The 56,724-nt window shown below is 38.0% G+C and carries 62 protein-coding genes (2 of these 62 running past the window's edge); 25 read left to right on the top strand and 37 right to left on the bottom strand.

The features are described from left to right. On the bottom strand, positions 1–1,273 hold the 5' portion of the coding sequence (locus Q1K34_RS01180) for a M20/M25/M40 family metallo-hydrolase (RefSeq protein ID WP_300433834.1). Its footprint begins 278 nt before the window's first position; the window shows 1,273 of its 1,551 coding nt (coding positions 1–1,273); it begins with the start codon at positions 1,271–1,273; its stop codon lies off the left edge, out of view. Between the two features lie 146 nt (positions 1,274–1,419). On the opposite strand from Q1K34_RS01180, the gene Q1K34_RS01175 reads away from it, so the two are divergent. Then, positions 1,420–3,789: a S9 family peptidase gene (locus Q1K34_RS01175; protein WP_300433833.1), complete on the top strand. Its 2,370-nt coding sequence runs from the start codon at positions 1,420–1,422 to the stop codon at positions 3,787–3,789. Beyond that, complete coding sequence (locus Q1K34_RS01170; RefSeq protein ID WP_300433832.1) at positions 3,786–5,012, top strand: cysteine desulfurase-like protein; 1,227 nt, start codon at positions 3,786–3,788, stop codon at positions 5,010–5,012. The genes Q1K34_RS01175 and Q1K34_RS01170 overlap by 4 nt, the downstream gene beginning before the upstream one ends. A 252-nt stretch (positions 5,013–5,264) precedes the next feature. Here the strand turns inward: Q1K34_RS01170 and Q1K34_RS01165 are convergent, their stop codons facing one another. From Q1K34_RS01165 to Q1K34_RS01155, 3 genes are all read right to left on the bottom strand, one after another. Continuing rightward, positions 5,265–6,089: a hypothetical protein gene (locus tag Q1K34_RS01165; protein ID WP_300433831.1), complete on the bottom strand. Its 825-nt coding sequence runs from the start codon at positions 6,087–6,089 to the stop codon at positions 5,265–5,267. 374 nt (positions 6,090–6,463) lie between these two features. Then, a complete protein-coding gene (locus Q1K34_RS01160) occupies positions 6,464–8,602 on the bottom strand; it encodes a glycoside hydrolase family 97 protein (RefSeq protein ID WP_300433830.1) in 2,139 nt (712 codons plus the stop codon). Positions 8,603–8,700: 98 nt separating this feature from the next. Then, positions 8,701–9,843 (bottom strand): cystathionine gamma-synthase, encoded by a 1,143-nt coding sequence (locus Q1K34_RS01155; RefSeq protein ID WP_300433829.1) that lies wholly within the window; start codon positions 9,841–9,843, stop codon positions 8,701–8,703. A 167-nt stretch (positions 9,844–10,010) separates the two neighbouring features. On the opposite strand from Q1K34_RS01155, the gene Q1K34_RS01150 reads away from it, so the two are divergent. The 3 genes from Q1K34_RS01150 to Q1K34_RS01140 are packed head-to-tail and all read left to right on the top strand — an operon-like array spanning position 10,011 to position 12,103. Next, positions 10,011–10,796, top strand: a complete 786-nt coding sequence (locus Q1K34_RS01150; protein ID WP_300433828.1) for a DUF3298 and DUF4163 domain-containing protein — start codon at positions 10,011–10,013, stop codon at positions 10,794–10,796. 58 nt (positions 10,797–10,854) lie between these two features. Beyond that, positions 10,855–11,211, top strand: coding sequence for an arsenate reductase family protein (locus Q1K34_RS01145; protein WP_300433827.1), 357 nt, complete (start codon positions 10,855–10,857; stop codon positions 11,209–11,211). Beyond that, a complete protein-coding gene (locus Q1K34_RS01140) occupies positions 11,201–12,103 on the top strand; it encodes a DMT family transporter (protein WP_300433826.1) in 903 nt (300 codons plus the stop codon). The genes Q1K34_RS01145 and Q1K34_RS01140 overlap by 11 nt, the downstream gene beginning before the upstream one ends. On the opposite strand, the gene Q1K34_RS01135 is transcribed toward Q1K34_RS01140, so the two are convergent. The 3 genes from Q1K34_RS01135 to Q1K34_RS01125 are packed head-to-tail and all read right to left on the bottom strand — an operon-like array spanning position 12,100 to position 13,728. Further along, complete coding sequence (locus tag Q1K34_RS01135; RefSeq protein WP_300433825.1) at positions 12,100–12,546, bottom strand: hypothetical protein; 447 nt, start codon at positions 12,544–12,546, stop codon at positions 12,100–12,102. The two genes, Q1K34_RS01140 and Q1K34_RS01135, sit on opposite strands and share 4 nt — an antisense overlap. 37 nt (positions 12,547–12,583) lie before the next feature. After that, positions 12,584–13,231, bottom strand: coding sequence for a hypothetical protein (locus Q1K34_RS01130; protein WP_300433824.1), 648 nt, complete (start codon positions 13,229–13,231; stop codon positions 12,584–12,586). Then, the gene (locus tag Q1K34_RS01125; RefSeq protein ID WP_300433823.1) at positions 13,231–13,728 is read right to left on the bottom strand and encodes a thioesterase family protein; all 498 of its coding nucleotides are present in this window, start codon (positions 13,726–13,728) and stop codon (positions 13,231–13,233) included. The genes Q1K34_RS01130 and Q1K34_RS01125 overlap by 1 nt, the downstream gene beginning before the upstream one ends. Before the next feature lie 83 nt (positions 13,729–13,811). Between Q1K34_RS01125 and Q1K34_RS01120 the strand changes: the two genes are divergently transcribed. The 4 genes from Q1K34_RS01120 to nadD all read left to right on the top strand — a co-directional run bounded on the left by Q1K34_RS01120 (position 13,812) and on the right by nadD (position 16,893). Further along, positions 13,812–14,777: an alpha/beta fold hydrolase gene (locus tag Q1K34_RS01120; RefSeq protein ID WP_300433822.1), complete on the top strand. Its 966-nt coding sequence runs from the start codon at positions 13,812–13,814 to the stop codon at positions 14,775–14,777. An 89-nt stretch (positions 14,778–14,866) separates the two neighbouring features. Beyond that, positions 14,867–15,724, top strand: a complete 858-nt coding sequence (locus Q1K34_RS01115; protein WP_300433821.1) for a YicC/YloC family endoribonuclease — start codon at positions 14,867–14,869, stop codon at positions 15,722–15,724. After that, the gene (gene gmk / locus Q1K34_RS01110; RefSeq protein WP_300433820.1) at positions 15,725–16,312 is read left to right on the top strand and encodes a guanylate kinase; all 588 of its coding nucleotides are present in this window, start codon (positions 15,725–15,727) and stop codon (positions 16,310–16,312) included. Then, positions 16,309–16,893, top strand: coding sequence for a nicotinate (nicotinamide) nucleotide adenylyltransferase (nadD, locus tag Q1K34_RS01105; RefSeq protein ID WP_300433819.1), 585 nt, complete (start codon positions 16,309–16,311; stop codon positions 16,891–16,893). Before gmk ends, nadD begins: the two co-directional genes overlap by 4 nt. Before the next feature lie 144 nt (positions 16,894–17,037). Here the strand turns inward: nadD and lysM are convergent, their stop codons facing one another. After that, the gene (lysM, locus tag Q1K34_RS01100) at positions 17,038–17,526 is read right to left on the bottom strand and encodes a peptidoglycan-binding protein LysM (RefSeq protein ID WP_300433818.1); all 489 of its coding nucleotides are present in this window, start codon (positions 17,524–17,526) and stop codon (positions 17,038–17,040) included. 357 nt (positions 17,527–17,883) lie between these two features. On the opposite strand from lysM, the gene Q1K34_RS01095 reads away from it, so the two are divergent. Together Q1K34_RS01095 and Q1K34_RS01090 are read left to right on the top strand one after the other, a co-directional pair. Continuing rightward, the gene (locus Q1K34_RS01095; RefSeq protein WP_300433817.1) at positions 17,884–18,879 is read left to right on the top strand and encodes an NAD(P)H-dependent glycerol-3-phosphate dehydrogenase; all 996 of its coding nucleotides are present in this window, start codon (positions 17,884–17,886) and stop codon (positions 18,877–18,879) included. Positions 18,880–19,007: 128 nt separating this feature from the next. Next, a complete protein-coding gene (locus Q1K34_RS01090; RefSeq protein WP_300433816.1) occupies positions 19,008–19,688 on the top strand; it encodes a hypothetical protein in 681 nt (226 codons plus the stop codon). Between the two features lie 167 nt (positions 19,689–19,855). Here the strand turns inward: Q1K34_RS01090 and Q1K34_RS01085 are convergent, their stop codons facing one another. From Q1K34_RS01085 to Q1K34_RS01065, 5 genes are all read right to left on the bottom strand, one after another. After that, positions 19,856–20,251, bottom strand: a complete 396-nt coding sequence (locus Q1K34_RS01085) for a hypothetical protein (protein WP_300433815.1) — start codon at positions 20,249–20,251, stop codon at positions 19,856–19,858. Then, positions 20,248–20,424, bottom strand: a complete 177-nt coding sequence (locus Q1K34_RS01080; RefSeq protein ID WP_300433814.1) for a hypothetical protein — start codon at positions 20,422–20,424, stop codon at positions 20,248–20,250. Before Q1K34_RS01080 ends, Q1K34_RS01085 begins: the two co-directional genes overlap by 4 nt. Beyond that, complete coding sequence (gene pheS / locus Q1K34_RS01075) at positions 20,424–21,443, bottom strand: phenylalanine--tRNA ligase subunit alpha (RefSeq protein WP_300433813.1); 1,020 nt, start codon at positions 21,441–21,443, stop codon at positions 20,424–20,426. The genes Q1K34_RS01080 and pheS overlap by 1 nt, the downstream gene beginning before the upstream one ends. Before the next feature lie 68 nt (positions 21,444–21,511). Next, a complete protein-coding gene (locus tag Q1K34_RS01070; protein WP_300433812.1) occupies positions 21,512–22,216 on the bottom strand; it encodes a hypothetical protein in 705 nt (234 codons plus the stop codon). Continuing rightward, positions 22,217–22,573, bottom strand: coding sequence for a hypothetical protein (locus Q1K34_RS01065; protein ID WP_300433811.1), 357 nt, complete (start codon positions 22,571–22,573; stop codon positions 22,217–22,219). A 45-nt stretch (positions 22,574–22,618) separates the two neighbouring features. Here Q1K34_RS01065 and Q1K34_RS01060 point away from each other — a divergent pair, with 45 nt between their 5' ends. Beyond that, positions 22,619–23,149, top strand: coding sequence for a CvpA family protein (locus Q1K34_RS01060; protein ID WP_300433810.1), 531 nt, complete (start codon positions 22,619–22,621; stop codon positions 23,147–23,149). A gap of 72 nt (positions 23,150–23,221) precedes the next feature. On the opposite strand, the gene Q1K34_RS01055 is transcribed toward Q1K34_RS01060, so the two are convergent. The 12 genes from Q1K34_RS01055 to Q1K34_RS01000 form a co-directional block, all read right to left on the bottom strand. Beyond that, positions 23,222–23,845 carry a carbonic anhydrase family protein gene (locus tag Q1K34_RS01055; RefSeq protein ID WP_300433809.1) on the bottom strand — a complete coding sequence of 208 codons (624 nt, stop codon included), beginning with the start codon at positions 23,843–23,845 and terminating at the stop codon, positions 23,222–23,224. 41 nt (positions 23,846–23,886) lie between these two features. Continuing rightward, positions 23,887–25,467 carry a SulP family inorganic anion transporter gene (locus tag Q1K34_RS01050; RefSeq protein ID WP_300433808.1) on the bottom strand — a complete coding sequence of 527 codons (1,581 nt, stop codon included), beginning with the start codon at positions 25,465–25,467 and terminating at the stop codon, positions 23,887–23,889. Positions 25,468–25,591: 124 nt separating this feature from the next. After that, a complete protein-coding gene (locus tag Q1K34_RS01045; protein ID WP_300433807.1) occupies positions 25,592–25,882 on the bottom strand; it encodes a hypothetical protein in 291 nt (96 codons plus the stop codon). Positions 25,883–25,959: 77 nt separating this feature from the next. Continuing rightward, the gene (locus Q1K34_RS01040) at positions 25,960–26,709 is read right to left on the bottom strand and encodes a tetratricopeptide repeat protein (RefSeq protein ID WP_300433806.1); all 750 of its coding nucleotides are present in this window, start codon (positions 26,707–26,709) and stop codon (positions 25,960–25,962) included. Between the two features lie 2 nt (positions 26,710–26,711). Further along, positions 26,712–28,469 (bottom strand): BatD family protein, encoded by a 1,758-nt coding sequence (locus Q1K34_RS01035; protein WP_300433805.1) that lies wholly within the window; start codon positions 28,467–28,469, stop codon positions 26,712–26,714. Positions 28,470–28,519: 50 nt separating this feature from the next. Then, complete coding sequence (locus Q1K34_RS01030; protein WP_300433804.1) at positions 28,520–29,419, bottom strand: tetratricopeptide repeat protein; 900 nt, start codon at positions 29,417–29,419, stop codon at positions 28,520–28,522. Then, positions 29,376–30,443 carry a VWA domain-containing protein gene (locus Q1K34_RS01025; protein ID WP_300433803.1) on the bottom strand — a complete coding sequence of 356 codons (1,068 nt, stop codon included), beginning with the start codon at positions 30,441–30,443 and terminating at the stop codon, positions 29,376–29,378. The genes Q1K34_RS01030 and Q1K34_RS01025 overlap by 44 nt, the downstream gene beginning before the upstream one ends. Then, positions 30,444–31,448 carry a VWA domain-containing protein gene (locus tag Q1K34_RS01020; RefSeq protein WP_300433802.1) on the bottom strand — a complete coding sequence of 335 codons (1,005 nt, stop codon included), beginning with the start codon at positions 31,446–31,448 and terminating at the stop codon, positions 30,444–30,446. Then, entirely contained in the window at positions 31,448–33,097 is a 1,650-nt protein-coding gene (locus tag Q1K34_RS01015; RefSeq protein WP_300433801.1) for a DUF4381 domain-containing protein, read from the bottom strand. The genes Q1K34_RS01020 and Q1K34_RS01015 overlap by 1 nt, the downstream gene beginning before the upstream one ends. Before the next feature lie 7 nt (positions 33,098–33,104). After that, the gene (locus Q1K34_RS01010; protein WP_300433800.1) at positions 33,105–33,971 is read right to left on the bottom strand and encodes a DUF58 domain-containing protein; all 867 of its coding nucleotides are present in this window, start codon (positions 33,969–33,971) and stop codon (positions 33,105–33,107) included. A 76-nt stretch (positions 33,972–34,047) separates the two neighbouring features. Continuing rightward, positions 34,048–35,052 (bottom strand): MoxR family ATPase, encoded by a 1,005-nt coding sequence (locus Q1K34_RS01005; RefSeq protein WP_300433799.1) that lies wholly within the window; start codon positions 35,050–35,052, stop codon positions 34,048–34,050. A gap of 150 nt (positions 35,053–35,202) precedes the next feature. Next, a complete protein-coding gene (locus Q1K34_RS01000) occupies positions 35,203–36,045 on the bottom strand; it encodes a DUF4382 domain-containing protein (protein WP_300433798.1) in 843 nt (280 codons plus the stop codon). A 161-nt stretch (positions 36,046–36,206) separates the two neighbouring features. Here Q1K34_RS01000 and Q1K34_RS00995 point away from each other — a divergent pair, with 161 nt between their 5' ends. From Q1K34_RS00995 to Q1K34_RS00970, 6 genes are all read left to right on the top strand, one after another. Continuing rightward, positions 36,207–36,956, top strand: coding sequence for an SDR family NAD(P)-dependent oxidoreductase (locus tag Q1K34_RS00995; RefSeq protein ID WP_300433797.1), 750 nt, complete (start codon positions 36,207–36,209; stop codon positions 36,954–36,956). Between the two features lie 28 nt (positions 36,957–36,984). Beyond that, on the top strand, positions 36,985–37,299 hold the full coding sequence (locus tag Q1K34_RS00990; RefSeq protein WP_300433796.1) for a four helix bundle protein: 315 nt from the start codon (positions 36,985–36,987) through the stop codon (positions 37,297–37,299). Between the two features lie 97 nt (positions 37,300–37,396). After that, a complete protein-coding gene (locus Q1K34_RS00985) occupies positions 37,397–38,533 on the top strand; it encodes an ATP-binding protein (RefSeq protein WP_300433795.1) in 1,137 nt (378 codons plus the stop codon). A gap of 1 nt (position 38,534) precedes the next feature. Beyond that, a complete protein-coding gene (locus tag Q1K34_RS00980; RefSeq protein WP_300433794.1) occupies positions 38,535–39,263 on the top strand; it encodes a metallophosphoesterase family protein in 729 nt (242 codons plus the stop codon). Positions 39,264–39,437: 174 nt separating this feature from the next. Next, positions 39,438–40,442, top strand: a complete 1,005-nt coding sequence (locus tag Q1K34_RS00975) for an acyl-ACP desaturase (protein WP_300433793.1) — start codon at positions 39,438–39,440, stop codon at positions 40,440–40,442. An 85-nt stretch (positions 40,443–40,527) separates the two neighbouring features. Continuing rightward, entirely contained in the window at positions 40,528–41,085 is a 558-nt protein-coding gene (locus tag Q1K34_RS00970; protein ID WP_300433792.1) for a DUF3575 domain-containing protein, read from the top strand. A 169-nt stretch (positions 41,086–41,254) separates the two neighbouring features. Here Q1K34_RS00970 and Q1K34_RS00965 read toward each other — a convergent pair whose 3' ends face one another. The 3 genes from Q1K34_RS00965 to Q1K34_RS00955 all read right to left on the bottom strand — a co-directional run bounded on the left by Q1K34_RS00965 (position 41,255) and on the right by Q1K34_RS00955 (position 43,997). Beyond that, a complete protein-coding gene (locus Q1K34_RS00965) occupies positions 41,255–41,656 on the bottom strand; it encodes a YkvA family protein (RefSeq protein ID WP_300433791.1) in 402 nt (133 codons plus the stop codon). Between the two features lie 184 nt (positions 41,657–41,840). Beyond that, entirely contained in the window at positions 41,841–43,394 is a 1,554-nt protein-coding gene (locus Q1K34_RS00960) for an aldehyde dehydrogenase family protein (protein ID WP_300433790.1), read from the bottom strand. Between the two features lie 60 nt (positions 43,395–43,454). Continuing rightward, the gene (locus tag Q1K34_RS00955) at positions 43,455–43,997 is read right to left on the bottom strand and encodes a 3-hydroxyanthranilate 3,4-dioxygenase (protein ID WP_300433789.1); all 543 of its coding nucleotides are present in this window, start codon (positions 43,995–43,997) and stop codon (positions 43,455–43,457) included. A gap of 101 nt (positions 43,998–44,098) precedes the next feature. On the opposite strand from Q1K34_RS00955, the gene Q1K34_RS00950 reads away from it, so the two are divergent. The 3 genes from Q1K34_RS00950 to trxA all read left to right on the top strand — a co-directional run bounded on the left by Q1K34_RS00950 (position 44,099) and on the right by trxA (position 46,569). Continuing rightward, complete coding sequence (locus tag Q1K34_RS00950; protein ID WP_300433788.1) at positions 44,099–45,163, top strand: isoaspartyl peptidase/L-asparaginase; 1,065 nt, start codon at positions 44,099–44,101, stop codon at positions 45,161–45,163. Between the two features lie 207 nt (positions 45,164–45,370). After that, positions 45,371–46,213, top strand: coding sequence for a phosphatase PAP2 family protein (locus tag Q1K34_RS00945; protein WP_300433787.1), 843 nt, complete (start codon positions 45,371–45,373; stop codon positions 46,211–46,213). Positions 46,214–46,272: 59 nt separating this feature from the next. After that, a complete protein-coding gene (gene trxA / locus Q1K34_RS00940) occupies positions 46,273–46,569 on the top strand; it encodes a thioredoxin (RefSeq protein WP_300433786.1) in 297 nt (98 codons plus the stop codon). Here the strand turns inward: trxA and Q1K34_RS00935 are convergent, their stop codons facing one another. Genes Q1K34_RS00935 through Q1K34_RS00920 form a run of 4 tightly spaced genes read right to left on the bottom strand, consistent with a single transcriptional unit; the run spans position 46,570 to position 49,144 of the window. After that, positions 46,570–47,499, bottom strand: coding sequence for a DUF5996 family protein (locus tag Q1K34_RS00935; protein WP_300433785.1), 930 nt, complete (start codon positions 47,497–47,499; stop codon positions 46,570–46,572). Positions 47,500–47,503: 4 nt separating this feature from the next. After that, positions 47,504–48,004: a YciI family protein gene (locus Q1K34_RS00930; protein WP_300433784.1), complete on the bottom strand. Its 501-nt coding sequence runs from the start codon at positions 48,002–48,004 to the stop codon at positions 47,504–47,506. After that, on the bottom strand, positions 48,001–48,474 hold the full coding sequence (locus Q1K34_RS00925; RefSeq protein ID WP_300433846.1) for a CYTH domain-containing protein: 474 nt from the start codon (positions 48,472–48,474) through the stop codon (positions 48,001–48,003). Before Q1K34_RS00925 ends, Q1K34_RS00930 begins: the two co-directional genes overlap by 4 nt. Before the next feature lie 4 nt (positions 48,475–48,478). Further along, positions 48,479–49,144 (bottom strand): NAD(P)H-binding protein, encoded by a 666-nt coding sequence (locus Q1K34_RS00920; protein ID WP_300433783.1) that lies wholly within the window; start codon positions 49,142–49,144, stop codon positions 48,479–48,481. A gap of 127 nt (positions 49,145–49,271) precedes the next feature. Here Q1K34_RS00920 and dinB point away from each other — a divergent pair, with 127 nt between their 5' ends. Beyond that, the gene (gene dinB / locus Q1K34_RS00915; protein ID WP_300433782.1) at positions 49,272–50,363 is read left to right on the top strand and encodes a DNA polymerase IV; all 1,092 of its coding nucleotides are present in this window, start codon (positions 49,272–49,274) and stop codon (positions 50,361–50,363) included. Between the two features lie 81 nt (positions 50,364–50,444). On the opposite strand, the gene pyk is transcribed toward dinB, so the two are convergent. From pyk to Q1K34_RS00890, 5 genes are all read right to left on the bottom strand, one after another. Then, positions 50,445–51,875 carry a pyruvate kinase gene (gene pyk / locus Q1K34_RS00910; protein ID WP_300433781.1) on the bottom strand — a complete coding sequence of 477 codons (1,431 nt, stop codon included), beginning with the start codon at positions 51,873–51,875 and terminating at the stop codon, positions 50,445–50,447. After that, positions 51,875–52,360 carry an IPExxxVDY family protein gene (locus tag Q1K34_RS00905; RefSeq protein ID WP_300433780.1) on the bottom strand — a complete coding sequence of 162 codons (486 nt, stop codon included), beginning with the start codon at positions 52,358–52,360 and terminating at the stop codon, positions 51,875–51,877. Before Q1K34_RS00905 ends, pyk begins: the two co-directional genes overlap by 1 nt. 115 nt (positions 52,361–52,475) lie before the next feature. Next, positions 52,476–53,207: a ribonuclease III gene (gene rnc, locus Q1K34_RS00900; protein ID WP_300433779.1), complete on the bottom strand. Its 732-nt coding sequence runs from the start codon at positions 53,205–53,207 to the stop codon at positions 52,476–52,478. A gap of 3 nt (positions 53,208–53,210) precedes the next feature. Next, a complete protein-coding gene (gene fabF, locus Q1K34_RS00895; protein ID WP_300433778.1) occupies positions 53,211–54,464 on the bottom strand; it encodes a beta-ketoacyl-ACP synthase II in 1,254 nt (417 codons plus the stop codon). A 13-nt stretch (positions 54,465–54,477) separates the two neighbouring features. After that, the gene (locus Q1K34_RS00890; RefSeq protein WP_013069791.1) at positions 54,478–54,714 is read right to left on the bottom strand and encodes an acyl carrier protein; all 237 of its coding nucleotides are present in this window, start codon (positions 54,712–54,714) and stop codon (positions 54,478–54,480) included. A gap of 147 nt (positions 54,715–54,861) precedes the next feature. Here Q1K34_RS00890 and purN point away from each other — a divergent pair, with 147 nt between their 5' ends. From purN to Q1K34_RS00875, 3 genes are all read left to right on the top strand, one after another. Beyond that, positions 54,862–55,458 (top strand): phosphoribosylglycinamide formyltransferase, encoded by a 597-nt coding sequence (gene purN, locus Q1K34_RS00885; RefSeq protein WP_300433777.1) that lies wholly within the window; start codon positions 54,862–54,864, stop codon positions 55,456–55,458. Further along, positions 55,458–55,922: a ribonuclease HI gene (gene rnhA, locus Q1K34_RS00880; RefSeq protein WP_300433776.1), complete on the top strand. Its 465-nt coding sequence runs from the start codon at positions 55,458–55,460 to the stop codon at positions 55,920–55,922. The genes purN and rnhA overlap by 1 nt, the downstream gene beginning before the upstream one ends. Positions 55,923–55,996: 74 nt before the next feature. Then, on the top strand, positions 55,997–56,724 hold the 5' portion of the coding sequence (locus tag Q1K34_RS00875; protein WP_300433775.1) for a PfkB family carbohydrate kinase. It continues 196 nt past the right edge of the window; the window shows 728 of its 924 coding nt (coding positions 1–728); it begins with the start codon at positions 55,997–55,999; its stop codon lies beyond the right edge, outside the window.

The following is a 56,724-nucleotide window of genomic DNA, read 5'->3' as shown; positions in this document are numbered from 1 at the left end:
AGGCATAATCTGAACCTCCTCTTCCCGGAGTTCCCGGAAAATTAGTCTCAATATGCTCACTTACATTTTCAGGGACTTCATATAACCATCTTCCAATATAATCGTAAGCATTTAAAAATCCGTTACCAGAGATATTTACAACTCTCCCTGTACCATTATCCTGGTTGAACAACACCTGCATATTTTCCACAATTTCGGGATGGTCTTTTACAAAAGCCCTGGAACCATTTAATCCCTGCTCTTCGCTTCCCCAGTGTCCTACCAAAATTGTTCTTTTAGGATTTGGATATAGTTTTTTCAGGATTCTCATCGCTTCCATCATTACCAGCGTTCCGGTACCATTATCGGTTGCTCCGGTGGCTCCATCCCAACTGTCAAAGTGCGCAGAAAGAATCACGTATTCTTCAGGTTTGTCAGATCCCTTGATTTCTGCAATGGTATTAAATGTGGGTACTTCGCCGAGTTCTTTTGATTCCGCTACTACTCTGATTTCAGGCTTATCACCATATTCAGCCAGGCGATACAAGAGTCCGTAATCTTCCAGGGAGATATCAATGGTAGGAATATCTTCCGTATATGCTGAAAACACTTTGTTCACCCCAAAACCTCTAGACCAGTACGAACTAATAATACCCGCTGCACCTGCATCTTCCAGTGCTTTAGGCAATTCCCTTCTTGAATGTCCTGTTTTTCTCATTCGCTCCTGCCACAGATCACTAAGGGAGTCGCGATTTTTTTTCATTTTTTCAAAGGACTCCTTCGTAGCCCATTCTTCCCAGTTATCGTCAGGTCTTCCGGTTGGTTGTGGCATGGAAATCATCACGAATTTACCTTTTACAGATTTGATCTTTTCAAGGAAATCTAAAGAATCATTAGCTTCAGGAATAATAACTACCTCAGCAGTTACCGGCTTTTTTCCGGTAGACGGACTCCAGGCAAGCTGTCTTCCCTCCAGGCTTTGAATTCTTGGAGAAATAAGATCTATATGTGTAATTCCTCTTTCCCAGCCTTTCCATTTTCCCCATTCTTCATTGCGGGCAGGAATATCCCAATTAGAATATTTTTTCACTGCCCAGTCGTGAGCATTTTTCATTTGAGGGGTTCCCACTAACCTGGGGCCAACTACATCAAGAAGTTCATGTGCAAGGTCTTCCAACTGAGAATTATTTTCGGCTTCCTTAACAATTTTTTCCACCATTTCCTGCTGAGACTGTGCAGAAACCAGTGATACAGAAAGAAAAAGTAGGCCAATAAGCGTAATTTTTTTAACCATAGGGTAAGATTTAAAATTTTAATTTGATTTACAATATCGTTCTTTTTTCTAAAAGCTTCCTCTTTAAGATCTCCCCTAAAACTTAAGGTTTAAACAGGAGACAAATTTTGGTTATATTGGCATTCTTTAAATTTAATTGAATCCATATGTCAAAAAGTTTGCCTGCCCTTATTTTTGTTCTGCTGGGCACCTTATTATCATTTTCTCAAACCTCAGATCTTAGCGTTGAAAAAATTATGCAGGATCCCAACTGGATGGGAACTTTTCCCAGCTCTGTAGATTGGGGAATTCATGGAGAAAATATCTATTTCAACTATAATCCTGAAAAGAATCCCGCCGATTCTCTCTATAAAGTCAACATCAAAAATCCCAAAAAGATTTTGAAAGTTTCAGCAAAGGAAAAACAGGAACTTATTCCTTCCAGGGGAGATTTTAATGCGGCCAGATCCATAAAAATTTTTACTGAAGATGGAGATCTGGTTTTATATGATATGAAATCCAGGAAAAGAAGAGAGCTTTTAGACCTGCCTTCAGCAATCAATGACCCTAAATTTCTTTCGAACGAAGAGAAAATAGCTTTTAAGATTGAAGACAATGCTTTTCTATATAACCTTGGAAATGGAAGCCTGCAACAACTTACACATATAAAATCTGGCTCTAAACCTGATGAATCCGAAAAAGAATCTTCAGAAAAAGATGCGTGGCTGGAAAAAGAAAACCTTGAATTATTGCAGGTAGTAAATCAGCGTAAAACTAATGAAAAACGTTCAAAATCCTATAGAAAATCGGTTGAAAAAGAAGAAGATTTTGTTTTTTACCTTGAAGATCGGGATCTAAATAATCTTGAAATCTCTCCTAACGCCAAATATGCCGGGTTTAGTTTGATAAAAAGGGAACGTGGCGATGACACCAATGTTCCTAATTATGTAGATGAAAGCGGATACACCGAGAATATTTCTGCCAGGAGTAAAGTGGGCGATATGGATTATACCGCCGAACTTGCCTTATATAATTTTGAAAAAGACACTGTTTATATCATTGACGTTTCCGGCCTTCCGGGAATTAGTAAACTACCTGATTATACTTCAGATTATCCGGATAAAGAATGGAAAGAAGAACCCAGGGAAGTCATCCCTTCTACTGTTCATTTTTCAGAAAACGGAGAGAAAGCAGTGGTAAATCTAAGGTCTAAAGATAATAAAGACCGATGGATCGCCCTTATAGATCTACAGAAGGGGACGTTACAATCTATAGAACATCAGCGCGACGAAGCCTGGCTTGCCGGTCCCGGTATTGGGTACACCTATTACGGTTATGAAGACCTGGGGTGGCTGCCAGATAATAAGCATATTTATTTTCAAAGTGAGGAAACCGGATATTCCCATTTGTACATCTTAAATGTGGAAACGGGAAAGAAAAAAGCGCTCACTTCCGGCGAATATGAGGTTTTTGATCCTGAGATCTCAAATGACAAAAAATACTGGTATTTCACTTCTTCTGAAGTCCATCCCGGCGAAAGACACTTTTATAAAATGCCTTTAATGGGAGGTAAGATGCAGCAATTAACCAGCATGCCCGGTAAAAATGAGGTTGTCCTCTCACCCGATGAGAAATATATGGCGATCACTCATTCTTATATTAACAAGCCCGAAGAACTTTATTTAAAAGAGACAGGAAAGAACGACGAACCGCTGCAAATTACCAGCGGCCAGTCGAAAGCTTTTTCTTCATACAACTGGAGGGAACCGGAATTGATACGATTTAAGGCCAGCGATGGTGCTATGGTTCCTGCCAGGTTATATGTTCCTGAAGAAGCTGCAAAAAATGATGCTGCCGTAGTCTTTGTTCATGGCGCAGGATATCTTCAGAATGCACATAAATGGTGGTCCAGCTATTTTAGGGAATATATGTTTCATAATCTGCTTACCGATCTTGGTTATACGGTCATAGATATTGATTACCGCGGAAGCGCAGGTTACGGCAGGGATTGGAGAACCGGGATTTATCGCCATATGGGCGGAAAAGATCTTAGTGACCAGGTAGACGGAGTACAATATTTAATTGAAAACCATGATATTGATCCTGAAAAAGTGGGAATTTATGGAGGAAGTTATGGAGGTTTTATCACGCTTATGGCCATGTTCACTGAAGCTGAAACCTTTAAAGCCGGAGCTGCTTTAAGATCTGTTACAGATTGGGCCCATTATAACCATGGCTACACCTCTAATATTTTGAATGAACCGGCTGATGATCCTATTGCTTACAGGCAGTCTTCACCGATTTATTTTGCTGAAGGCCTGCAGGGAGACCTTTTGATAGCTCACGGAATGGTTGATACCAACGTGCATTTCCAGGATGTGGTAAGATTGTCCCAGCGCCTTATTGAATTAGGTAAGGAGGATTGGGAACTGGCCGTTTATCCCGTTGAAGGTCACGGTTTTGTAGAACCCAGCAGTTGGGAAGATGAATATGAAAGAATACTGGAATTGTTCAACGAAAGTTTATTAGGTAAATGATAGATATAGATTTTGTAAGAAAGCAGTTCCCTGCTTTGGAAAGGGATTTTATTTTTATGGATAATGCTGGCGGCTCACAGGTTTTGAGCAAGGTAGCTGAAAGGATAAGCGGTTACCTGCTGCATCATAATGTACAATTAGGAGCTTCTTATAAGGTTTCTGAAGAAGCCGGGAAAAAACTGAAATATGCGACTTCCAGAATTGCCGAATTAGTAAATGCTTCCAGAGACGAAGAAGTAGTGATAGGTTCTTCTACCACCATGCTGATGCGACTTTTAAGCTTAAGCATTGGTAAACAGTGGAAAAAAGGAGACGAAGTGATCGTGACCAATACAGATCATGAAGCCAATGTTTCCCCCTGGACAGATCTGAAAGAAAAAGGTATTGGAGTCAAAATATGGAAAGTTAACCCGGAAACACTGCAACTGGAGATTTCAGACCTGCGAAAATTGATGAATTCCCGTACTAAACTGGTAGCAGTTACCCATGCTTCCAATGTGCTGGGAACTATTAATCCTATTAAAAAAATCGCTAAAGAGGTTCATAAAGCCGGTGCTCTAATTTGTGTAGATGGCGTTGCCTACGCTCCGCATAGAAAGGTAGATGTGCAGGAGCTGGATGTTGATTTCTATACCTTCAGCTGGTACAAAACCTACGGACCTCATCTTGCTGTGATGTATGGAAAATATAATAAACTGGTAAAATTAGATAGCCTCAACCACTATTTTATTGGAAAGAAAGACGTTCCTTATAAATTACAACCCGGAAATTTCAATTTTGAACTTACTTATAGCACTCTTGGAATCATTGAATATTATGAAGAACTCTATAATCATCATTCCAATTCAAATCCTGTAAGTTTTTCTGAAAAGCTCAATAAGACTTTTGAAATTATCGCTACACATGAAGAAAAACTGGCTTCTGCCCTCTTAGATTATTTAAATGAAATTCCTGAAATAAGAATTATTGGTCATTCAGAAGCAGATTCTTCCAAACGGGTGCCTACAATCTCTTTTGTACATTCAAAAATGAAAAGTGATGCGATCGTGGAAAAAGTCGATGACCATAGAATAGGCATTAGATTTGGTGATTTTTATGCTAAAAAATTAATTAGCGACCTACAGCTAGAAGAAAAAAACGGAGTAGTTCGTGTTAGTCTTGTGCATTATAACACTGAAGAAGAAGTAAAAAAACTTATTAAGGTATTCCAGCAGATATTTTAAGGGAATTATCATCCCAACTCTAACTGTTGCAGACAGGCGGAGGGAGAAATCTCTTGCATAACTGCATCACGCAAAAACTGAGTTCATATTAGTAATAAGGTTTAAAAATGAATCCGGATTTCTTCAGAAAAAATATTAGCCATTAACCTGAGCAACGGAGAAAAGCTTCAGAAAGCTGGGAACAGACTCGTATAGAATTAAATTCGAATGGTAAAATGAAGGCGGTTAGAAATAACCCGACCGCCTTCTATATTAATCTTCTACTCCCGGAAACCACTGCATGTTGTCCAGCGAAACGCGGTATAGCTTTTTTACCGGGTCAAAGCTGATACTATAAGATGTAGGATAATAACCCGACTGTTCGTATGCCGACGGCTGCGGAATAGGAATGGATTCCGAAGAGTTACCGGCCAGGAAATATTCTTTAGTGATCATTGGCTCATGAAAAATAAAATCCCCGTCGAAGGATCCAAAAATAAATGTCCTGTTGAACCCGTTTGGACCAAATTCGTTCGAGTTTGGATCAATCCAGTGTTTGCCCATAAATGGAACATACCCTGGCGTAGGCACATAATCTTCGGGCCAGAACTGAGAAGCAGGGAAAATTTCCCCTGCGGGCATACCCGGCAGTATCTGAAATTTTTCTTCCATACTTATCCAGTAAAAGTGAAAATCGAAGTGGGGAACCTCGTAGAAGAAGGGTTCATGCCCCTCGGGGTTCCAGCCAAAGTCGATATGGTCAATGATAATGCCATCGGCTTTTTTATGAAGCTCCAGGCTAAGCTCTTCATGATGATGCGGAGTGTGGAGAAGGGCCTTTTCTGAAAAAAGCACGGCTACCGAAACAGGTTCGCCATCACTGTTTAAAGTTACTGCACTTCGAACAATACCTTTTCCAAAAGGCTGAGTAGGACCATAAAATTCATTTGTTTTTTCAGAAGAAGCAGAATGGTTCAGGTCGCTTATCTGAAGTTTAGGATCTATATCCGCCGAAGCTTCCTTTTCGCATGAGAAAAGAATAATTGCAATGGCAAGAAGAAGTAGGGGCAATAGAGAAAAAGATCTACGTGTTTTCATTTTTTTGATTTTTGTAAAATTACAAAATCACCCTTAATTACTGTAAATCAATAACTTAAAATTGTTATAACGAATTTAAAACCGTTAAACTACCTGATTATTTTTATTTAGATCGAAAATTCGTACTATAATTCTTAACCAATATTTTAGAAGAAAATAACAGATAACCATTGTAAAGAAGTAATATCCCACCCTTGAAGGGGATTTTAATTGTAGGGATAATTACCTGTAGTTACCAGGCAACATCATAGTTTTTAAAGAGGTATTTTACTTTTAGAATTTCTTCAGGTTCCTAATTCTCCCCACTTACCTGATGTAGACAGGAGGAGTGATGCCCGTTCTTTACTGAAGCGTGAACTAATCAGAAAAGCTTTCTATATTTTATCAAGGCCTCGGGTTTCAGTTTTATCTGCCTCCATAATACTTATGGCATAACCACCCCCTGGAACAGATTTCTGTGCTAGTTTAGATTTACTGTTTACACGGTACTTTTTAATCTCGTATGCCTGTGGATTCGTTTTATAATGCGCATCCGGGGCATCAGCATATACCGTGGCTATATAATTCTTTCCTTTCTCAAGGAAATCGAATTCAATTTTAGAAGTTCTGGCGTCATTCCCATTTACATTCCCAATAAACCAGTTACTGCTTCCTTTTTCTTTCCTCGCAACCGTAATATAATCCCCGGGTTCTGCTTCCAGGTAAATACTTTTGTCCCAATCCAGTGCGACATCTTTTATAAACTGAAATGCATCCGGGAACCTCTTATAATTTTCAGGAAGATCTGCTGCCATTTGCAACGGACTGTACATCGTGACGTACAATGCCAACTGATTGGCAATAGTGCTATTTACATGAGAATCGTTATCTGGATTAAGTTTACTAATATCCATTTCAAAAATCCCAGGTGTGTAATCCATAGGTCCGCCAATCAAGCGGGTAAAGGGAAGAATGGTTACATGATTTGGTTTTGAACCACCAAAGGCCTGAAACTCCGTTCCTCTGGCAGACTCGTTCCCAATAAGATTGGGATAAGTTCTTCTTAATCCGGTAGGGCGCACCGCTTCATGCGCATTCACCATAATTTTATAATCTGCTGCTTTTTTTACCGCGTATAAGTAATGGTTAATCGCCCACTGCCCATAATGATGTTCTCCTCGCGGAATAATATCTCCAACATAGCCACTTTTTACCGCAGGATAGCCATATTTATTCATAAACTGATAGGCCGTGTCCAGGTGTCGCTCATAATTTCTTATTGCGCCTGAAGTTTCATGGTGCATCATCATTTTCACCCCTTTACTTTCAGCATAATTTTGTATTTCTTTCACATCAAAATCCGGGTAGGGAGTTACAAAATCGAAAACATAATCTTTAGATTTTCCAAACCAATCTTCCCAGCCTTCATTCCAGCCTTCCACTAAAACAGCATCAAAATCGTGCTCGGCCGCAAAATCTATATATTCCTTCACATGTTCTGTATTTGCTGCATGCTTTCCGTTAGGTTTTGTTTTAGAATAATCGGTTTCGCCTAATTTTACGGAAGGCAACTCATCTGTATAGGCCCAGGAACTTTTCCCCGTGATCATTTCCCACCAAACACCAATATATTTTACAGGCTTTATCCAGGAAGTGTCTTCTAATTGATTGGGTTCATTGAGATTCAGGTTCATATTAGAAGCGAGAATATCACGGGCATCAACACTTACTATCACCGTTCTCCATGGAGTATGCGCGGGAGCCTGAAGATAGGCTTTATTCCCAACCGCATCTGGAGTAAGCCATGATTCAAAGATCATATTTTCATGATCCAGGTTAAGGTTCATCAGGGAATATTCTACCAAAGCTGCTTCATGTAAGTTGATATATAAACCATCATCGGTTTTCATCATCAGGGATGTTTGAACTCCAGTCTTGGAAAATTGCTCCTGTGAAGCATTTGGTTGCACCGCCCCATCAAACTTTTCCCGGATTTCAGAAAGTTTCGATTCTGTATAATCATATTCCTGGGAATCGTAATCTCCAGGAATCCAGAAAGCGGTATGATCGCCGGCCATAGCAAATTGGGTACGCTCCTCCTCAACCACAAAATAAACGAGGTTTTCCTGTTCCGGAAATTCATATCTAAAACCGAGTCCGTCATTAAAAAGTCTGAAACGGATAATTAGATTTCTTCTTGTTTCTTCCTGAACCAAATTTACCTCCAATTCATTATAATGATTTCTAATTTCTTTTGATTCTCCCCAAACCGGTTTCCAGGTATTATCAAAGCTTGATTCCTCTGTATTTTCAATACTAAAACCAGAAAGAAGATCTTTTTGCTCCTTTAAATTAAGACCGAGTTTACTGATTTTAATAACCTCTTTTCCTTTAAAGGATAATGTATAGGTTGGAGTTCCATCTTCCTGAAGCGAAAAATTCATGCTTAATTCGCCATCCGGAGATTTTAAATTTTGTGCCTGGGAAAAATTAATTCCTGCCATTAACAGAAGGTATAGTATTGTTTTTTTCATGATCGAATTTTTTAAATAAAAAAGCTTTTCTAAAAAAGTTAAATGTACTTTGAAAAATCATTTTCTTATTGAAACAGTTTATCTGTAAATGATATAACTTATCCAATAGCCTGCTTAAGATCTGCAATAAGATCTTCTTCATCTTCTATTCCCACGCTCAATCTTATCATAGAGTCCACTATTCCGGTTTTTGCCCGCTCCTCCTTCGGAATCGAGGCATGGGTCATACTCGCAGGGTGCCCGGCAAGGGACTCCACGCCACCAAGGGATTCGGCTAAGGTAAAAACTTTCAGATTTTCAACAATTCTGGTCGCGCTTTCTAAAGTATCTTCTTTTGTGGTAAAAGAGATCATTCCGCCAAAACCAGACATTTGCTTTGTTGCAACTTCGTGGTTTGGATGATCTTCAAAACCGGGCCAGTAAACCTTATCTATCCTAGGATTGGATTTAAGGTATTTCGCCACTGCTTCCCCATTCTCGCAATGGCGCTGCATCCTGATGTGTAAAGTTTTAATACCGCGAAGTACTAAAAAACTATCCTGCGGACCACAAATCGCACCACTCGCATTCTGAATAAAATAAAGTTTATCGGCAAGCTCTTTATCCTTTACCACAAGACCGCCCATCACCACATCGCTATGGCCGCCCAGATATTTCGTGGCACTATGCATAATAATATCGGCACCTAACTCCAGTGGTTGTTGTAAATAGGGCGTGGCAAAAGTATTATCTACCGCCAGGAGAAGCTCATGTTTTTTTGCGATTTTAGAAACGGCTTCAATATCAATGATATTCATCATGGGATTAGTGGGCGTCTCCACCCAAATGAGTTTCGTATTCTCATTGATATATTCCTCAATACCACCGGTATCTTTCATTCCTATAAAATGGAATTTGATACCAAGACCTTCAAAAATATGGGTGAATAATCTATAAGAACCACCATATAGATCGTTAGTGGAAATAATCTCATCTCCAGGCTTAAAGAGTTTCAGCACCGCATCTATGGCCGCAAGGCCAGATCCAAAAGCAAAGCCAAATTTCCCATTTTCAAGACTCGCCAGGGACTTTTCCAGAGCTGCCCTGGTTGGATTTCCGCTTCGGGAATATTCAAAGCCTTTATGACCGCCTGGTGTGCTTTGTGAATAGGTAGTGGTTTGATAGATTGGAGGCATTACAGCACCGTAAGCAGGATCTATATTTTCCTGACCTCCATGTATGGTTTTGGTATTAAATTTCATAGTTGGATAGAATTAGAAGCCTCATAATTATCATTTTCTCAGCTTCTCGAATAAGGACCCGAAACAGATCGTAACATTTCAAAATATTGAAAAACAAATGTAGTGCGCCTGTTGGGCAATCACAAAATAGCCTTTACCTTTAGCATGTTAATTAACACCTATTTGCTGTGAAGAGAAATTTGTTGCTATGTTTATTTCTGATATGCATTTCCTGCGGAGACGATAAAAAAGAAACTGAAGATATTGAGAAAGAACTTAAATTTTCAACAAAAACTATTCAGGAAAGCCTGGATAATTGCGAGCCGGAAAAAGGAGAATGTACCTTTATAAGTTTAATTTTTCCAGTTGCTGAAAATGGTGATGGTCAGGCAGAAAAAATCAACAGGGATATTGAAAATTTTCTGGCGAACACTATCGATTACCAGGATGAAGGCCGTTTAGAAAAACCTGAAGAATTAGCAACCAATTTTATTGAAAATTACCGGGAGACTGCACAGGAATTTCCTGAATATGAATTACCCTGGGAAGCAACTATTTATGGCAAAGTTGTCTTTAAAACGCCACAGTTGATTTCACTTCAGTTCAACACAGATATGTTTACCGGTGGAGCTCATGGCTATCGCAGCACTCACTATTTAAATTTTAATGCTGAAACCGGAAAGTCCCTGCAGGCTCAGGATTTATTTAAGTCGGAATTTATTGAATACGTGGAGAAGGATTTCAGAATAAAGCAGCATATTCCAACCGAGCAAAATATAAACAGCACAGGAATGTTCTTTGAAAATGATGAATTTCATCTTCCACAGAATATTGGGATCTTTCAGAAAAAAATAATTCTTCACTATAATGCCTACGAAATTGCACCCTACGCCTCCGGGAATTTTATTTTAACATACCCAAGAGCTGAAATTAAGCAATTCCTAAAAATGGAAAAGGTAGAACCAAAAGCTTAGGTTCCTGTTAATTTTTTAATTGAAAATCCCGTTCTTTGCATTTGTAAAACTTCCAGCCATGAAAAAAATATATCATCTTTCTACCTGCGATACCTGCAAAAGAATTCTAAATGAACTTGACGTACCAGATTCCTTTATCCTTCAGGATATTAAAAACGAGGAGATCACCGAGGAACAACTGGACCAGATGCAGGAGTTATCAGGGAGTTACGAATCCCTTTTCAGCAGAAGGGCAAGGCTATATAAGCAGAGGGATCTAAAAAATGAAGAGCTAGGTGAAGGAAGCTACAAAAATCTTATCCTGGATCATTATAGCTTTTTAAAAAGGCCGGTAATTATTAATAACGACGAGATCTTTATTGGAAATTCAAAGAAAACGGTAGCAAACGCCAAAAGATCTATACATGGAGAATAGCCGAATTCTGGCTATCCTGGCCGCTTTTGGAGCAAGTGCAATCTATGGCGTAAACCATACCATCGCTAAAGGCCTCATGCCGTTGTACATTGAACCTTTCGGATTTATTTTACTAAGAGTTACCGGCGCGGCGATCCTTTTCTGGATCATAAGCTTTTTTGCGCCTAAAGAAAAAATAACAACTTCAGACTGGCCTCGAATTGCGGGCTGTGCCGTTTTTGGTATGGTGATCAATATGCTGTTCTTTTTTAAAGGTTTGAGCCTTTCTACCCCTATCAACAGTTCGGTGATTATCACCTTATCTCCTGTAATGGTGCTTATTTTAGCCTCTATTCTGATCAAAGAACGCATCACTTTATTAAAAACATTGGGAATTATTATTGGAATGGCCGGGGCTCTGGTCTTAGTGCTTTTTAGTTCAGGAGAAAATTTTAATGCGCCTAATATTCCGTTAGGAAATCTCCTGTTTATCGTAAATGCATTCTCCTACGGGCTATATCTCATCCTGGTTAAACCGCTCACTAAAAAATATCATGCCATTACTTTGATGAAGTGGTTGTTCTTAATCGCTATATTTATTAATCTGCCGGTTACTTACAGTGAATTTATGGCGGTAGAGTGGGAAAGCCTCCCCTTTGATGCGATTTGGAAAATGGGCTTTGTAGTGTTAGGAACTACATTTATGACATATCTCCTAAATATCTACGCCTTAAAACAACTTTCACCCTCTACCATAAGTGCTTTCATTTATCTTCAGCCTTTAATTGCGATTACTTTTGCAATTTCTGTAGGTGCAGATAAATTAACCTGGATTAAAGGATTGGCCGCTGCGCTGGTATTTATAGGGGTTTACATGGTAAGTATTAAGAAAACAAAGATAAAAACGTCTTAACCTCCAAAACTAGCTAGAAAAACGATTCCTACGCTAATCATTGCCACAGTTATTGCAGATATAATTATAATTCCTATACTTACTAGCGTTGAAGCAGTTTTATTCTTTGGATAGATCTCATTGATCGCTAAGGAATCGATCATATACTTTTGCAAACGTTCGCGCTTTTCAAAATCAAACTTATTTTTGTCCAAATAACGCTTTGTGCTGTTTTTTTTTACGATTCCTATAAGATGTTCCTCGGTTTTAATTAGCTTTTTGAATTTGAGCCTCTTTCCATCTTGGGTAATAACTACTGCACCGGTATTTTCCTGTACTGCGGTTTCAATATCTACGGAAGAGCCCTTATATATTGTACAATTCTGAAATAATTGGAAAACACCTATTATTATCAACAGGAAAAATCGTTTTTTAAGTAACGATCTCTGGGAAGCACTATTCATCTGCTAAAAATTTAGATATTCTTAAAGATACCTAAAATCAGGATATGGAATTTATTATCTGCTGAAGTCTATCTTCGATCTTCGAATTTTTAATTCCCTTTTTATCTCTGAAATACTCTATCATCTGAGGTTTATCCAGTGAATAAATTTCACATAAACCTTTTAGAATGGTGGTTAAGTATGCCTCGTCTGGCGCATTGATCTCATTATTTAATAATATTTCACTGGTAAAAGTAACCACAGGCTTATTTTCAATTTCACCTAAATAAAGTAAAAGTCCGTAGCGTCCATCGGTCATACAGTTATAAGAACCTTTTTCTATTAACTCCTCAAAATCTATAATTATTTCCCCCTCAAACTTAAGCTCCTGTCTCACCAGGTCTTTAAACTGACCCTTATTAATAAGATAGGTCCTGCCCAAAGTTTCAGCTGAAGGATCTTTTTCAGGATTTAAAAAGCAAATACCACCACCATTCCAGGTTGGAGATTCCTTGGCAAAATACATTTCATGATCTATTTTGATCGTTCTGCTTTTTTTCGGTTTTGATTTATCAGAGCAGCCGGTGAAATTTTTCAGAGCACCCGGCGGAGTCCCACCATTGATGTAACACATAAATCGCTCTTCCCTAATATTGGAACCATAGCATGCATACCAGATTTCATCAATCTTGTTTTTTAACTCCATTAAAGGTTGTTTACTTCTTCCGGGCTAATATCATGTGGTCGCTTCCCGAATTTTCGTGTATCTTCTTTGGTTAATGTCCTAAAATTATCAGATTTAGGAGTATTATCTAATTGTTTGAATAGTTCATCTGGTAAGCTGATTAATTTTCTTTCTTCCAGATCTATCCAGGAACCCATCATTTCACAGGTTGCACAATTTTTCCCTTTATAATCGTATATTTTGTGAATAAATTCAAAATACATCCCATCTTTTGAGAGCCCGCTAAGTTCCAGGGTAACTGTTACCGGTTTTCCAGCAAATATTTCCTTGAAATAATAGATATGCTCATAGAATACAATAGGACCAAGGTTGTAATGGGATAATTCTTTTTGGCCAAATCCGTTTTCCATTAGAAAACCCATTCGGGTATGGCTCATAAAGTTTATAAATGCTGAGTTTGCCAGATGTCTGTTGGCATCCAAATCACTCCATCTTATTTCAAATTTCTTGGTATACATAATCTTCGATTTATTCAAAACTAGCAATAAATAGTATGCACGCATAGCTTATTTTGCCTAAGTTTATATTAAAATTGAAATGAATGCCACTAGTCACAGGTAAATATATCCCGCCAGGGGTTTTTAAATATTCAGATGTCTCCACTATTTATGCTGCTAGTCTTAGAAAAGTTGAAATTCCTGTTTATGAACGTGAGCGCATAGAACTTAGTGACGGTGATTTTATAGATCTGGACTGGAGTTATGCGAAGAAAGATAAATCTAAAAGTTTAGTGATCCTTTTGCACGGACTGGCTGAGAATACGTATAGACCTTATATGAAAGGAATGGCACAGGTTTTCAATACAAATAACTGGGATGCGGCGGCTATGAATTTTAGAGGCTGTAGCGAAGAGCTTAACAGGTTTTTTAAAAGTTATCACGCTGGTGCAAGCGATGATCTGGCAGAAGTAATAGCACACGTCCTTTCCCTGAAGCAGTATTCTAAAATTGCACTCGTAGGTTTTAGCCTTGGCGGTAATATGTTAATGAAATACCTGGGAGAGAACAGGAATTTACCTGAAGAAATTATTGGAGCTGTAGGAATTTCTGTTCCCTGTGACCTGGCCGGTTCCCTAGGAGCTATTAATCGAATGCGAAATTTTGTGTATTCTAAGCGCTTTGAAATAAACTTAAAAAAACATCTCTTTGAAAGAGCTAAAAAGTTTCCAGATCAAATTCAGAAAAAAGATATAGCCGCCTGCCGTTCGCTTCGGGATATCGATGATCTCTACACTTCAAAAGCCCACGGGTATAAAGATGCTTCAGCATATTATAAAAAAACCAGTGCCCTTGGATTTCTTCAGAAAACAAAAAAACCTATTCTAATCCTGAATGCTGCCAATGACAGTTTTTTATCTCCCGAATGCTATCCTTTCAAAATTGCTGAAAATTCTAAAAATATACACCTGGAAGTACCTGCTTACGGAGGTCATGTGGGTTTTGTAACAAAATCTGAAACTTATTATCACGAAAAACGCGCGATAGAATTTATCGAATCGCTTTATTAAATACTGATTCTCTCAATTTTATCCCGACCCGATTCAATTGGAGATGCTATAGAATTGATTATCTTTGCGCAAGCTTTTAAAATTCAGGCATGATTCAATCTATGACAGGCTTCGGGAAAAGCGTTACTCAAATTCCCAACAAAAAAATCACTGTAGAGTTAAAATCTCTGAACAGTAAGAATTTTGACCTGAATGCTCGCATTCCATCCCAATACAGGGAAAAGGAATTAGACCTTCGGAATATTATTTCCAATGATCTTGGCCGTGGTAAGGTAGACCTTTCCATCTATGTGGAATATACCGGCGAACAAACTTCAACCAATGTTAATACTCAGGTAGTCAAGAATTATATGGATCAATTAAGGGATATCGTGAATGCCAGTGAGATAGAATTGCTCAAAATGGCTGTAAAAATGCCCGATTCTCTTAAGACGGAAAGAGATGAAATTGATGATGAAGAGTTCAAAGCCATAGAAGGAGCTGTTAAATCTGCACTTAAAGAGATCAATAATTTTAGAAATGACGAAGGTAAAGCGCTGGAGAAAGACCTGAAATTAAGGATCTCAAATATTCAGAAATTACTGAAAGAAGTCATTAAAATTGATCCGGACAGGATTGATGCCGTTCGCGATCGACTTCGTAAAGGTATTGAGGAAATCAAGGAGCAGGCAGATGAGAACCGTTTTGAACAGGAGATTGTTTATTATATCGAAAAGTTTGATATCACTGAAGAGAAAGTGAGACTGGACAATCACCTCGATTATTTTCAGAAAACATTAAACAGTAAGGATTCTAACGGAAGAAAGCTTGCTTTTATTTCCCAGGAAATCGGGCGGGAGATCAATACCATTGGGAGCAAATCCAATTACGCGCCTATGCAGCAGATGGTGGTGCAGATGAAAGATGAATTGGAAAAGATTAAAGAACAACTTCTAAACGTACTCTAAATGAGCGAAGGGAAACTAATCGTATTTTCAGCGCCTTCGGGATCAGGAAAAACAACGATAGTACGTCACTTATTAAAGCACCAGGAATTGAAACTGGATTTTTCCATTTCAGCAACCTCCCGTGAACCACGTGAAAATGAGGTGGACGGACAGGATTATTATTTTCTCTCCTTATCAGATTTTAAGCAAAAGATTAAAAATGATGAATTCCTGGAATGGGAAGAAGTCTATCGCGATAATTTCTACGGAACTTTAAAAAGCGAGGTAGAGCGCATCTGGGAGAAAGGAAAGCACGTTATTTTTGATATTGATGTAGTTGGAGGCCTTGACATTAAGCATATTTATCCGGAAAGAACTCTGGCGGTATTTGTAAAACCTCCCAGCATTGAAGAATTGAAGATCCGCCTGAAAAAGAGGAAGACGGAAAGTGATGATAAAATTAGTATGCGTGTAGCAAAAGCTTCTATTGAACTGGCAACAGCGCCTCAATTTGATTTTATTATTGAAAACAACCATTTAGGTACCGCTTTAAAAGAAGCTTATAATTTAGTTTCCAGCTATGTTGACGCCGAAAAACCGAAAAAATGAATAGAAAAATAGGTTTGTTCTTTGGAACTTTCAATCCTATTCATACCGGTCACCTGATTATTGCAAATCATATGGCCGAATTTTCAGATCTGGAAGAAATCTGGCTCGTGGTTACCCCGCATAATCCACATAAAAATAAAAGCAGTCTGCTGGAAAACCATCACAGACTGGAAATGGTTTACAAAGCATGTGAGGGTTATGATAAATTAAAACCCAGCAATATAGAATTTGATCTTCCGCAACCTAATTATACCGTAAATACGCTGGCCCACCTTCAGGAAAAATTTCCTACCAATGAATTTTGCCTAATTATGGGAGAAGATAATCTCAAAAGCTTTCATAAATGGAAAAACTCTGAGGTGATCGTGGAAAATCATGAAATATATGTTTATCCAAGAATTGCGCCCGGTGAGGTAGCAGCCAAATATCAGGAGCATGTTAAGATCACCAGGGTTGCTGCACCCATTGTAGAAATTTCCTCTACTTTTATAAGACAGGCGATAAAAGAATCAAAGAATGTAAGACCTCTTCTGGATAAAAAAGTCTGGGAATATATAGATCTTATGAATTTCTACAAATAGGTAAAAGACTGTTTAAAAACCTATCTTGAATCTTCTGTTTAGCTGATTGATCCTACTTTTTTCATCGTGGAACTACAAGCTTAGAACGTCGACTGCTCTCAGTTTAACATTCTCAAAATTTATAAACAGTCTTTTAGTTTATTTTTATCTTTTAGCATCCATAGGCGGTATTCTTAGTACCTGCCCGGGATATATTTTGTCAGGATCCTGCAACATGGGCTTATTAGCTTCAAAAATTAAAGGATACTGGTTGGGATCTCCATAATGTTCTTTCGAAATCTTACTTAAGCTATCTCCTCTTTCTACAGTATGAAAAACCGCTTCAGGTTCAGTTTTTTCAACATCCATTTTATCATCTACCTGGGCAATACCTTCCGAATTTCCAACTACCAGAATTATTTTTTCCCTATTTGCCTGGTCTAAGGCTTTTCCAGAGACAACAGCCATATCATTTTCAATATAAATTTGTAAATTCTCTGCTTTCAGGTTTAAATCCTTTATAGTTTGCTCTAACTTTCTAGCTGCTTTTTCATTTTCCTTTAATTCATCTTTAGTTCCTGCTTCCGGGGATTTAGGTTTATCAATTCCAAAAACCTTTTTCCCAGCATCTTTAATAAATGAAAATATACCCATTTTAATGATTTATAGTTAGTTACTTAAATGTACAAAAGTGAATCTATAATGGAGCTTCTGCCACTCCTAAAGTTTTCAAAAAATTAATTCTGAATCAAAAAGACCGCTTCTTCCGAAACGGTCTTTTCAACTAAATAACCAACCAAAAAAACTAAGAATGTTCTTCATGAAAAAGATGAACAGGAAGAACAGTTTTATAACGGGTGGATCCTGGATAGATTGTATAATATCTAATTAGAGTTTGTTAAATTTTAGAATTTAGATTATTGAAATATTCTCAAGAATCTATAGCTTTAAAAGCGAAAAACTTTAAATACTTTCAAAATTGACTATTTTTGAAGGAGAGAATGTAAATATATGGATAAGACCCCTAGTTTTGGTGTAATTGGAGGTGGCAGCTGGGCCACTGCTATTGTAAAGATGCTTTGTGAAAACCTGGACCAGGTCAACTGGTACATGCGCAGTGTCTATGTTATTGAACACATTAAAAAGCAAGATCACAATCCCAACTACCTGAGTTCGGTTGAATTTGATGTAAATCAGCTTAAGTTAAGCAATGACATTAATGAAACGGTCAAAGCTTCAGATTATATTATTTTCGCTATTCCTTCGGCATTTCTCAAACGTGAATTAGATTTACTAACAGTGCCATTAAATGACAAAATCGTCTTTTCAGCCATAAAAGGTATAGTACCCGAAACCAGTTTGATCGTAGGAGAGCATTTCAATGAATATTTTGAAGTCCCTTTCGAAAACATTGGTATTCTCACCGGGCCCTGTCATGCGGAAGAAGTTGCCCTGGAAAGACTTTCTTACTTAACGGTCGCCTGCCAGGATGAGAAGAAAGCCGAAATTGTGGCGGGATACCTTGGGAGCGATTATATTACCTGTAAGATTAGTGATGATGTGATAGGCACCGAATATGCCGCGGTACTGAAAAATATTTACGCCATCGCTGCCGGAATTGCTCACGGTTTAGGTTATGGAGATAACTTCCAGAGTGTACTTATGAGCAATGCGATACGTGAGATGAAGAAATTCATCAAGAAGGTGCATAAGATGAAACGTAATATCAATGATTCTGCTTATTTAGGAGATCTATTGGTTACCGGGTATTCAGTTTTTAGCCGAAACCGAATGTTCGGAAATATGATTGGTAAGGGTTATACCGTTAAAAGTGCCCAAATGGAGATGAGCATGGTCGCTGAAGGTTATTATGCTACCGAAAGTGCCTATAAGATAAATAAGGCTAAAAAAGCTAAAACCCCTATCATAAATGCGGTTTACGCCATACTTTACGAAGGTAAAAATCCTAAGAAGGTCTTTAAAAAGCTAGTAGATAAACTGGATTAATTAAAGAATTTACCTACATCTTATTTCTATTTATCTGATTTTTAATCATTTCAGCGGCTATTTTTAGCTTGTCATTGAAAATAATGTAGTACATTTAATCTTCCAAATTATTGACAAACCAAAATATCATGAAAAAACTATTAGTTTTTAGTCTGGGCCTGGGCCTTGCTTTTACAAGTTGTGAAACAGACACCGTTTCTGAAGAAATTCCAGCTCAGGAAAATTTACGATCAGGAGAGAAATCCCTGCCCAATTCAAGTTTTAAAATCCATGAACCCGATTGGCTGGAAGGTCCCGGAGCTGAAATCCACGAGCCTGACTGGATGGAAGGGCCTGTTGCCAATATTCATCAACCAGATTGGATTGCCGCTCTGGCGTGGTTTGAATGTGGAGAGAATTATACGGGTCATCCAAACTTAAGCATAAACAAAAATAATCCCTCTTCTTACAGTAGTCCGGAAGATGGGATTGTTAGTTTAAAGAATCTAAACATTGGCGGTGATCTTTATTTTTGTGGTCTTCTGGCGACAGAGAACACTGTAAATATCCATCGTGCAGGAGAATTTAATCTAGCCGGAGAGATGATGATAGGTAGCATTGAGGAGCCTGCTGACCTGGTTATTAATTCAGGAGCTCACTTAAATTTTGCAGGAACGATCATAGTTACCGGTAACCTGATCATTAATCCAGGTGCCACGGTAGAAATCTACGGGGAAGGTGAAGAAGAAGTCATTTTCGTAGGAGGAACCACAGAAATAAGCGAAGATGCTAATGTGGTAGATCACAGAGAGCACACTCACGAACATTAATCACTTTTTCTTTATAGCAATAAAAAGGCTGTCTAGAAAGTCGAGAAAAGTTCATCCTGAATTTATTTCAGGATCTTAACTAATTGAAAATCAAAATCGGTTAGAAACTGAATCCAGTTCAGCTTGACGAAATAGACTTTTTAGACGGCCTCTTTTATTTATAAAATTTACTTTCCCAATATCCCTTTTTCAGGAATGATAGGAATTTCTTCTAAAGCACTTTCCTGAATACTATTCGGTTTAAAAAGAAAGGTTTTTTCCATCATTTTTGAACCTGCAAAATAGGTTACTTTAAATTCGTTATTTAGCTTTAACACATCATCCTGTAAATATTCGATCTTTGCAAAATTCCTGGCAGGCAAAACTTCAATTTTATGCCTCATTACAGAGGTCTCCCTTTTCTCATCAAATCCTTTAGAAACAATAAGGACCATTTCCAAAGCTTCCCTGGTATTATTGATTAAATAGGCATTCCATTCGTAGGCTTCAAATTCTTCATTGAAGACTTTAACAGCCGCTACATAAACCTCTTTAACTTCGGGGATCTTGATATCTTTTCTCAAAATGTATCTTCTGCTTTCTTTTTAATTTTCAGCCATAGCAGCCACAGTAAAACAGCGGCTACCGCCAATAAAATAAGGCCTAATGTTATTTTTATCACCGCAATGATAAAAGTGACGTAAATGATGATGCCTAAAATCACCACTGCCAGAATAAGGAAGCCGTATTTTTTCATTATAATGCAGATTTAAATTGTTCCAGGAAACGCAGATCATTCTCATAGAACATGCGTATGTCTTCTATTTGGTATAGCAGCATCGCGATCCTTTCTATTCCCATGCCGAAAGCAAAACCTGAAAATTCCTGAGGATCTATGTCGCAATTTCTTAATACGTTTGGGTCCACCATTCCACAGCCCATGATTTCCAGCCAGCCGGTTCCTTTAGTAATCCTGTAATCGGTTTCTGTTTCCAAACCCCAATAAACATCTACCTCGGCACTTGGCTCGGTAAATGGAAAATAAGAAGGCCTTAACCTTATCTTCGATTTTCCAAAAAGCTGTTTTGTGAAGTATAGAATGGTTTGCTTCATATCTGCAAACGAAACATCCTTGTCTATATACAAGCCTTCTACCTGATGAAATATACAATGTGATCTGGCTGAAATTGCTTCATTTCTGAAAACCCTTCCAGGCGAAATCGTTCTAATTGGCGGTTTATTTTCTTCCATATACCTCACCTGAACCGATGAAGTATGTGTCCTAAGCAAAATATCAGGATCGGTCTGGATAAAGAATGTATCCTGCATATCCCTTGCCGGGTGATACTCGGGAAGGTTCAGGGCTGTAAAATTATGCCAGTCGTCTTCCATCTCCGGCCCTTCAGAAACATTAAAACCTATATTGGAGAATATTTCGGTAATTTGATTTTTTACGATAGAAATTGGATGGCGAGAACCTATTTCAATCGGCTCTGCCGGCCTGGACAAATCTCCATACACACCTTTTTCTTCCTGACTGTTTTCCAGTTCTTCTTTTAAAGAATTTACTTTAGTCTGAGCAGAAGTTTTCAGCTCATTGATTACCTGGCCAAATTCCTTCTTTTCTTCATTAGGCACATTCTTAAATTCAGCAAAGAACTCATTCAGAATACCTTTTTTTCCAAGATATTTAATTCGAAAAGCTTCAATTTCATCTTTTGTTTTAGCATTAAAGCTTTCAACATCAGCAATATGTCCTTTAATTTTATCGATCATAGGTGATTTCGTTTCGGAAGCGCAAATTTAATAAAATTTAAACCTTATCCTTCCCATTTTAAAGCTTATTACATTTTCTCTAAATCCCTTTCAGCCTTAACACTTGTTTGCTTTTCCTTGAATATGTAGTTCATCAGAAAAAATACAGATAAAGCTCCGAAAGTATGCCATAGCCAATGCGTTCCCATAGGGATGAGGTACATAAAATTATCCAGCATCCTAAAGCTTATCGCCAGTCCAAAACTTAAAACTGCCAGCAAAATATACTGCCAATATTGCGATTTGGTGGTATAAAAATAAGTGATAATTGGTAGAAGTAGTCCTATGGCTGTGCCTATATAGCCGATAGAGGTATTTAAATGTTGGGGAAGGGGTAAAAAATGAATTCCGAAGATCAGAAAAAGAATTATAAATATTAACAATAATCGCTGATTCCTGGAAACTTTTAATTTTATAGTGTAGTAGATCGAAACACCCAAACATAGTAGGATGATAGGTAACCAGTCCATATACATCCATATGTCATGGCTTCTGGTAGCGTGATATACAGTTCCTCCAACAAAACCCATAAAAAGTATGGGCAAGCTCCAGGCTAGGAATCGGTGATTTCTATAATCGCTGTAAACCCTTAGCGAAAAATAGACGATAATAATTAGAAAGAAAATATTACTGTAGGTATTAAAAGGTTCTACAGGCAACCTTCCTGCTATAGTTTCCTGGTAAATAGGTCCGCTATCCTGCGGAAAAGAGAGAAAAAAGATCCCGGGATTCATTTAAGAAATATACTCTTTTTCCATAAAATATTGTACGATTGCTTCCTTCATCAAAACCGTTTGTTCACCAGCCTTAAGCGTGGGTAAATCTTCTTTTACCTTAAAATGCGGCCAGCCTTCTTCGTCATAAAAATCGAATTCATAGTAACCATAAGGTTCCAGTAAGGTGCAAATGGCGATATGCATTAAATCTATTTTATGATCTTTCTTATATCTTTTATGGGGCTGCCCTAATTCCTGAACTCCGATAAGGTAAATAATGGCATCTAATTCCATTAATTCCCCGTCTGCAAACTGATCGGAAAGTTTTTTCTGAACTCTCTCCCATCTCTCTTTTAATTGTTCATCTCTTGCCATGCTGCAAAGATACCATCTAGATTTAATAATTATTATATTTGGTTTATGAATACCGTAGATATTATTTTAAGCCTGGTACTTTTATACGGATTGGTTCGTGGCTTTTTCAGAGGACTCCTTACCGAACTGGCCTCTCTGATAGGAATTATTGCCGGAATATATGGTGCGGTGCACTTTTCCCATTTTCTTGGAGATTTCCTCTCTCAACATGTAGACTGGAAAATTCAGTATGTTAACCTAATAAGCTTTGCCATCACCTTTGTAATAATAGTTTTCCTGGTATCGCTGGCTGGTAAAATGCTCACTAAAATCGCGACTTTCGCAGCGCTGGGAATCGTTAATAAATTACTTGGTGGTGTTTTTGGTTTATTAAAATCTGCGTTTGTAGCCAGCGTGATCATCATGTTCTTTAAGGCCACCAATGAACGCATCGAGATTATAGAGGATGAAACACTGGAAAATTCTATTCTTTATGATCCGGTAGAAAGCATTGCCCCCATGTTACTTCCTTCCATTATCAGGCAGGTGGAGGAAAGGGAGCTCTTAAATGACACTGAACTTAGTAGTACCAAATAAAAAAATCCGGAACATTTTACCGTCCCGGATTCTCCTTTTCATAGCCAAGCCTGTTCCGGCTGAAACGATAGATTACAATAAAGTAACTTTTCCAGTAGAGATAGAATATACTCCTCCCACAATCTTTATTTCTCCTTTATCTTCCATTTCTTTAAGGATAGGACTTTTACCTCTAATCCTTTCCATTGTTAGCTTTACGTTGTTTTCAACCACACCAGCAACAAATGAATCATTTTTAGAGCTTCGCTCTCCATCTGTTTTGGTCGTTTCTACAGCCGGCTGAATATTGCTTAATAGATAGGTGATATTTCCCAGTTCCACATGGTCACATGCTGCTTTTACAGCACCACAGGCTTCATGACCTAAAACCATCACCAGTTTACTACCTGCAACTTTACAGGAGTATTCCATACTTCCAAGAATATCGGTATTCTCAAAATTTCCTGCTACTCTCGCAGTAAAAATATCTCCCACACCCTGATCAAATACAGTTTCTACCGGTACACGGGAATCTATACAACCTAAAACTACGGCCTGAGGCCATTGTCCGCCACTTGTTTTTTCAATTTGGGAGGCATAGTTCCTTTGGTGCATTTTATTCTCTGTGAATCTTTTGTTACCCTCCATAAGATCGTTTAGAACTGCTTCGGGAGTTAAATCAGTTTGTTTGTTTTTATCTATTATTTCAGTAATCATAATGTTGTTTTTGATTAATAATTAGCTTTTAAAATATAAACTTAAGCCGGTTTTTTATCCAATTCAAAGAATTGCCTGTAACTATCCGGGTTTTCCACGGTTCCCCTTTCAGAAACAATTTTTATATTAATATTCTTTTCTTGAGCCTTGATCTTAAAATCATCAAGAATTTCAATAATATCGCTATCCAGATACCGTGTTTTAGATACATCCATAATAAGATAAGAATCATTCTCAAGCTTGTTTAATTCTTTAAGAATCGCTCCTTTGTTAATAAAGGTAACCTCTTCAGCTAACCTCATCTTAACCACATTATTTCCATTCTCTACCTGATCAATATGTAAAAAGTAAGAGTTCTGGTAACTTTTAATAAGAATCACAAAGATTCCCACAACCAAACCTAAACCAATACCTATTAACAGATCTCCAAAAACAATTCCAACGATGGTTACAATAAAAGGCACAAATTGTTTCCATCCCGCTTTATACATATTTAGGAATAAAGCAGGTTTGGCCAGTTTGTAGCCTACCAGGAATAATATCGCTGCCAGGACGGAAAGTGGTATATAGTTTAAGATATTAGGAATAATCACTACAGAAATTAAAAGTAAAAATCCGTGGATGATTGCAGACATCTTTGTTTGTCCTCCAGATTGTACGTTCGCTGAACTTCTAACGATTACCTGGGTTACTGGTAATCCTCCAATTAATCCAGATATCATATTACCTGTTCCCTGGGCAAAAAGCTCCCTGTTGGTTGGAGTTGTTCTTTTATGAGGATCCAGTTTATCTATCGCCTCCACAGATAAAAGTGTTTCTAAACTTGCTACCAGGGCAATAGTGAAAGCAGTTATCCATATTTGTGGATTTCCAATCATTTTAAAGGAGGGGGTGGTAAACTGACCCATAAATGAATCAAAACTATCTGGCACCGGTACATTTACCAGGTGATCTGAAGAAATGCTCATGGTTTCAGAATCCCGGGTTACAAGATAATAAATGATACCCACAACTACTGCAACCAGCGGACCCTGTACTAATTTGAAAAATTTTCCCTTTTTTGATAATACTGCTTCCCAAAGTATTAAAATAGCCATCCCTATAATTGCAATTAAAGTAGCTCCAGGACTTATATTATTAACGGAATTAATTATTTCTGAAAAAGTATTTTCCCCGTCTACCTGCAGAAAAGCCCAATCCCCCTGTGGATCGTCGTCATATCCGAAGAAATGAGGAATTTGCTTTAACACGATGATAATACCAATACCGGTAAGCATTCCTTTAATTACACTATTTGGAAAATAATACCCAATGATCCCGGCCTTGAGTAAGCCGAATACTATTTGCATCACTCCTGCAATCACTACGGCTAAAAGAAAGTTTTCATAACCTCCCAGACTGGAAATTGCAACCAAAACTATTGCTGCCAAACCTGCGGCAGGGCCACTTACACCTAAGCTCGCGCCACTCATGGCTCCCACAACAATACCCCCAACAATTCCTGCAATTAAACCGGAAAATAATGGAGCTCCACTGGCCAGGGCAATTCCAAGACATAATGGAATAGCCACAAAAAATACGACAACACTTGCCGGAAAATCTTTATTAAGATGTTTAAACATAACACACTTGTTTTACACAGGTTTATGAACCTGTTTGAAATTTTTACATATAAAATAATAGAGGAAGTCTAAAGATTTAGATTCCCTCCAGTACCATAAAATGATACCTGAAATAAAAAATGTGTTATGCTATTTTGGGCGGAGGGGAGGTAATAGAAAGAAAGACTTTGTACCTGTTTTCTTTATAAAAATGACCGTCTATCTTTCTTATTTGAAGAAAATGAATACTGTCATAATTAGAGACAGTTTCTTCAATGTTGTATTCTAAATTAATTTGATTCTTAGAAGAACTCTCTTCTTCATTTACGTTGAAAGCAATAGAAATATCCACATTTCTGTCTATCAAGGTGATTAGCGTTGGTGCGAACAGAAAGGTGATAAAAATAAAACCTAATATATATGCGAATAATTTCACGATTGCAAAAATAAGAGAATTTTGTTAAAAATGGGAAGCTTTGCGATATGGAATCGCAAAACTAATATCAACAAAGCTTATAGCTTTTTAATTTGACCTGAATTTACCCAACCCTGGGCACCGTTAGAAAGTTCAATACGGGACCATTCCTGATAATCTTCCAGCACTTTTGCCTTGGTTCCTTCATGTAGCTCAAAACTCGCCTCTCCACGTAAAGTAGGTTCATCCCTAACCTCAATTTCCTCTTCAAAAACAATAGCATATTGGTTATCCTGTATATATGACTGCTGCTGAAACGCAAATATCACTGAAGCTGAGCAGCAGATAAGAAAAACCACTGCGCTGGCAAAGAAAATTCTTTTATATAAAGATCTTTGCGAAAAGTAATAAAGAAGGAACATCACCACAAAAATCACCGAAAAAACGATTGCCATAACAGCCCAGGTATTATAAGAATATGAAGATATCAGATTATTAAACCAGACAGAAAAACCCGTTTGCTCTACTTCTTCTATATCGTCTATAGCCATATTACGGGCAAATGCTATGTTGTTTTGAATATCCTCATCTGTAGGATCTAATTGCAGCGCTTTTTCAAAATAATAAATGCTTGGCGCAACATGATTCATCTTATAATGAGCATTCCCAAGATTAAAATATAATTCGGCTGAAGCTTCCCCATTCTCCAGAATAGCTTCATAATTGCTAACGGCAGCTTCATAATCTCCACTTTGATAAGCAGAATTTGCTTTCTCAAAAAGTTCTTCATTCTGAGAAAAGCCAACAAGGCTTAACATTAAAAAACTGACTAATACCAATGTTCTCATCCCTATAATTGTTTATCAAGAGTTGAAATCACCCTAACTGCTTTTTCAAAATCATGTTGCATAGTATCTGAAGATGCCGGGGTATATCTGGCATATTCACAACTCTCCAGCAAACTTATAAAGTCTGAATTTGTTTCCGAATCTACTTCTTTTTCGGCCAGAAGACTTGAAATTCTTTCTTTACTCATTTCCCCTGTTTGTATACTTAATTTAGCTTTCAGGTAATTATGCATGGAACGTTCTAGCGCCAGGTAAAATTCTTTTTGATCGCCCAGATGTTTTTTAGCTTCAGACAGATATTTTCTGGCAAGTTTATCGGCCCTTCTAATTCTATTTCCCATAACGTCATTAGCTCTTTGTTCCCTCTTTTTTCCAAATAAGATAAAAAGTGGGATAGCTGCAAGCGGAAGAATTAAAGCACTCCAAAAGAGAAATGATCCAAGAAAACTTTCATTATCAAGATCTTTAAGATTGGTATTCAGTTTTATAAACCTAAACTGGTTTCCATCTATGGCAAGTCTTTGCTTGTTTGCTCCGGAAAATCCCGACGGCTCATTTCCGGCTAACGGGCCTTTTTCCACATTAATTAATAATTCTTCTGAAGTATGCGTTTTATAAGTTTCAGAAGAGGGGTCGAAATAGGAGAAGGAAAGTGCCGGAATGGGATATTTCCCTTTTTGGGTTGGTACAACCGTATAGCTTTCAGAAATACTGCCCTGCATTCCGTTCAGATTAGTATTTACATTTTCACTTCTTTCAGGATCATACATTTCAAGCGAAGAAGGCGCTGTAAGTTCAGGAAGATCAAATAATTTAAGGTTCCCATTTCCGCGGACTTCAACTTTTGCCTGAAGGCTTTCCCCCGCATTTAATTCGTTCTTACTGGCCGTTACATTAAAATCGAACTTACCTACGGCACCGGTAAAATTAGCAGGTTTACCGTCCGGTAACGGCTTAACATTGATTTTTTTATTATCTGCTGCAACCGTTTTATTTACAGTCTTGTAAATTCGGCTACCAAAAATATCCCTGCGCTCACTGGGCACATCTACAGCGATGGAAAGTGTTAAAGGTTCAATATTTAACTCACCTGTTTTCTGGGGATAAAGAATTGTCTTTCTAAGCACCACATAACGATAAGGCTCTCCTCTATATTCACCATTTTCAACCCGTAGTTGCTGAATATCGATACTCTGGCTCCAGAAATCATTATATTTAGGACTGTCCAACTCACGCCAGTTGCTCACGCTCACCCGCGGACTCACATAGAGTTTATAAACTACGGTAAGTGCTTCGTTTAAATAGGGATTTGCTTTTGAGACCTCAGCTACCAGGTGTAAATTATCTTCTGCTATTATCTCGCTACTATCGCCATCTGTCGGTTTATCTACTGCTGCGGTAATTTCTACTGTAAGAGGTGAAGTTTTGTAAGTTTTATCATCAATAATAATTTCTGCCTGCCCAATCCTTAAATTTCCTCGTTTTTTAGGTTGTAAATAAAAACTATAGGTTTTGGAATAGGCCATTTTTCCATTCAGGATGCTGGTACTTATTTTTTGATTGGGACCTCCAACAACGGTAAAACCTTCAAAGGAAGGTGGCTGAAAATTATCGCCATCTTCATTCATCTCGAAATCTACTCTAAGCCGTTCATTAATTCCCAGCTTTTCCCTGCTCACCTTTGCTTCAAACCTCACCTGGGCTTGTATAAGCCCGGAAGCAAACAATAAAAAACTTAAAATTAAATATTTCAATTTCATCTTTTTTCTCCTATAAAATCATCTTTTTTGTCGGGCAAAGAATAGAAAGGTTACCAATCTTTTTCAGATTTTACTTTTACCCCTTTTGCCTTTTCAGCGTTTATCTTATCCTGAACTTTCTTTTCTTCATTATTCATCGCCTCTAGCAGGTTTTTTATTTGCTGTGGAGATAACTGTCCCTGAGCTGGTTTTGGTTGCTGCTGTTTTTCCTTATCACCCTGGCCTTCATCTTTCTTCTGCTCATCTCCTTTATCTTCCTGCTTATCTTCGTTTTGATCTCCCTCTTTTTTATCCTTTTCATTCTCCCCTTCATCCTTAGGCTTCTGATCTTTATTCTCATCTTCTCCGCCTTCACCGTCCTGGTTCTGATCCTTTTGTTGTTGATCTTTATTTTCGTCTTTTTTCTCGTCGTCCTGATTTTCCTGATCCTTATTCTGATCCTGGTTTTGTTTTTCCTTTTCCAGCATTTTTTTTGCTAAAGCCAGGTTGTATCGTGTTTCTTCGTCTGTTGGATCATTGCGCAAAGCCTCTTTAAATGCATTTACCGCTTCCTGATAATTCTTTTGTTGCATATAAGAATTTCCCAGATTATGATGAATTCGATGCTTTTCTTCTTTAGTGGCTTCTATTTCTGCAGCTTCTTTTAAGCGTTGTTCTGCATTCAAAGATTTCTCTTTCGCATAATAGAGGTTTCCCATATTATACTTTGCTGTAAGATTGTCAGGATCTTTAGATATGGCTTTTCTATAGGAAGCTTCTGCACTGGCGAAATTATTATCAGAAAGTGCCTCCTGCGCTTCCGCAATGTATTTATTAGCTTCTTTTTTAATCTTTTCCGGATTCTCCTGAGCTATTATAGAAGTGATCCCGAAAAGGAAAAGAATTCCTGAAAATAATATGTTTAGTTTATATATTTTCATGTGTTTTCGCTCCTTTCTTCTTATTTTCATTGAATAAATTCAGGCTTTTTAACCAGGCGGTGCTTCGCTCCAGCAAAAAGATATCAAGAAATAATAATGCCAAACCTAATCCCAGGAACCATTGAAAATGAGATTTGTAGTCGGCGAATTGTTTTGCTTCAAATTCTGTCTTTTCAATATTCTGTAATTCTTCAGTTACAGTTTCCACCACCTCACTAGTTACATTTCCTTCAATATAGCTGCCATTCGTAGCATCTGCAATTTCCTGAAGTGTTGAAGGATTCAGTTTCGTAACCACCGTTTCTCCCTCCCGGTCTTTTTTATAAGTCTGAACAACGCCGTTTCTTTTTATTGGAATTGGCCCTCCTTTTTCAGTTCCAACGCCAATAGTGAAAATACGGATTCCTTTCTCTGCAGCCTGCTCTGCGATATCCTCTACATTCCCCTCGTGGTCCTCACCGTCACTAATTATAAATAACACCCTGTTTGTTTGTTGATCATCATCGTAATAAGTAGTAGCCAGTTCTATAGCTTCACTAATCGCCGTTCCCTGGGAGGAGATCATATCGGTATTTAGGGCCTGTAAAAACATCTTTGCTGCTGAAAAATCTGTGGTAATGGGCAATTGAGGATAAGCTCCTCCCGCATAAGCAATAATCCCAACCCGGTCGCTTCCGAGGCTTGTTAGAATCTGACTCACCAGTTGTTTTGATTTTTCAAGCCGGTTTGGTGCAATATCTTCAGCATCCATACTTTTTGAAACATCTATTGCAAAGACAATATCCACTCCTTCCCGCTTTACCGTTTCCATTTTGGTTCCCATTTTCGGGTTTACCAGGGCGACAACAAGACTTGCCAAGGCAAGCAGAATAAGTACTAATTTGATCAGAGGTTTAGAGCGGGACCTATTTGGAGCCAGGAATTTAAGCAAATCTGGGTCTGCAAACTTTTTACGAGTTCTATTCTGCCAGAATTTAAAGATGAGAAACAGCAGGATGATCACCGGGATCACCAGCAATAACCAAAACCATATTTTTTCTTCCAGTACAAACATCTATATAAATCCTCTAAATATCGTAAACCTTAATAGCACTTCAAATAAAAGTAAACCACCGGCAAGAAGCACTAACGGCCGGAATTTTTCATCATAATTATAATATCTGAATTCTTCTATTTCCGTCTTTTCCAAAGCATCAATCTCAGCATAGATCTCTTCCAGCTTTTCGTTATTGGTAGCCCTGAAATATTTTCCACCGGTGGCTGCAGCAATCTCTTTTAGAAGCTCTTCATCGATTTCCACCTGAACATTTCCAAATTGAATCCGCCCTGTTCTTGTGACCGATATTGGAGACAAGGCCATGCCATTGCTTCCCACTCCGATAGTATAAACTTTTATACCGAATTCAATAGCCAGTTCACTGGCGGTATTAGGATCTATAAATCCTGCATTATTTACCCCATCTGTGAGCAGGATAATCACCTTGCTTTCAGCATCGCTATCTTTAATTCTGTTTACCGCAGTTGCCAGACCTGAACCAATTGCAGTACCACCTTCGAGAACATTATTATATTCTATATCCTCCAAAGCATCAAGAACAATGGCTTTATCACTGGTGATGGGCGTTTTGGTAAAACTTTCACCAGCATACACTACCAGGCCTATACGATCTCCGGGACGATCCTGAATAAACTCTTCCGCAACATTTTTCGTTGCATCAAGCCGGTTGGGCTGAAGATCCCTCGCAAGCATACTTGCAGAAACATCAATGGCCATCACGATATCAATTCCCTGAGTACTGCTAGTCTGGGTAGAAACATCTACCGTTCTTGGCCGCGCCATGGCTGTTATAACCAAAGAAAGTACCAGTACCCTTAAAACAAACAGCACAGGTTTTAATTTTGGCAGAAGCCCCGATTTTGCTTTGAATCCTTTGGTAGTAGATATCTTTAATTCAGGCGTTTGCTTATTTCGTTTCCACAAATACCAGCCTATCGCCAGTGGAAGGAGCAGGAATAACCAGAAAAATTCTGGATTTTCGAATGTGAAATTTGCAAACATTATTCGTTCAAATTATTTATTTCTACCGAGTTGATAATCCTTTCAGAAATCTCTTTGGCATATTGATCCTCTTCATTAAAGATCACCATGATCTGCTCAAAACCTCCTTTTTCAGCAAAGTTCAGGATCACATATTCGTTTGGTATAGCTTCTCCTGTAACAGGGTTTACTGCTTCCAAAGTTCCAAAAACCTTTAAACCTTTAGCACCATTAAGCGTCGTGAAATCTTCCTGCTTCATTACAATATTTCGAGCGCCCTGGGCTTCCAGGTTGGTATAAATTCCATCTACAGCTTTCTGCAAATCAAACTGTACCTCACCTTTGAATTTAATCGTGCTCAGCATGGTATAGTAGTTACTCAACAAGCTCCCATAAATAAAAGTTTCTGAACCTACCATCATTTGTTGCACCTCCTGAGGCAATTCAATCTCTCCGCGAACCAGAACTTTTGGTGTGGTCACCGCTACCGCCGGGTTTCCGTATTCGCTTCTAATCCATTCACCTTCCAGTAATTCTTTAGTGGGATGACCTAAATAAGTATCTTTTACATAAGTGTAACCCTTGGTGGCCACCAATGCCGTAATTCCCAGTATGATGACCACCACTCCAGCGACCACTCCTATTATAATGCGGCGCTTCTGGCGCTTTTTATGCTGTTCCTGAAGAAAAGCTTCATCCTGTAGTAACTCTTCCCGGGTTGGTTCTGGTACCGAAGCACGAAGATCATCAATAATATACTTTGTCTTGGAACGATCTTCCTTAGCCGTGATCACATCGGGTTTACTTCTGGCAAATTTTGCAAGATCGGCTCTTTGTAAGATTTTTTCAAAGTCGCTAATGGTACCTTCGGTAAGTTTCAGTTTACCTTCTGCTTTTTGATTCCGAAGATATAAGATCAATTCGTTGGTGGTACGTTCTAAACCATGATCATAAATTTTTCTATCCAGGTATTTTCTCACCGCAAAACTAAGCTGGGAATAATATTCTTTAATTTCTCTTTTCTCCAGAAGCTGGGAATTATCCAGTTTTTGTAGCTCAGCCATAGCCTCTTCATATGGAGGTAATTCCGGTTCCCGAGCGTCTTTCTTCTTTTTCCTGATAATGAGAAAAACAACGAGCCCCGCTAATAAAAATATACCCAATAACCACCAAAGCCAATCGGGAATGCTAAAACCAGGGTCAACTTCTATGGAGGGTTTGATTGGATACAACTTTTGCTTGGTAGTATCCACCACCACATCATTCACCTCAACCGCTATGGAATCTGTATAATAAGGGGTATTTCTGATCAACACTTCCTGGCTCGGAATTACATATTTTCCGGAATCGAATTGAGTAAGAAAATATTCTTTTAGTAATCTGTAATTTCCATTCTTCCTGATGGTATCCGGATTCAAAGATTCTACCACCTCCAGGGGAGAAAAGCTCTCCCCTTCAGGAAAAACCACCAGGTCTTGAGGATTTGTTACTACTTCTATTTTATAAGTAATCTGCTCGCCAATCTTAATTTTAGTAGAGTCTATAGAGGCTGAAACTGAAGATTGAGCCGAAGCATCTGAAAAAGATAAGAACAGACTTATAAAAAACAGAAATCCCAGGCCTCCTGAGATATTGAATTTTAAATATGTATTAATCGCGTTTTTCAACATTTTTCTTTTAAGCCCTTCTTTTAAAATAGCCCAGTAATTTTTTTACATAACTTTCATCGGTACGGTTATTAATAACTCCTGCCCCGCTTAACGAAAAGCTTTGGTGGAAGTAATTCAACCTATCCTGGTAATATTTTGAATACGATCTTCGTACTGCCTTTGAACCGGTGTTAACCGTAATATATTCACCGGTTTCCTCATCCAACATTTGTACCATTCCCAGATTAGGGATCGTTTCTTCCATTTTATCAAATACCCTTATACCCGTTACATCATGTTTCCCAGCTACAATTTTTAAAGTATGTTGATAATCATCTGCCATAAAATCTGAAAGCAAAAAGACAATGGCCTTTTTCTTCATCACATTAGTAAGATATTTCAAAGCACCCTGAATATCTGTGTTCTTACCAACCGGTTTGAACTCCAATAATTCCCTTATAATCCGAAGTACATGGGACCTTCCTTTTTTTGGTGGAATATAAAGCTCGATCTGATCTGTAAAAAGCATCAAACCTATCTTATCATTATTATTTGTTGCTGAAAAGGCCAGGGTTGCGGCAATTTCTGTGATAACATCTTTTTTGAACTGTTGTTGCGTTCCAAACATTTCAGAACCTGAAACATCCACCATCAGCATCATGGTAAGCTCCCTCTCTTCCTCAAAAACTTTTACAAAGGGCTCATTATAGCGGGCAGTAACATTCCAGTCTATACTTCTAACATCATCCCCAAACTGATAAGCACGAACTTCGCTAAACGTCATTCCTCTCCCTTTAAACGTAGAATGATATTCCCCGCCAAAGACATGATCGCTCAGTCTTCGGGTTTTAATTTCAATCTTTCGTACTTTTTTAAGGAGTTCTTTTGTATCCATCTTTTTCAATAAACAATTCTCAATAATCAATAAACATTCGTTTACCAGATCATTGTTAACCGATAATTGTTAATTGTTACGGTACTTCAATCTCGTTTACAATCTTATTTATAAGATCTTCTGAAGTGATATTTTCAGCTTCGGCCTCGTAAGTGATTCCAATTCTATGGCGAAGTACATCATGTACCACAGCACGAACATCTTCAGGAACCACATACCCACGTCGCTTTATAAACGCATAACATTTGGCAGCCATGGCGAGGTTTATACTTCCCCTTGGAGATGCACCAAAATTAATAAGCGGCTTAATATCTTCAAGATTATATTTTTCAGGGGTACGGGTGGCAAAAATGATATCAAGTATATATTTTTCTATTTTTTCATCCATATAGACCTCTCGTACTGCACTTTGAGCGCGCAGGATCTGCTCAAGATCCACAACTGGATTTACTTTTTCAAATCCACCTTTAAGGTTGGCCCTGATGATGAGTTGTTCCTCAGCCATTTGAGGATATTTGATCACTGTTTTCAGCATAAATCGGTCTACCTGAGCTTCAGGCAAAGGATAAGTTCCTTCCTGCTCTACCGGGTTTTGAGTGGCCATCACCAAAAATGGCTTATCCAATATAAAAGTTTCATCGCCAATGGTTACCTGCTTTTCCTGCATCGCCTCCAACAAAGCCGATTGAACCTTGGCCGGAGCACGGTTAATCTCATCTGCCAGAACGAAATTTGCGAAAATAGGACCTTTTTTTATACTGAAATCATTCACCTTCATATTATAGATAAGCGTTCCCACCACATCTGCAGGTAAAAGGTCTGGTGTAAATTGTATTCTACTGAAACTTCCGTGAACGGCCTGTGACAGGGTATTAATGGCAAGGGTTTTTGCGAGACCAGGCACACCTTCCAATAAGATATGTCCCTGCCCCAAAAGCCCAATAAGCAAGCGTTCTACCATGTGCTTTTGCCCCACGATCACTTTATTCATTTCTCGTGTAAGAATGTCTACAAAAGCACTTTCTCTTTCAATTTTCTCGTTAATACTGGCAATATCAACAGATGAATCGTTTTCCATCATGATTTTCAGATTTTGATGTCGTGAATATACGTACTTGTAGTAAGCGTCGCAAATTGAAAATTTATTGGATTTAGCATTGTTAAAATTTGGTTAAAATAAAAAGGCAGTGCTTTTAAACACTGCCTTTTAAATACAATTTATTTGTTTCTATTAAAGTTCCAGATCTCCAAGATCTGTTGTTTCATTAGGTTTTACCTGTACATCACTCAGTGCAAAAACGCTAAGGCCACTGGAAACCTCAGGGATCACCTGTAAATTATACTGCCCTGCAGGAACTCCGTTAAGCGCAAAATCTCCATCAGCATTGGTATACGCAGAAATAGTCACGCTGCTATTACTTATTTTCACCAGACTTTGAACATTGGTCTCGATACTTGCAGGAATAACAACGGTTCCAACCACCATTCCGGCATTGGCTTCCGCAGTTAACCTAATTACAGGTTTTAAACTATACCCCCCATTCCCCTGGGTCACGATAGACTCCTCCACATCGAAATCCAGAAGAAATGCATAATTTTCGCCTTCCTCTAATTGCTGATTTAACTGAAGCTTTAAACCAGACTGCTGAGCGCTGGGAGTATTTAAAGGTCTGGTTTCTCCATTTACCACTACCGTATTTTCGGTTCCAAGAACTAGTCTCATTTGGCTTACGAAACCGGCAGGTACTTCAGAATCTACAAGAAGTTGGGAAACACCGCCCGTTAATTCCAATAGGTCATAAACCCCAGTTTGAACATCATTAAGGCTTACCCAACCTTCAGCATCTGTTTCAACTTCAGCATCTGCATCAGCTTCTACTTTAATTTGCACATCCTGAACATCGATGTTCACAGCATCATAATCTCCGGGAGCATCGGTCATTCTAACCGTCATCATAGCTTTCCCATCTGTCGCACCGTTGTTGGAATCATCATCGCTACAACTAGCGAATCCCAGTGAAATTAAAGTTGCCAACATTAAACTCTTTAAAGCTCCGTTTTTTAAATATCTCATAAGTAGATTTTTATTAGTTATGGCAGGATAACGGCAAGTCTTGTGCAAGATTTTGAGCATATTTGAATTTTAACTCTTTTTAACGGAACTTAACCATGCTTTAATAACCTCATGCGTTTTGCTAAATAATACTTTCTTACATTAGAAATAAAATCAAAAATATGAAAACAGCCCTGATAACTGGTGCTACGAGCGGGATAGGGAAATCTACAGCCATCCGGTTCGCTCTCGAAGGATTTAAACTTATTTTATGCGGAAGACGTACGGACCGCCTGGAACAGTTGAAAAAGGAATTATCTGTAGAAACTTCGGTACATCTCCTCAGTTTTGATGTGAGGAATAAAGAAGAGGTTTTTAATAATATTAAATCCATCCCCGAAGAATTTAGCGAAATTGATATTCTGGTAAATAATGCGGGAAATGCCCATGGACTAGATCCCATTCAGGATGGAAACACCGATGACTGGGATACTATGCTGGATATAAATGTGAAGGGTTTACTTTATGTTACCAAAGCAATTGTACCGGGAATGTTGGAAAGACAATCAGGACACATCATTAATATTGGTTCTACTGCCGGAAAAGAAGTTTACCCAAATGGGAATGTGTATTGCGCCAGCAAACATGCAGTAGATGCCATAAACCATGGAATGAGAATAGACCTGAATGGAAATGGAATTCGAGTTGGTGCCGTTAATCCCGGATTAACTCAAACAGAATTCAGTGATGTACGTTTTAAGGGCGATACAGATAAAGCTGAAAAAGTTTATCAGGGATTTCAGCCACTACAACCGGAAGATATTGCCGATATTATTCACTTTGTGGTGACCAGACCTTATCACGTAAATATTGCCGATCTTACCGTGATGCCTACCGCCCAGGCTTCCAGTACTCTCATTTCTAAAGATTAATTATTCTTTATTAATATTATTTATTTAAATGGCTCATTATCAAAATTTTGAAGAATTAGAGATTTATAAACTATCACGAGCTCAATGTGTTCAGATTTGGAGGCTAATGAATGAGACAAATCTTTCAAAAGACTTCAAATTAAGAGATCAAATTAATGGTTCATCCGGTTCAGTAATGGGCAATATCGCAGAAGGTTTTGGAAGAGGAGGAAATAAAGAATTTATTCAATTTCTGAGTTTTGCCAGAGGTTCTAATTATGAAACCAAAGCTCAACTCCAAAGAGCTTTAGACAGAGATCATATATCGTTAAATGAGTATGAGCTTTTAGCCAGAAAAATCTGAAATTATAAATGAGCAAATTTCAAAATTCATGAATTTTTTGAGATCATCAGAAAGAAAAGGCTCTAAATACGATTGAATAATTAATGGAAAATAACCCATGATCAACAAACGCCTTCTTATAAAAAACCTGCTTGCGCACAATGATGAGAACAGCTTTTATGATAAAAAGCGGCAGTTGAATATTGGCGAAAAAGAAGGCAAGGCTAAATTCTTAAAACATATTTGTGCACTTTCTAACTCTAATCCTGAAAACAACTCTTATATCGTGATTGGAGTAGAAGATGAAGACAGTAAAATTATTGGCATCGATTTTTTTGACGACAGTAAAATTCAAAACCTGGTGAATGCCTATTTAAGCAATCCACCAATTATATCGTACGAAAATATTCCATTCCCACATTTACCAGATCATTTAGTGGTTGGATTGGTTACTATTCGACCCAACCACGGAAAAATTTGTTCCTTTAGAAAGAATATTTGGAAATATTTTGGTGGCTCTGTTTTTTTTAGGGATGGAAGTATAAGCATGCCGAAGGTTTTTGATATCGAAATAAGGGATTTAAATTCCCCGATAGTTGCCTCTATTGAGAATCATTCTCATAACAACCTCGAATATACCCTGGATGGTGTTTTTGATTTTATGAAAAAACGCCGTGATTACAACCCAACTTATAAGGTTTTTAAAGAATATTTTGTGGTTTGTTGGGCTGGAAAACAGAAAAAAATAAAAGAAAAAAAATATTTTTCCCGGGTAGATATAGAACTTATTAATGAACAGGTAAAACTTTTTTATTCTGACCTTGATGAGGTAAGTATTGTTCAGGATAAGGATCAATTTAAAATAACAGAATATGTTCATCTGGGGCTGCACGATCAATTTCAATATTATCCTTTGGAAGAAGTTACTATCAGATTTCGGGATAATGGAAGCTACGATATAGATAGTAAATTATTATTCGAGCCTCCCACATTTGATAAAAAAACCCTTTTTCATATTTACAATACCAACCAGGCGGTTATCAAAAAACTAAAAAAAGGATATGAACTTAATGCAGGAGATAAAAAAGACCTGAAAAATTTACCGTCCACGTATTTATTATGTTATTTAAATAATTTTACCGAAGCTTTAACCAAACTCGAGGAAGCCAAACCTTATATTAAGGCTTACAGCAGGGAAATTTATAATTCGTATAAGGAGAGTATGCGAATTTTACGAAAGGTGAAATACAATTAATATGTCTAGAAAATTAGTGATTGGGGATTTACATGGCGGACTGAAAGCACTCATCCAGCTACTCGAAAGGATAGACCTTGCCCCAAAAGATGAACTTATCTTTCTTGGAGATTATGTAGATGGATGGAGTGATTCTGCAAATACCGTTACGTATCTTATAGAACTTGCCAAGCAAAATTCCTGCATTTTTATAAGAGGAAATCACGATGACCTTGCTCATAAATGGCTGGAAACGGGCGAAATGAACCAAAAATGGTTGGAACACGGAGGGCAATCAAGCATTAACGCTTATCGAAATTTTGATGAAGAACAAAAGAAAGCTCATATAAATTTCTACAGGGAGATGTTTAATTATCACAAAGATGAGAAGGGACGTTTATATGTTCATGCAGGATTTACGAATCTTCATGGCCCCGACTTTGAATATCACGATACAGGGTTTTACTGGGACCGAACCTTGTGGGAGATGGCATTGGCCATGAAAGAAGACCTTAAACCGGAAGATGATTTTTACCCTAAAAGGCTTCGGCATTTCCAGGAGATCTATATTGGGCATACTCCGGTCACCCGTATTGGGCATGATAAGCCGGTAAAAAAAGCGAATATTTGGAACGTAGATACAGGCGCTGCTTTTAAAGGCGCTATTTCAGCAATTGATGTAGATTCTAAAGAAGTGTACCAAAGTGATCCTGTTTTTACGCTCTATCCTGAAGAACAGGGTAGAAATTAGGCTTTTTTTATCAGCTTCTAACAGCATATTCATATATTTGAAGTTCAATATTTTCCATTTTTAAACTCATGGACAATTTGAAATTATAAAAACTGCATGCTTATTGCAGTGATTAATAAAAAATAAGCCATAAAATTTATTTGGCTTATCATTGTTTGAATAAAGATTTAATAAATGGCATTAGACAATATACGTTTAGAAGTAATGCAAACCGTCGAAAAATCCGTTCAGGGTTTTATTGACCAATACCTTATTCCCGTTGATGAAATTTGGCAACCTACAGATATGCTACCCAACCTTCAGGATGATAATGGTTTTGAGGAAGTGCATCAAATAAGAGAAGAAGCCAAGGAATTAGGATATGATTTCTGGGTAGTTCTCGTAGCAGATATGGTAACTGAAGAAGCCCTGCCTACTTACGAGTCATGGCTTATGGATATGGAAGGGGTAGAACAGCATGGAGCACAACGAGGCGAACAAAACGCCTGGGCAAAATGGGTTAGACACTGGACCGGAGAAGAGAACCGACATGGTGATACTTTAAATAAATACTTATATCTCTCCGGAAGGGTTGACATGAAGGAAATTGAAAAAACCACTCAGCACCTTATCAATGATGGTTTTGATATTGGAACCGGCCGGGATCCTTACCGAAACTTTGTATATACCAGTTTTCAGGAATTAGCAACTAATATTTCACATAAACGTGTAGGACAGTTAGCTAAAAAGAAAGGAAATAAGATGCTTGGCAAAATGTGTAATATCATAGCCGGGGACGAGATGAGGCATTATATGGCATACCGGGAGTTTGTAAAGACCATCTTTGAGCATGATCCAAGTGAAATGATGTTGGCTTATGTAGATATGATGAAAAAGAAAATCGTGATGCCCGCTCAATTTATCAGGGAATCCGGACAGGGTATTGCTGAAGCTTTTGAGAATTTTTCGAATGCAGCGCAAAGATTAGGAGTTTATACAACCTATGACTATATTGATATTCTGAAAAAGCTAAATGGTTACTGGGAGATAGATAAAATGAGATCCCTTACCGATGAAGCTGAAAAAGCCAGAGACTATTTAATGGCTTTACCGGATAGAATGACTAGAATCGCCGACAGGATCGCTGTTCCTCAGGATCAGCATAAATTCAAGTGGGTTGAAACTAATGGAATGGTTTAATCTATCAGCTTTATTATAGAATTACGAACCCTGCGCAAATCCAGCAGGGTTTTTTAATTTGTAAACCAGGAATAAAATACCTACTATGAAAAAAATAATATCACTGTTGATGCTTATCCTTATTACCAAAATTGGGGTTGCTCAAAATGCTGAAAAACAGAACGAAATAAAATTAAATATTGCCAATACCATAGCCATAGCCTCGGTAGAGTTTGGATATGAACGTTTCCTGGACGATCATCAGTCTATTGAAGGGACTATTTTAATTAACGACCGGATAAATTATCATTCTGAAAGCGGGTCAAGGGATTTCCAGACAAACAGTTTCAAACTGGGTTATAACTATTATTTCGGGGAAGACTACGCCGCGTCTGGCTTATATATGAATCCATTTCTTAAGTATAGGACCGGAGAATTCAGTGAAGAAACAAGAGATGTTGTAGAGCCGGAATTTTCGAGCCCTACCATCACAGATATGAATTCTTTTATAATAGGAATAGGAACGGGTTATAAATGGAATTTCAATGATACCTTTGTTTTAGGCCCTTTTATAAACGTGGGGAGGAACTTCAGCGATGAAGTGAAAGATCGTTTTTCGGCAATAGAATTTAATGCAGGCTTTAATATTGGCTACAGATTTTAATATTCCCACTGAAATTAAAAAAAAGACTGTCTAAAAAGTCATTATTTCGTAAAACTGTTCCGAAAGTTTTCGGGATTGATTCAGCTTTTAATTGATTATTATTTTCAATTAATTAAAATCCTGAATAAATTCAGGATGGGATTTTCTCGACTTTTAAGCACCTGTTTTTTTATGAACTATGTAGAAACTGGTCTTTCCAGGCCTTATAACTGGCCAGATCTTTTTCCATTAAGTTAAGACAAAATGCTATTACTGCTGCATCATCTAAATATCCAAGTACTGGGATAAAATCTGGAATAAGATCTATGGGAGATAATACATATAATAATGCGGCCCCGGCGGCGGCTATGATGTTAAAAGGAACTTCACGATAATCCCCGCGCGCATAATCCCTAACCAAAGAAAATAGCAGCCTGGCGTCATCTATATATCGTTTCAATTTGCCCTTGTTCTCAAATTTTTCCAGGATCTTATCTTCATTCTCTACTACTTTTCCAACATCCTCCTGCTCAAACTCTTCCGTTCTCTTAGCATGTTCCTCCTTCGCTCTTTCTTCTGAAAATGTGCTCATAAACCCTATAGTATTAAATTGAAACCGAAAATAAAGATTATTATATCTCGGGACAAAAATAGCTTTCTATTTAAGTTGGATTTAACTATGAATTATGATCACGCCCTTAGAATTTTTAAACATCAGTAAATAAAAAAGCCTGCTTTAAAATAAAACAGGCTTTAATCACACTTAAAAAACTAAACTATAAATCGAATTTTATTCCCTGTGCCAGCGGCAGTTCAGTAGTATAATTGATCGTATTGGTTTGTCTTCTCATATAAATCTTCCAGGCATCAGATCCAGATTCGCGGCCTCCACCGGTTTCTTTCTCACCTCCAAAAGCTCCACCAATCTCAGCTCCTGAAGTACCAATATTTACATTGGCAATTCCACAATCTGAACCTTCAGAAGAAAGAAATCTTTCTGCCTCTCTAAGGTTGTTCGTCATAATTGCTGAAGATAGTCCTTGTTTTACCCCATTCTGAAGTTTAAGCGCGTCACTTACATCTCCAGAATACTTCATAAGATAAAGCACCGGAGCAAAGGTTTCATGCTGTACGATCTCAAAATGATTTTCAGCTTCAGCAATGGCAGGTTTTACATAGCATCCGCTTTCGTAACCTTCACCTTCCAAGACTCCGCCTTTCACTAAAATTTTTCCACCCTCTTCCACCACTTTATCTAAAGCAGCCTGATAATTTTTAACCGCATCCTTATCTATAAGCGGCCCCACATGATTATTTTCATCCAACGGATTTCCTATTCTAATCTGTTTATAGGCCTTAACTACAGCATCTTTTACCTTATCATATACATCTTCGTGCACGATGAGCCTTCTTGTAGAGGTACAACGTTGGCCACAGGTTCCTACCGCACCAAAAACAGCCCCAATCACCGTATTTTTAATATTGGCATCTGGAGTCACGATAATGGCGTTGTTTCCGCCTAATTCCAATAAGGTCTTTCCTAACCTTGCAGCCACCGCCTGAGCAACGATTTTACCCATTCTTATAGATCCTGTTGCAGAAATCAAAGGAACGCGTTCATCTTTGGTCATCATTTCACCTACTTTATAATCTCCCGTAATCAAACTGGAAATTCCTGCAGGCACTTTATTTTCTTTAAAAACCCTTGCTGCGATATTTTGACAGGCAACTGAAGTTAGTGGTGTTTTTTCTGAACCTTTCCAAATACATGCATCGCCACAAACCCATGCTAACGCTGTATTCCAGGACCAAACAGCCACAGGGAAGTTAAAAGCAGAAATAATCCCAACTACTCCAAGTGGATGGTATTGTTCGTACATTCTATGTCCTGGGCGTTCACTATGCATGGTCAATCCATGTAACTGGCGCGATAGTCCAACCGCGAAGTCACAGATATCTATCATTTCCTGAACTTCTCCCAGACCTTCCTGGTAAGATTTTCCCATTTCATAAGAAACGAGTTTCCCCAAAGGTTCTTTAAGCCTTCTTAATTCGTCATTGAACTGTCTAACCACTTCACCACGTTGCGGTGCAGGCCAGGTTCTCCATTCTTTAAAACCTTTCTCGGCAGTAGTGATCACTTTTTCATAATCCTCTTTTGTAGTAGCTTTTACTTTACCTATAAGTGCTCCATCAACAGGAGAATAAGATTCTATGATATCTCCATTACTAAACCAGTCATTTCCGGTTGAGGTTCCGTTATTGATGTCGTTCAAACCTAAATCTTTCAGGGCTTGTTTAATCCCGAATTCTTCAGCGATTTTGCTCATTAATTTGTGTTTTTATCGATTAATTTGTGTAGTTATTGCGAAAATAGGAAAAATAAACCGCTATTCCTCAACTGCTGTAAACCGTTCATCAACAGGCATAACTTCTCCGCAATTATTACAGGTTCGAAGATCTTTGTTCCCGTAAAATTCTTTGAAGTGCTTTAAAAAATCTGTTTCTATATCCCGAAGCGGAAAAAAAACTTCATATAATTTATTATTACAATTATCACAATACCACATCAAACCATCTTTGCCTTCTTCATTCAATCTTTTTCGTTCTACCACCAGGCCAATAGAATTATCATGTCTCACGGGAGAATGCGGAACCTTGGCCGGGTGAAGGTACATATCTCCCGGTTCCAGTTTCATGGTTTTCCTTTTACCATTTTCTTGAATATGTACTTCAATCGTGCCTTCAAGCTGGTAGAATAATTCTTCGGTTTCATTATAATGATAATCTTTACGGGCATTTGGACCCGCTACGACCATCACAATATAATCTCCGGATTCTTTATAAAGGTTCCTGTTTCCTACCGGAGGTTTCAAACTTTCCCGGTTCTGTTCAACCCATTTATTTAAATTGAAAGGTTTTTCTACTGGCATAACAAAAATTTTACTTAAAATTACTGAATATGCACCGAACTAGCCGGTTTCGGGCTGTTATTTTTGATAATTTGATTAACTTTCGACTTAAATCTATCAATATGAAAAATCTACTGCTACTTTTCAGCCTTATCTGTCTAATTTCCTGTAATGATGCTAACCAGTCTACACAGGATTATGTTCAGGAAGATTCCGAAAAAAACACTAAAAATGACAGTGTCCAAAATTTTGGAATTGTTATCCACGGGGGAGCCGGGACCATTCTAAAAGAAAATATGAGTGACTCGCTGGAACAGGCCTATAAAGACAAATTAGAGGAGGCCATTAAAACAGGCCACGAAATCCTTGCCAATGGAGGAACAGCACTGGAAGCAGTACAGAGAACTATAAATGTGATGGAAGATAGTCCGTTGTTTAACGCAGGAAAAGGGGCGGTCTTTACCAATGAAGGTAAAAATGAACTGGATTCTTCCATTATGGACGGTAAAACACTTAATGCTGGTGCCGCTGCCGGGGTTACTAACGTGAGAAACCCCATTAATCTGGCTTATGAAGTCATGACAAATTCAGAACACGTTTTGCTTTCAGGTAAAGGAGCGGAAGAATTTGCCAAAGAGCAGGGCCTTGAAATTGTTGACCCTGAATACTTTTATACTGAAAATCGCTTCAAAGCGATGGAAAGAGCCCGCGAAAGAGCTAAAGAGAAGAGCAATAAAACTGCTTTCTACGATCCATTTGTAAAGGATGAAAAATTTGGAACGGTAGGTTGTGCAGCACTTGATAAAAATGGAAATCTCGCAGCCGGAACATCAACCGGAGGAATGTCTAATAAAAAATATAACCGGATTGGTGATGCACCTATTATTGGAGCAGGAACCTATGCCAATAATAAAACAGTTGCGATTTCAAGCACCGGATGGGGTGAATATTTTATTAGAGGAGTGGTAGCCTATGATATTTCTGCAATGATGGAATATAAAAGAGTTTCTTTAAAAGAAGCCACTCATGAAGTTATTCAGAATAAACAACCGGAATTAGGTGGTAGCGGCGGAATTATCGCTATAGATAACAAGGGAAATGTCTCTATGGAATTTAATACTGCTGGAATGTATCGCGCCACGATGAATGCAAACGGAGATCTTGAAATAGGCATTTACGAAGAATAAGCCTCCTTCAAAAATTAACCTAACCCGGATGTTCGCTCCGGGTTTTTTTATATCTGGAATTTAACGATTAATTAGAGGGTTTCCAATATAGAAATAACTGAACTAAATGTATTTTCGCACTTCAAAATTTTTCCTGTATCGCTGCTTCCAAAAAGTTAATTGAAGTTGGTCCTCTAACCACCAGATTGAGGACTTAATTTAAAAAATATGCAAAAATTATTAGTACTGTTAGTTTTATTTATCGGATTACTGCCACCAAGTTTAATTGCGCAGGAAAATGCTAAAAACGATAGTCTTCCCACTACCTGGGAATTGATGAAATATGATGGAGCAAGTGCTTTTGCCGGACTAAAAAAAGCCTATACTGCTCCGTTAAACTGGCAGAAGGATGATTTTATTACTGCAGGAGCGGTGGTTCTGGGAACAGCAGCCCTTTACACCTTTGATGAGGAATCCAGCGATTATTTTAGAAAGCAGGGGGAAGGCGCCCCTCAATTGGTAAGAGATATTGGCTGGTATTTTGGTAGTCCCCAGAATAATTACGGACTTACCGGAGCCGTTTATCTGGTTGGTGTTTTTACTAAGAATGAAAAAATAAGGAAAACTGGTGTGTTAATGATCTCTGCTGCAACAGCTTCAGGAATTATTCAATCCATTTCTAAAACAGCAGTGGGCAGAGCCAGACCCACAGCTGAAGAGGGTAAAAATAGTTTTAAACCCTTCAGTAGTGAAGGCCAGTATCATGCTTTTCCTTCTGGCCACACTATATTATCTTTTACTACTATGTATGCGCTTTCCAAACAATTTAAAAATCCATTTATAAAAGCAGGGCTCATGGGCGTGGGTCTTATTTCGCCAGTTTCAAGATTATGGTCTGGTGCGCACTGGTTAACCGATGTGGGATTAAGCCTTGCGCTGAGTGTGGCGGTAGTAGATACGATAGATAAGTATTTAAGTACCGAAAGAAATTATGAAGATGCTGATAAAAATGGGATCAGCTGGAAGATGCATCTTGGACTTGGCAGGGTTGGTATTGTAGGTACTTTTTAAGTCTTTCTTAAATAATTTGTGCCCGATAATCCCTAAATTTATTTAAAACTCGAATTGTTATGAAAAGTAGTTTTAGTAAAATTATTAAAAGTGAAACACCTGTTCTTATCGATTTCTATGCCGACTGGTGTGGCCCCTGTAAAACCCTTGCCCCTATTCTAAAAGATGTAAAGGAAGAACTTGGGGATAAGGTGAAAATTGTAAAAATAGATGTTGATAAAAACCAGGCTTTAGCATCCAAATATCAGGTGCGTGGCGTCCCAACCATGATACTTTTTAAGAATGGAGCGCAGGTTTGGAGACAGTCTGGAGTACTTCAGAAGCACGAGATTAAAGACAAAATCACTTCTGCCTGACTATAAATCTTCAAGCGGAGGAACCGTCAAGTTCTCAACATCCCATTCAGCTAATTCAGCTCCCGCCTGATACGCACTTTCCAGAAATTTCAACAGCGATTTTCCAGGATCATTTTCCTTTAAAAGCTCTGCATAGGTTAAAATAGCCATCGGATTCCCATTATTGATAACCCATTTTGCCGCATTTGGTTTAAGGGCCTTTTTTTCCAACCCTTTTGGTGCAGGATACGTATAAGAATAGAATGCCGGTTCCTGCATATTTTCATCACCCGCCCAAAAACCAAAACTTATACATTCATGGGTGTAAGCATCTTTATCTGAAATTCGTGCTTCTTTAGGCATTTCCGGAGCTTTTTTTCCGGAAAAACGAGTTACCGCCAGATCCAGCGAATGCCAATATAGGTGAATAGGGCAGGTCTTTCCGTAAAATCTTCCGCTAAATTCTTTAAATATCGAATCTATCCAGAGAAAAGTTCTCCAGAAAGCATTGCTATACTCCATTTCATAATAATGTAAGTCTGTTATTTCTGAAAATCTGTTATCAATATTTAAATCATAGGGTTTATCGTTCATCTTCACCTGAATATCAAGATCCTCTAAAAAGTTAATCACATTATTATAAAACGTAGCTACGGGAAGCCCATTGTATAAATCAAAATCTTTGAGTTCTCCGGTACTCTTAGTAATCTCCAGTTTATTCTGAAGTATATTCAGATTAAGCGAAAATGAATCAAAACCGTTATTTATGGGAATAGACCTGGTGGTAAAGCCTTTATCATAAACATATAGTGTGATATACCACCAATGATTTTTTCGCGGAGCAAAACACATCCTAATTTTTCCTAAAATTTGAACATACAGATGAAGGGTCAGCTTTTTATTTTCGTTGTCCAGGTATTTAAGTACAGGTAAATCATTGGTTGAGCCCATAATTTTAGTTGAGTTTACTTCCTTTGGCCACCCACCATGGATGAACTTCCACTTTAAGCCTGCCCGCTTTTACCATAGGATCCAGTTTAGCCAGACTATCAGCTTCTTTTTGGGTTGCAGTATTAAAAACTACGATACCCCTTAGATCGCCATCATCTCCCATAGGTCCGGTTAAACTGGTATAACCTTCTACTGAAAGACGTTCTAAATACGCCATATGACTTTTCTGAAGTTCAGCAGCCTCGGTAGAACCCTGACTACGATTGGGACCGGCTTTTAAAAATACCATATAATATTGCTGCATCAAATAGGTGGTATCCCCTTCTTTATAACTAAAAGTTTTATAGCCTTTCTCTTTAAGACCAGTTTCAATATCAGGCATTTCATGCTTCTTTCCACCTAAAGTATCTTTAGTTCCTGCTTTTTCAGGTTCAGAAAGATTTTTTGGATTATCGGTACACGCTAATCCCAGCCCAAGAATCATAGAGAATAACAGCTTTCTCATTGATGCCAGTTTATATATGGTTTAGCTATTAAATTCGAATTATAATATTTCAGGTCCCCTGTCACTTCTTCTCCTAACCAGTCTGGTTTTTCAAATTCTTCCTCTTCACTAGTAAGTTCTATTTCGGCTAAAACAAGTCCTCTATTTTCGCCCAGAAATTCATCTACTTCATACGTATGCTTTCCCTTCGGAATTAGATATCTGTATTTTTCGATTTTTCCAGGTTCACATAATTTCAATAACTGCTTTGCCTCCGCTGTTTCAATCTCTTTCTCCCATTCAAATCTTGATAAACCATTCTTTGAAGACTTCCCTTTAATGGTCATAAAAGCCTTTTCCCCACTTATACGAATTCTTATAGTTCTTTCTGGATGCGTATTTAAATAAGCCTGTACAAAATGTGTTTTCTTAGAAGCCTGTTCTTTAAAGTCTACTGAACCAACTAAAAATTTTCGCTCTATTTCCTGCATTTTCTTACTTTCTTTCTGCAATACTTTTTATTTCATCTGAAGGTATCCTTCTACTTTTATAATCATTATTAGCCAAATATATCATAGCCTTTGCAATAGTTTCCGGATGTATACTTCTGTACTTCTTTAGCTTGCCTACCAGCAAATGATCTCCAAGGCTCATTATTTTTTTCGAAATAAATTCAAAAGGTCTGCTTTCTTCTCGTTTTCCACCAATTAATGAAGGTTGAAGAATATAAGTGTTCCTAATTTTTTCTTCCAGAACAGCTCCCTCCATTTCGCCTTTTACCTTATTATAAAAGAACCTGCTTTTCTCATCGGCTCCCATGGCTGAAATAACCTGAAAAGTATGTATGTTATTTCTACTGCAGAGCTTTGCTGCAGTAGCCGGTATGCCAAAATCCACCTTGCGATAAACCTCCGTATCGGGTGTCTTCTTTTGAGTACTTCCAATACAGCAGTAAACCTCATCTGCAGTAAACAGATCTGCGACTTTTTCAAGTTCAAAAAGATCGATAAGATACTCCTCCAGCTTTTCACTTTTTTGCTGAACATGGTTTCTAGAAAAGACTTTTATTTTTCTATACCTGGCATCCTCGATAAGTTTTCTAAGTAAAATACTTCCGGTTAACCCGGTGGCACCTAAAATTATGGCAGTTTTTTGTTCCATTTTGAATAACGTCTTCTTTCAAAGATAAGTTTTATGTTCCAAAGGAAATTATATCCTTAGAAATGGATTCAGAAATGCTTTAATCAGAAACTGCATGGACCATCACAAGTTTCACTAAATTTACCAGGTGGAAAGACTTCGCAAAATAATCCATATAGACATGGATGCTTTCTATGCTTCTGTGGAGCAACTTGATAACCCGGAACTTCAGGGTAAACCAGTGGCAGTGGGCGGAAGTTCACAAAGAGGAGTGGTAAGCGCCGCTAGTTACGAAGCCAGAAAATTTGGGGTAAGAAGCGCCATGAGCAGTGTAATTGCCAAACGAAATTGTCCTGATCTAATTTTTGTAAAACCAAGATTTGAACGCTATAAGGAAATTTCTTCACAGATACGAGAAATCTTTTTTGAATATACAGACCTGGTAGAACCACTTTCCCTAGATGAAGCCTATTTGGATGTCACCGAAAATAAAAAAGGAAATCCCAGCGCCACTTTAATAGCAAAACAAATTAGAGATCGCATTAAGGAGAAAACGGGACTCAATGCTTCCGCAGGGATTTCTATCAATAAGTTCATTGCGAAAGTTGCCAGCGACATTAATAAACCAAACGGACAAAAAACGGTGCAGCCGGAAGAGGTGATTGAATTTCTTGAGGAGCTAGATATTAGAAAATTCTATGGAGTTGGAAAAGTGACTGCTGAAAAAATGTACCGACTGGGAATTTTCAGCGGAAAAGATCTGAAATCAAAATCTGAGGAGTATCTAACCAGGCATTTTGGGAAAAGTGGCAGCCATTTTTATAATGTGGTTCGCGGGATCCATCTTAGTGAGGTAAAACCACATCGTATTAGAAAATCCCTCGGTGCCGAACGAACTTTTAATGAAAATATAGCTTCGGAAATCTTTATGTTGGAAAGGCTTGAAAATATTGCTGAAGAGATTGAGCGTCGCTTGAAGAAAAGTAAAGTGGCCGGAAAAACGATTACTTTAAAAATAAAATATAGTGATTTTACCCTGCAAACACGCAGCAAGACGATCGATTATTATATTTCAGACAAGGATCTTATCCTTGAAATCGCCAAAGATCTATTATATCAGGAAAAAATGAAAAATTCAGTAAGACTACTGGGAATTTCGCTTTCTAACCTCAACACTGATAAAGCAGATTCACAGGAAGAAAAAAAGGAAATATTTGTGCAACTAAAGTTCAAATTTTGATAATATCCCTGGTATCAAAATTCAATTGAAAAAGCCACGAATATGCCAGTGTATTCGTGGCTTTATAGTATTTAAAAGAATTTATTCTATTTCAGAAACCCTTAATGTATTCACCATTCCTTTTGCTGTAATAGGCATTGCTGCCAGGTTGATGGTGAAATCCCCTGTTTCAACAAATTTTGTTTTTTTAGCCATACCGCTAATATCTTCTATGGTTTCATCTGTACTTACAAACTTATCATAATAAAAAGCTTTCACCCCCCAAAGCAGACTTAACTGATTTAAAATTCTCCTATTGGAAGTAAAAACCAGAATGTGCGCTTCCGGTCTCCAGGCAGAGATTTGAAAAGCAGTATAACCACTATTTGTTAACGTACAAATAGCTTTAGCTTTAATTTCATTGGCCATATGGGCTGCGTGGTAACAAACCGCTTTGGTAATATATCTCTTTGTTCGTACATGAGGTGGCTCATGAGGGACTTTAATTAGAGGAGAATTCTCTACACTTTGTAAAATTTGAGACATCTTTTGAATCACCTGAACCGGATATTGTCCTACAGAAGTTTCCCCGCTCAACATCACCGCATCTGCCCCATCCATCACAGAGTTTGCTACATCATTCACCTCTGCTCTTGTAGGAGTTAGGCTGGTGATCATAGTTTCCATCATCTGGGTAGCAATAATCACCGGAATTCTCGCTTTTTTAGCGGTTAGCACCAGCTTTTTCTGAATTAAGGGAACTTCCTGCGCTGGAATTTCAACTCCTAGATCTCCACGGGCTACCATAAGTCCGTCGCAATAAGCCACAATTTTATCAATATTGGCTACTCCTTCCGGCTTTTCAATTTTAGCTACAATAGGGATCTTATATTTAGAATGCTGTTTGATCAATTCCTGAAGCTCCATAAGATCTTCAGCATGTCTTACGAAAGAAAGCGCCATCCAATCCACTCCCATTTCACAGGCGAATATGGCATCTTTCACATCTTTTTCAGTCAGGGCCGGTAATGATATACTGGTATTGGGAAGATTAACACCTTTCTTCGATTTTAAAGGTCCACCCTGGATTACTTTGGTTTCAACCTCATCCTTTTTATTGGTTTTCACCACTTCAAAGATTAGTTTTCCGTCATCCAATAATATCCTTTCTCCCGCTTTTACGTCCTGCGGAAAAGAGTCATAATTCATATAAACTCTTTCTGCAGTACCTTTGAATTCCTTTCCGGTAGCAAAAACAATGCGGTCTCCTTCATTTACGACCACTTCTTCCTTCATCACGCCAACTCTTAGTTTTGGCCCCTGCAGGTCTCCCAAAATCGCTGCCGTAAAACCATCTTCTTCGTTTAATTCCCTGATCATCTGGATCCTTTCCCTTACATCATCATAATTCGCATGAGAAAAATTGATGCGAAACACGTTCACACCTTCCTGCAGCATTCTTCTTAAAATATCTTTACTACTGGTCGCAGGACCTAATGTGGCGACTATTTTTGTTTTTTTGTTGGTAGGCATTATTCGAATATTAGGTTTTGTTTGGATTTTAAATTTTCTATGTCAATCGCGTATGCAGCCTGTACTCCGGGTATATGCCCTATGGTCTGCAGGATCCTGTTAAATTCTTTCGGAAGTATCTCTTCCCCTATTTTAAGGAAAAAATCAACTTGATTATATTCAGGAATCAAATGCACTTCCTGAGGACTTAGTTCTTCTTCTTTAAAAAGCGATCCTGAACTAAGGATCTTTTTTGGCTCTCCCTTGAATTTATTTGCCACAAGCTCTAAACTGTAATAATAATTCGAGTCTTTGTGCGAAAACAATGCATATAAGGCATCATATTCAGTATGATTAAAATCAACATCTTTTCGCTCCCTTTCGAGCCTGATTTTAAGATATTTATTTAAAAAATACGCCATTTTATATCCCTCGAGTGAGGAATAAATGGCGATTAAATTAAAATGTTCATCTTCAACTTCCAGAAGAACTTTATGCGATTGCATAAACTTTTACTTTAAGGTTAAAGATACTATATGATTAACAAATTGAAGATAATTAGCCCTAAAAATCAGCAATTATTTACGAAAACGTTTTAGTTTTCAAAGAATCCTTAAAAAATTAATCCATTTTGTTTTGAAGGGCGTAATAAGCTCTTTTTGAGGCTTTTTCTTCAGCTTTCTTTTTTGAAGTTGCTCGGGCCTTAGCCACCACCCGGCCATTTATACGCAATTTTACAGCGAAATGTTTAAGCTCATCATTTCCGGTATCCTCGTAAACATTAAAATCAAATTCCTTCTTTTCCTTCTGGCACCATTCAATAACAAGACTTTTATAACTTATTACTTTACCTTCCAGCTGTTCAATATCTACATAAGGATCTATGACTCTTTCGTAGATGAACCTTTTGCAGTATTTGTAACCTCGGTCTAAATAGATTGCTCCTACAAGTGCTTCAAATAAATTACCATGGATATTAACCCCGAACTGGTCTTTGGGTATATTGGTTTGTACATGTGAAATAAGACCCAGATCTTTCCCCAGTTCATTCAAATGCTTTCTACTAACCACTTTAGACCTCATTTTGGTGAGATAGCCCTCATTCCCGCCAGGAACGGCTTTAAACAGGTGAGAGGCCACCACGGCGCTTAACATGGCGTCACCAAGAAACTCCAAACGTTCAAAATTTATCGCGTTTCCCTCTTCATCCTTTCGATTTAAAGATCGATGGGTAAAAGCTTTTTTATAGGGTAAAATAGATTTGGGTTTGAAGCCGAGGATTTGAGTAAGAATATTAAAAAAATTCCCGCCTTGAGAAGAACGGGAATTTAATATGTTACGAATAACGCTCATTGTTTATTCGTCAAGTTTTTTAAACACCACACAGGCATTATGACCTCCAAAGCCAAATGTATTGCTCATAACGACTTTTACATCTCTCTTCTGAGCCTTATTTAACGTAAGGTTTAATTCAGGATCAATGTTCTCATCGTTATGCTCATGATTAATGGTTGGCGGTACAATTCCGTGCTTCATAGAAAGGATTGCTGCTATGGCCTCAATCGCTCCTGCTGCTCCCAATAAATGACCGGTCATAGATTTGGTAGAGTTGATGTTCATTGTTTTGGCATGTTCTCCAAAAACCTTTGTGATTGCTTTAAGTTCAGCAACATCACCAAGAGGTGTTGAAGTTCCATGCGTATTAATTGCATCAACATCTTCCGGTTGTAGTCCGGCATTTTTAAGACAGTTTTTCATTACTGCCACAACCCCATCTCCTTCAGGATGTGGAGCCGTCATGTGATAAGCATCAGAAGACAATCCTCCACCCATCACTTCAGCATAGATTTTGGCTCCTCTGGCTTTAGCGTGCTCATACTCTTCTAATATAAGCGCACCACCACCTTCACCAAGCACAAACCCGTCTCTGGTTGCATCAAATGGTCTTGATGCTGTCTCTGGGCTGTCGTTCCTTGTAGAAAGGGCATGCATTGCGTTAAATCCACCCATTCCTGCTATGGTAACTGCAGCTTCAGACCCTCCGGAAACAATGATATCACTGTGGCCTAAACGAATATTGTTTAAAGCATCTATCATCGCGTTTGCTGAAGATGCACAAGCCGATACCGTTGTATAATTGGCACCCATAAATCCGTGTTTGATAGAGATATTACCAGGAGCAATATCTGCTATCATCTTCGGAATAAAGAAAGGATTGAATCTTGGAGACCCATCCCCCTCCGCAAAATTGATAACTTCATTCTGGAAAGTTTCAAGACCACCTATTCCTGCACCCCAAATAACGCCAACGCGAAACTTGTCTACAGTGTTTAGGTCTATTCCTGAATCCTGAATGGCTTCATCTGCCGAAACCATGGCGTACTGAGCAAACCTATCAAGTTTTCTTGCTTCCTTGCGATCAAAATGATCTAAAGGATTGAAGTTTTTGAGTTCGCAAGCGAATTTAGTCTTGAACTTTTCGGTATCAAAATAAGTGATAGGCGCGCTACCACTTTTACCGCTTACAAGTCCCTCCCAATATTCCTCTAAATTGTTACCAATTGGGGTTAAGGCACCAAGGCCCGTAACTACTACTCGCTTTAACTCCATATGGTGTGTTGATTTATTTTTTAGCGTCTTCAATATATGAAATTGCCTGACCTACAGTAGCAATATTCTCTGCCTGATCGTCTGGTATCTGGATGTCAAATTCCTTTTCGAATTCCATGATCAATTCTACTGTGTCTAGTGAATCAGCACCCAAGTCGTTGGTGAAGCTGGCTTCGTTTACAACTTCATTCTCGTCAACTCCTAATTTGTCAACGATAATAGCTTTTACTCTTGATGCAATGTCTGACATAATTTTTTATTTTAATTTTGATTAGGTGGCAAAAATAAAAAACTTTATTTTAAAACCGATTTTTCCTCTAAAAATGTGAGGGTAATTTACATAAAATTCATTGAAAGCAATTAATTTTACATCCTAATAAATGTTAACAGCCTTATTTTGAGTTATAAAGAAAGTGCAGACACAAAAAAGATTGTAATTTTTGCTTCAGGTTCCGGTACCAATGCTGAAAATATCATAAAATACTTTCAAAAAACCAAAAATATCGAAGTTGCTGCAGTTCTATCCAACCGAAGATCTGCAGGAGCTTTGAAAAGGGCACATGACTTAAATGTAAAAGCGCTGTTGTTTGATAAAGAAGCTTTTTATCAAACTAATGATGTTTTTAATATTCTTAAAGACATAAATCCAGACCTAATCGTCCTTGCCGGGTTTCTTTGGTTATTGCCAGCGAACATCATTAAAGAATTCCCTGATAGAATTATCAATATTCACCCTGCCCTTTTACCAAAATACGGTGGAAAAGGGATGTATGGCTCTAAAGTACATGAAGCTGTGATCGGTAAAAAGGATAAGGAAAGCGGGATTACCATACATTATGTGAATGAAAAATATGATGAAGGAAACATTATTTTTCAGGCTACGACTCCAATAGAAGATAATGATACCGCGGAAAGTCTGGCGGAGAAAATACATGATTTAGAGTATAAACATTTCCCTGAAGTGATTCAGCAACTATTAGAAGAAAGAAATTAATGTTTTCCCCAAAGGTTCATATTTACACCGATGGTGCAGCAAGAGGCAACCCGGGACCGGGAGGCTTTGGAATTGTTATGGAATGGCTAGGCAAATCCTATAAAAAAGAATTTGCTCAGGGTTTTAAGCTAACTACCAACAACCGTATGGAATTAATGGCGGTTATCGTTGCCCTTAGCAAGCTTAAAAAACCCGGAACTCCCGTAAAAGTCTTTACAGATTCTAAATATGTGGCAGATGCTGTAAATAAAGGCTGGGTGTTTAATTGGGAAAAGAAAAATTTCGCTGAAAGAAAAAACACCGACCTGTGGAAAGCCTTTTTAAAAGTTTTCAGAAAGCATCAGGTACAACTTCAATGGATTAAGGGCCATAACGATCATCCACAAAATGAACGTTGCGATACACTCGCCGTAATGGCTTCCAAAGGGAAAAACCTACCGGAGGATACTGGTTATAAAGCTTAACATTTTGTCTCTAATTTGAGGTTTATCCCTTGAAAAACAAACTGTATATTTGCAGCGATATTTTAAAACCCGTTATGAGTAAATTACTTATTGTAGGAACCCTTGCGTTCGATGCCATTGAAACCCCTTTTGGAAAAACTGATAAAATCTTAGGCGGGGCAGCCACCTATATTGGCCTTTCTGCTGCTAACTTTGATATACAGAGCGCTGTAGTATCGGTTGTTGGGGAAGATTTCCCTGAAGAATACCTCAATCTTCTTAAAAAGAATAAAATTGATATTGAAGGAGTAGAAATTGTAGAAGGAGGTAAAACTTTCTTTTGGAGTGGTAAATATCATAATGACCTAAATACCAGGGATACTCTGGAAACTCAACTGAATGTACTTGCAGATTTTAATCCTGTGGTTCCAGAATCGCATAAAGATGCTGAATTCGTTATGCTGGGAAACCTGCATCCCTTAGTTCAGTTAAGTGTACTTGAACAGGTAAAGGATCCCAAACTTGTGGTTTTAGATACTATGAATTTCTGGATGGACAATACAATGGATGATTTAATGAAAGTGATCGCCAAAGTAGATGTTATTACCATCAACGATGAGGAGGCGAGGCAACTTTCCGGAGAATATTCCTTGGTAAAAGCGGCAAGAAAGATAGAAAAAATGGGGCCTAAATATGTAGTGATCAAAAAAGGTGAGCATGGAGCTTTACTTTTTCATGAAGACCAGATTTTCTTTGCCCCGGCCTTACCTCTGGAAGAAGTCTTTGATCCTACCGGTGCCGGCGATACCTTTGCCGGTGGTTT

This window comes from Christiangramia sp. (assembly GCF_029937855.1).
Lineage (GTDB): Bacteria > Bacteroidota > Bacteroidia > Flavobacteriales > Flavobacteriaceae > Christiangramia.
This window is presented reverse-complemented; position numbering and strand designations above follow the sequence as displayed.

Coding starts and splice junctions, on each gene's coding strand:
- Q1K34_RS01015 (WP_300433801.1), bottom strand. CDS start 33,097: ATGTTGAAAAACGCGATTAATACATATTTAAAATTCAATATCTCAGGA.
- rnc (WP_300433779.1), bottom strand. CDS start 53,207: ATGAGCGTTATTCGTAACATATTAAATTCCCGTTCTTCTCAAGGCGGG.
- Q1K34_RS01060 (WP_300433810.1), top strand. CDS start 22,619: ATGAATACCGTAGATATTATTTTAAGCCTGGTACTTTTATACGGATTG.
- Q1K34_RS01090 (WP_300433816.1), top strand. CDS start 19,008: ATGAAAAAACTATTAGTTTTTAGTCTGGGCCTGGGCCTTGCTTTTACA.
- Q1K34_RS01170 (WP_300433832.1), top strand. CDS start 3,786: ATGATAGATATAGATTTTGTAAGAAAGCAGTTCCCTGCTTTGGAAAGG.
- Q1K34_RS01145 (WP_300433827.1), top strand. CDS start 10,855: ATGAAAAAAATATATCATCTTTCTACCTGCGATACCTGCAAAAGAATT.
- nadD (WP_300433819.1), top strand. CDS start 16,309: ATGAATAGAAAAATAGGTTTGTTCTTTGGAACTTTCAATCCTATTCAT.
- Q1K34_RS01030 (WP_300433804.1), bottom strand. CDS start 29,419: ATGAAAATAAGAAGAAAGGAGCGAAAACACATGAAAATATATAAACTA.
- Q1K34_RS01025 (WP_300433803.1), bottom strand. CDS start 30,443: ATGTTTGTACTGGAAGAAAAAATATGGTTTTGGTTATTGCTGGTGATC.
- pyk (WP_300433781.1), bottom strand. CDS start 51,875: ATGCCTACCAACAAAAAAACAAAAATAGTCGCCACATTAGGTCCTGCG.
- Q1K34_RS00980 (WP_300433794.1), top strand. CDS start 38,535: ATGTCTAGAAAATTAGTGATTGGGGATTTACATGGCGGACTGAAAGCA.
- Q1K34_RS00950 (WP_300433788.1), top strand. CDS start 44,099: ATGAAAAATCTACTGCTACTTTTCAGCCTTATCTGTCTAATTTCCTGT.
- Q1K34_RS01135 (WP_300433825.1), bottom strand. CDS start 12,546: ATGAATAGTGCTTCCCAGAGATCGTTACTTAAAAAACGATTTTTCCTG.
- Q1K34_RS01165 (WP_300433831.1), bottom strand. CDS start 6,089: ATGAAAACACGTAGATCTTTTTCTCTATTGCCCCTACTTCTTCTTGCC.
- Q1K34_RS01040 (WP_300433806.1), bottom strand. CDS start 26,709: ATGAGAACATTGGTATTAGTCAGTTTTTTAATGTTAAGCCTTGTTGGC.
- gmk (WP_300433820.1), top strand. CDS start 15,725: ATGAGCGAAGGGAAACTAATCGTATTTTCAGCGCCTTCGGGATCAGGA.
- Q1K34_RS01080 (WP_300433814.1), bottom strand. CDS start 20,424: ATGAAAAAATACGGCTTCCTTATTCTGGCAGTGGTGATTTTAGGCATC.
- Q1K34_RS01160 (WP_300433830.1), bottom strand. CDS start 8,602: ATGAAAAAAACAATACTATACCTTCTGTTAATGGCAGGAATTAATTTT.
- Q1K34_RS00965 (WP_300433791.1), bottom strand. CDS start 41,656: ATGAGCACATTTTCAGAAGAAAGAGCGAAGGAGGAACATGCTAAGAGA.
- Q1K34_RS01010 (WP_300433800.1), bottom strand. CDS start 33,971: ATGGATACAAAAGAACTCCTTAAAAAAGTACGAAAGATTGAAATTAAA.
- Q1K34_RS01155 (WP_300433829.1), bottom strand. CDS start 9,843: ATGAAATTTAATACCAAAACCATACATGGAGGTCAGGAAAATATAGAT.
- Q1K34_RS01125 (WP_300433823.1), bottom strand. CDS start 13,728: ATGTATACCAAGAAATTTGAAATAAGATGGAGTGATTTGGATGCCAAC.
- Q1K34_RS01050 (WP_300433808.1), bottom strand. CDS start 25,467: ATGTTTAAACATCTTAATAAAGATTTTCCGGCAAGTGTTGTCGTATTT.
- Q1K34_RS01115 (WP_300433821.1), top strand. CDS start 14,867: ATGATTCAATCTATGACAGGCTTCGGGAAAAGCGTTACTCAAATTCCC.
- lysM (WP_300433818.1), bottom strand. CDS start 17,526: ATGGGTATATTTTCATTTATTAAAGATGCTGGGAAAAAGGTTTTTGGA.
- Q1K34_RS00975 (WP_300433793.1), top strand. CDS start 39,438: ATGGCATTAGACAATATACGTTTAGAAGTAATGCAAACCGTCGAAAAA.
- Q1K34_RS00905 (WP_300433780.1), bottom strand. CDS start 52,360: ATGCAATCGCATAAAGTTCTTCTGGAAGTTGAAGATGAACATTTTAAT.
- Q1K34_RS00930 (WP_300433784.1), bottom strand. CDS start 48,004: ATGAGAAAGCTGTTATTCTCTATGATTCTTGGGCTGGGATTAGCGTGT.
- Q1K34_RS00970 (WP_300433792.1), top strand. CDS start 40,528: ATGAAAAAAATAATATCACTGTTGATGCTTATCCTTATTACCAAAATT.
- Q1K34_RS01130 (WP_300433824.1), bottom strand. CDS start 13,231: ATGGAGTTAAAAAACAAGATTGATGAAATCTGGTATGCATGCTATGGT.
- Q1K34_RS00985 (WP_300433795.1), top strand. CDS start 37,397: ATGATCAACAAACGCCTTCTTATAAAAAACCTGCTTGCGCACAATGAT.
- Q1K34_RS01000 (WP_300433798.1), bottom strand. CDS start 36,045: ATGAGATATTTAAAAAACGGAGCTTTAAAGAGTTTAATGTTGGCAACT.
- Q1K34_RS00920 (WP_300433783.1), bottom strand. CDS start 49,144: ATGGAACAAAAAACTGCCATAATTTTAGGTGCCACCGGGTTAACCGGA.
- Q1K34_RS01070 (WP_300433812.1), bottom strand. CDS start 22,216: ATGAATCCCGGGATCTTTTTTCTCTCTTTTCCGCAGGATAGCGGACCT.
- Q1K34_RS01035 (WP_300433805.1), bottom strand. CDS start 28,469: ATGAAATTGAAATATTTAATTTTAAGTTTTTTATTGTTTGCTTCCGGG.
- Q1K34_RS00890 (WP_013069791.1), bottom strand. CDS start 54,714: ATGTCAGACATTGCATCAAGAGTAAAAGCTATTATCGTTGACAAATTA.
- Q1K34_RS01175 (WP_300433833.1), top strand. CDS start 1,420: ATGTCAAAAAGTTTGCCTGCCCTTATTTTTGTTCTGCTGGGCACCTTA.
- Q1K34_RS01005 (WP_300433799.1), bottom strand. CDS start 35,052: ATGATGGAAAACGATTCATCTGTTGATATTGCCAGTATTAACGAGAAA.
- Q1K34_RS00945 (WP_300433787.1), top strand. CDS start 45,371: ATGCAAAAATTATTAGTACTGTTAGTTTTATTTATCGGATTACTGCCA.
- Q1K34_RS00955 (WP_300433789.1), bottom strand. CDS start 43,997: ATGCCAGTAGAAAAACCTTTCAATTTAAATAAATGGGTTGAACAGAAC.
- Q1K34_RS01140 (WP_300433826.1), top strand. CDS start 11,201: ATGGAGAATAGCCGAATTCTGGCTATCCTGGCCGCTTTTGGAGCAAGT.
- Q1K34_RS00960 (WP_300433790.1), bottom strand. CDS start 43,394: ATGAGCAAAATCGCTGAAGAATTCGGGATTAAACAAGCCCTGAAAGAT.
- rnhA (WP_300433776.1), top strand. CDS start 55,458: ATGTTTTCCCCAAAGGTTCATATTTACACCGATGGTGCAGCAAGAGGC.
- Q1K34_RS00990 (WP_300433796.1), top strand. CDS start 36,985: ATGGCTCATTATCAAAATTTTGAAGAATTAGAGATTTATAAACTATCA.
- Q1K34_RS00995 (WP_300433797.1), top strand. CDS start 36,207: ATGAAAACAGCCCTGATAACTGGTGCTACGAGCGGGATAGGGAAATCT.
- Q1K34_RS00935 (WP_300433785.1), bottom strand. CDS start 47,499: ATGGGCTCAACCAATGATTTACCTGTACTTAAATACCTGGACAACGAA.
- Q1K34_RS01065 (WP_300433811.1), bottom strand. CDS start 22,573: ATGGCAAGAGATGAACAATTAAAAGAGAGATGGGAGAGAGTTCAGAAA.
- Q1K34_RS00925 (WP_300433846.1), bottom strand. CDS start 48,474: ATGCAGGAAATAGAGCGAAAATTTTTAGTTGGTTCAGTAGACTTTAAA.
- Q1K34_RS01120 (WP_300433822.1), top strand. CDS start 13,812: ATGCCACTAGTCACAGGTAAATATATCCCGCCAGGGGTTTTTAAATAT.
- Q1K34_RS01020 (WP_300433802.1), bottom strand. CDS start 31,448: ATGTTTGCAAATTTCACATTCGAAAATCCAGAATTTTTCTGGTTATTC.
- Q1K34_RS01095 (WP_300433817.1), top strand. CDS start 17,884: ATGGATAAGACCCCTAGTTTTGGTGTAATTGGAGGTGGCAGCTGGGCC.
- trxA (WP_300433786.1), top strand. CDS start 46,273: ATGAAAAGTAGTTTTAGTAAAATTATTAAAAGTGAAACACCTGTTCTT.
- Q1K34_RS01055 (WP_300433809.1), bottom strand. CDS start 23,845: ATGATTACTGAAATAATAGATAAAAACAAACAAACTGATTTAACTCCC.
- fabF (WP_300433778.1), bottom strand. CDS start 54,464: ATGGAGTTAAAGCGAGTAGTAGTTACGGGCCTTGGTGCCTTAACCCCA.
- pheS (WP_300433813.1), bottom strand. CDS start 21,443: ATGATCGATAAAATTAAAGGACATATTGCTGATGTTGAAAGCTTTAAT.